Origin of the sequence: Streptomyces sp. NPDC092952, from assembly GCF_044754785.1 — a bacterium.
GTDB lineage: Bacteria > Actinomycetota > Actinomycetes > Streptomycetales > Streptomycetaceae > Streptomyces.
This window is the reverse complement of sequence record NZ_JBIVPT010000016.1, coordinates 57,283-113,947: the sequence shown is the minus strand read 5'-3', so window position 1 is coordinate 113,947 and position 56,665 is coordinate 57,283. Positions and strand designations below refer to the sequence as shown.

At 72.5% G+C, this 56,665-nt stretch carries 50 protein-coding genes (2 of these 50 running past the window's edge); 23 read left to right on the top strand and 27 right to left on the bottom strand.

Translation table 11 applies throughout. From position 1 onward, the window contains the following. Together abc-f and ACIQGQ_RS29400 are read right to left on the bottom strand one after the other, a co-directional pair. Positions 1–168 carry the 5' portion of a ribosomal protection-like ABC-F family protein gene (gene abc-f / locus ACIQGQ_RS29405; RefSeq protein ID WP_402401168.1) on the bottom strand. 1,500 nt of this gene lie to the left of the window's left edge, so the window shows 168 of its 1,668 coding nt (coding positions 1–168); its start codon is at positions 166–168; the stop codon falls past the left edge of the window. 287 nt (positions 169–455) lie between these two features. After that, positions 456–620, bottom strand: a complete 165-nt coding sequence (locus ACIQGQ_RS29400) for a hypothetical protein (protein WP_402401165.1) — start codon at positions 618–620, stop codon at positions 456–458. 32 nt (positions 621–652) lie between these two features. On the opposite strand from ACIQGQ_RS29400, the gene ACIQGQ_RS29395 reads away from it, so the two are divergent. Further along, on the top strand, positions 653–1,186 hold the full coding sequence (locus ACIQGQ_RS29395) for an AAA family ATPase (protein WP_402401162.1): 534 nt from the start codon (positions 653–655) through the stop codon (positions 1,184–1,186). 83 nt (positions 1,187–1,269) lie between these two features. Here the strand turns inward: ACIQGQ_RS29395 and sodN are convergent, their stop codons facing one another. Continuing rightward, positions 1,270–1,665: a superoxide dismutase, Ni gene (sodN, locus tag ACIQGQ_RS29390; RefSeq protein ID WP_352278442.1), complete on the bottom strand. Its 396-nt coding sequence runs from the start codon at positions 1,663–1,665 to the stop codon at positions 1,270–1,272. Between the two features lie 208 nt (positions 1,666–1,873). On the opposite strand from sodN, the gene sodX reads away from it, so the two are divergent. After that, positions 1,874–2,323, top strand: a complete 450-nt coding sequence (gene sodX, locus ACIQGQ_RS29385; protein WP_402401157.1) for a nickel-type superoxide dismutase maturation protease — start codon at positions 1,874–1,876, stop codon at positions 2,321–2,323. Here sodX and ACIQGQ_RS29380 read toward each other — a convergent pair. Further along, positions 2,227–2,856: a CGNR zinc finger domain-containing protein gene (locus ACIQGQ_RS29380; protein WP_352278446.1), complete on the bottom strand. Its 630-nt coding sequence runs from the start codon at positions 2,854–2,856 to the stop codon at positions 2,227–2,229. The two genes, sodX and ACIQGQ_RS29380, sit on opposite strands and share 97 nt — an antisense overlap. Before the next feature lie 76 nt (positions 2,857–2,932). Here ACIQGQ_RS29380 and ACIQGQ_RS29375 point away from each other — a divergent pair, with 76 nt between their 5' ends. The 3 genes from ACIQGQ_RS29375 to ACIQGQ_RS29365 all read left to right on the top strand — a co-directional run bounded on the left by ACIQGQ_RS29375 (position 2,933) and on the right by ACIQGQ_RS29365 (position 5,106). Continuing rightward, a complete protein-coding gene (locus ACIQGQ_RS29375; RefSeq protein WP_402401154.1) occupies positions 2,933–3,706 on the top strand; it encodes a class I SAM-dependent methyltransferase in 774 nt (257 codons plus the stop codon). A 150-nt stretch (positions 3,707–3,856) separates the two neighbouring features. Further along, the gene (locus ACIQGQ_RS29370; RefSeq protein ID WP_402401151.1) at positions 3,857–4,345 is read left to right on the top strand and encodes a SigE family RNA polymerase sigma factor; all 489 of its coding nucleotides are present in this window, start codon (positions 3,857–3,859) and stop codon (positions 4,343–4,345) included. After that, a complete protein-coding gene (locus ACIQGQ_RS29365) occupies positions 4,342–5,106 on the top strand; it encodes a hypothetical protein (protein ID WP_402401149.1) in 765 nt (254 codons plus the stop codon). Before ACIQGQ_RS29370 ends, ACIQGQ_RS29365 begins: the two co-directional genes overlap by 4 nt. An 89-nt stretch (positions 5,107–5,195) precedes the next feature. Here ACIQGQ_RS29365 and ACIQGQ_RS29360 read toward each other — a convergent pair whose 3' ends face one another. From ACIQGQ_RS29360 to ACIQGQ_RS29350, 3 genes are read right to left on the bottom strand one after another with little or no spacing between them, the layout of a single operon-like run. Further along, positions 5,196–5,957, bottom strand: coding sequence for an amino acid ABC transporter ATP-binding protein (locus tag ACIQGQ_RS29360; RefSeq protein ID WP_366293181.1), 762 nt, complete (start codon positions 5,955–5,957; stop codon positions 5,196–5,198). After that, complete coding sequence (locus ACIQGQ_RS29355) at positions 5,954–6,901, bottom strand: amino acid ABC transporter permease (protein ID WP_402401146.1); 948 nt, start codon at positions 6,899–6,901, stop codon at positions 5,954–5,956. The genes ACIQGQ_RS29360 and ACIQGQ_RS29355 overlap by 4 nt, the downstream gene beginning before the upstream one ends. Before the next feature lie 29 nt (positions 6,902–6,930). Next, positions 6,931–7,878, bottom strand: a complete 948-nt coding sequence (locus ACIQGQ_RS29350) for an ABC transporter substrate-binding protein (protein ID WP_402401144.1) — start codon at positions 7,876–7,878, stop codon at positions 6,931–6,933. A gap of 536 nt (positions 7,879–8,414) precedes the next feature. Between ACIQGQ_RS29350 and ACIQGQ_RS29345 the strand changes: the two genes are divergently transcribed. The 3 genes from ACIQGQ_RS29345 to ACIQGQ_RS29335 all read left to right on the top strand — a co-directional run bounded on the left by ACIQGQ_RS29345 (position 8,415) and on the right by ACIQGQ_RS29335 (position 12,236). After that, positions 8,415–9,629 (top strand): NADP-dependent malic enzyme, encoded by a 1,215-nt coding sequence (locus ACIQGQ_RS29345; protein WP_402401141.1) that lies wholly within the window; start codon positions 8,415–8,417, stop codon positions 9,627–9,629. Between the two features lie 172 nt (positions 9,630–9,801). After that, positions 9,802–10,767: a zinc-binding dehydrogenase gene (locus ACIQGQ_RS29340; RefSeq protein ID WP_402401139.1), complete on the top strand. Its 966-nt coding sequence runs from the start codon at positions 9,802–9,804 to the stop codon at positions 10,765–10,767. A gap of 32 nt (positions 10,768–10,799) precedes the next feature. Continuing rightward, on the top strand, positions 10,800–12,236 hold the full coding sequence (locus ACIQGQ_RS29335) for a cellulase family glycosylhydrolase (RefSeq protein WP_402401136.1): 1,437 nt from the start codon (positions 10,800–10,802) through the stop codon (positions 12,234–12,236). 51 nt (positions 12,237–12,287) lie between these two features. On the opposite strand, the gene ACIQGQ_RS29330 is transcribed toward ACIQGQ_RS29335, so the two are convergent. Both ACIQGQ_RS29330 and ACIQGQ_RS29325 read right to left on the bottom strand, forming a co-directional pair. Further along, complete coding sequence (locus tag ACIQGQ_RS29330) at positions 12,288–13,268, bottom strand: helix-turn-helix transcriptional regulator (RefSeq protein WP_402401133.1); 981 nt, start codon at positions 13,266–13,268, stop codon at positions 12,288–12,290. Position 13,269: 1 nt separating this feature from the next. Further along, entirely contained in the window at positions 13,270–14,145 is an 876-nt protein-coding gene (locus tag ACIQGQ_RS29325) for a DUF4097 family beta strand repeat-containing protein (protein WP_366293199.1), read from the bottom strand. 161 nt (positions 14,146–14,306) lie between these two features. On the opposite strand from ACIQGQ_RS29325, the gene ACIQGQ_RS29320 reads away from it, so the two are divergent. Continuing rightward, positions 14,307–15,149 (top strand): hypothetical protein, encoded by an 843-nt coding sequence (locus tag ACIQGQ_RS29320; protein WP_402401130.1) that lies wholly within the window; start codon positions 14,307–14,309, stop codon positions 15,147–15,149. Between the two features lie 18 nt (positions 15,150–15,167). Here the strand turns inward: ACIQGQ_RS29320 and ACIQGQ_RS29315 are convergent, their stop codons facing one another. Then, the gene (locus tag ACIQGQ_RS29315; RefSeq protein WP_023586593.1) at positions 15,168–15,347 is read right to left on the bottom strand and encodes a DUF6104 family protein; all 180 of its coding nucleotides are present in this window, start codon (positions 15,345–15,347) and stop codon (positions 15,168–15,170) included. Positions 15,348–15,535: 188 nt separating this feature from the next. On the opposite strand from ACIQGQ_RS29315, the gene ACIQGQ_RS29310 reads away from it, so the two are divergent. The 5 genes from ACIQGQ_RS29310 to fxsT all read left to right on the top strand — a co-directional run bounded on the left by ACIQGQ_RS29310 (position 15,536) and on the right by fxsT (position 25,530). Next, on the top strand, positions 15,536–15,964 hold the full coding sequence (locus ACIQGQ_RS29310) for a CU044_2847 family protein (RefSeq protein WP_402401126.1): 429 nt from the start codon (positions 15,536–15,538) through the stop codon (positions 15,962–15,964). Continuing rightward, on the top strand, positions 15,961–18,039 hold the full coding sequence (locus tag ACIQGQ_RS29305) for a trypsin-like peptidase domain-containing protein (RefSeq protein ID WP_402401123.1): 2,079 nt from the start codon (positions 15,961–15,963) through the stop codon (positions 18,037–18,039). The genes ACIQGQ_RS29310 and ACIQGQ_RS29305 overlap by 4 nt, the downstream gene beginning before the upstream one ends. Positions 18,040–18,068: 29 nt before the next feature. Continuing rightward, on the top strand, positions 18,069–19,082 hold the full coding sequence (locus ACIQGQ_RS29300; RefSeq protein ID WP_402401121.1) for an AAA family ATPase: 1,014 nt from the start codon (positions 18,069–18,071) through the stop codon (positions 19,080–19,082). Between the two features lie 7 nt (positions 19,083–19,089). Continuing rightward, entirely contained in the window at positions 19,090–22,380 is a 3,291-nt protein-coding gene (locus tag ACIQGQ_RS29295) for an SAV_2336 N-terminal domain-related protein (protein ID WP_402401118.1), read from the top strand. A 156-nt stretch (positions 22,381–22,536) separates the two neighbouring features. Continuing rightward, on the top strand, positions 22,537–25,530 hold the full coding sequence (gene fxsT, locus ACIQGQ_RS29290) for an FxSxx-COOH system tetratricopeptide repeat protein (protein WP_402401116.1): 2,994 nt from the start codon (positions 22,537–22,539) through the stop codon (positions 25,528–25,530). An 82-nt stretch (positions 25,531–25,612) separates the two neighbouring features. On the opposite strand, the gene ACIQGQ_RS29285 is transcribed toward fxsT, so the two are convergent. The 12 genes from ACIQGQ_RS29285 to ACIQGQ_RS29230 all read right to left on the bottom strand — a co-directional run bounded on the left by ACIQGQ_RS29285 (position 25,613) and on the right by ACIQGQ_RS29230 (position 38,469). Further along, positions 25,613–29,398, bottom strand: coding sequence for a multifunctional oxoglutarate decarboxylase/oxoglutarate dehydrogenase thiamine pyrophosphate-binding subunit/dihydrolipoyllysine-residue succinyltransferase subunit (locus ACIQGQ_RS29285; protein ID WP_402401113.1), 3,786 nt, complete (start codon positions 29,396–29,398; stop codon positions 25,613–25,615). A 258-nt stretch (positions 29,399–29,656) separates the two neighbouring features. Beyond that, positions 29,657–30,733: an ATP-binding protein gene (locus ACIQGQ_RS29280; protein ID WP_366293219.1), complete on the bottom strand. Its 1,077-nt coding sequence runs from the start codon at positions 30,731–30,733 to the stop codon at positions 29,657–29,659. Then, a complete protein-coding gene (locus ACIQGQ_RS29275; protein WP_352277106.1) occupies positions 30,730–31,467 on the bottom strand; it encodes a response regulator transcription factor in 738 nt (245 codons plus the stop codon). Before ACIQGQ_RS29275 ends, ACIQGQ_RS29280 begins: the two co-directional genes overlap by 4 nt. Positions 31,468–31,692: 225 nt before the next feature. Beyond that, on the bottom strand, positions 31,693–32,385 hold the full coding sequence (locus tag ACIQGQ_RS29270) for a spermidine synthase (RefSeq protein ID WP_402401109.1): 693 nt from the start codon (positions 32,383–32,385) through the stop codon (positions 31,693–31,695). Between the two features lie 73 nt (positions 32,386–32,458). After that, positions 32,459–33,061, bottom strand: a complete 603-nt coding sequence (locus tag ACIQGQ_RS29265; protein WP_402401106.1) for a hypothetical protein — start codon at positions 33,059–33,061, stop codon at positions 32,459–32,461. Continuing rightward, positions 33,058–34,365 (bottom strand): hypothetical protein, encoded by a 1,308-nt coding sequence (locus ACIQGQ_RS29260; protein WP_402401103.1) that lies wholly within the window; start codon positions 34,363–34,365, stop codon positions 33,058–33,060. The genes ACIQGQ_RS29265 and ACIQGQ_RS29260 overlap by 4 nt, the downstream gene beginning before the upstream one ends. Beyond that, entirely contained in the window at positions 34,362–35,183 is an 822-nt protein-coding gene (locus tag ACIQGQ_RS29255) for an ATP-binding cassette domain-containing protein (protein WP_402401101.1), read from the bottom strand. The genes ACIQGQ_RS29260 and ACIQGQ_RS29255 overlap by 4 nt, the downstream gene beginning before the upstream one ends. After that, the gene (locus ACIQGQ_RS29250; RefSeq protein ID WP_402401098.1) at positions 35,180–36,079 is read right to left on the bottom strand and encodes a zf-HC2 domain-containing protein; all 900 of its coding nucleotides are present in this window, start codon (positions 36,077–36,079) and stop codon (positions 35,180–35,182) included. The genes ACIQGQ_RS29255 and ACIQGQ_RS29250 overlap by 4 nt, the downstream gene beginning before the upstream one ends. Further along, the gene (locus ACIQGQ_RS29245) at positions 36,076–36,678 is read right to left on the bottom strand and encodes an RNA polymerase sigma factor (protein ID WP_402401095.1); all 603 of its coding nucleotides are present in this window, start codon (positions 36,676–36,678) and stop codon (positions 36,076–36,078) included. The genes ACIQGQ_RS29250 and ACIQGQ_RS29245 overlap by 4 nt, the downstream gene beginning before the upstream one ends. A gap of 33 nt (positions 36,679–36,711) precedes the next feature. After that, on the bottom strand, positions 36,712–37,536 hold the full coding sequence (locus ACIQGQ_RS29240) for a nucleotidyltransferase domain-containing protein (protein WP_402401092.1): 825 nt from the start codon (positions 37,534–37,536) through the stop codon (positions 36,712–36,714). 66 nt (positions 37,537–37,602) lie between these two features. Next, positions 37,603–38,097 carry a DUF6328 family protein gene (locus ACIQGQ_RS29235; RefSeq protein ID WP_402401089.1) on the bottom strand — a complete coding sequence of 165 codons (495 nt, stop codon included), beginning with the start codon at positions 38,095–38,097 and terminating at the stop codon, positions 37,603–37,605. Between the two features lie 42 nt (positions 38,098–38,139). Beyond that, the gene (locus ACIQGQ_RS29230) at positions 38,140–38,469 is read right to left on the bottom strand and encodes a hypothetical protein (protein ID WP_402401087.1); all 330 of its coding nucleotides are present in this window, start codon (positions 38,467–38,469) and stop codon (positions 38,140–38,142) included. A gap of 322 nt (positions 38,470–38,791) precedes the next feature. Between ACIQGQ_RS29230 and ACIQGQ_RS29225 the strand changes: the two genes are divergently transcribed. From ACIQGQ_RS29225 to ACIQGQ_RS29210, 4 genes are all read left to right on the top strand, one after another. Continuing rightward, a complete protein-coding gene (locus tag ACIQGQ_RS29225; protein ID WP_402401084.1) occupies positions 38,792–39,223 on the top strand; it encodes a hypothetical protein in 432 nt (143 codons plus the stop codon). A 16-nt stretch (positions 39,224–39,239) separates the two neighbouring features. Beyond that, complete coding sequence (locus tag ACIQGQ_RS29220; protein ID WP_402401081.1) at positions 39,240–41,507, top strand: DUF6571 family protein; 2,268 nt, start codon at positions 39,240–39,242, stop codon at positions 41,505–41,507. A gap of 44 nt (positions 41,508–41,551) precedes the next feature. Further along, positions 41,552–42,070, top strand: coding sequence for a hypothetical protein (locus ACIQGQ_RS29215; RefSeq protein ID WP_402401079.1), 519 nt, complete (start codon positions 41,552–41,554; stop codon positions 42,068–42,070). A gap of 98 nt (positions 42,071–42,168) precedes the next feature. After that, complete coding sequence (locus tag ACIQGQ_RS29210; protein ID WP_402401076.1) at positions 42,169–43,203, top strand: hypothetical protein; 1,035 nt, start codon at positions 42,169–42,171, stop codon at positions 43,201–43,203. Between the two features lie 175 nt (positions 43,204–43,378). On the opposite strand, the gene ACIQGQ_RS29205 is transcribed toward ACIQGQ_RS29210, so the two are convergent. After that, a complete protein-coding gene (locus tag ACIQGQ_RS29205; protein WP_402401073.1) occupies positions 43,379–44,287 on the bottom strand; it encodes an aminoglycoside phosphotransferase family protein in 909 nt (302 codons plus the stop codon). A gap of 233 nt (positions 44,288–44,520) precedes the next feature. On the opposite strand from ACIQGQ_RS29205, the gene ACIQGQ_RS29200 reads away from it, so the two are divergent. Beyond that, on the top strand, positions 44,521–45,060 hold the full coding sequence (locus tag ACIQGQ_RS29200) for a GNAT family N-acetyltransferase (protein ID WP_402401070.1): 540 nt from the start codon (positions 44,521–44,523) through the stop codon (positions 45,058–45,060). Between the two features lie 788 nt (positions 45,061–45,848). Continuing rightward, a complete protein-coding gene (gene lon / locus ACIQGQ_RS29195; protein ID WP_402401067.1) occupies positions 45,849–48,275 on the top strand; it encodes an endopeptidase La in 2,427 nt (808 codons plus the stop codon). 115 nt (positions 48,276–48,390) lie between these two features. On the opposite strand, the gene ACIQGQ_RS29190 is transcribed toward lon, so the two are convergent. Then, on the bottom strand, positions 48,391–49,392 hold the full coding sequence (locus ACIQGQ_RS29190; protein WP_402401064.1) for a TrmB family transcriptional regulator: 1,002 nt from the start codon (positions 49,390–49,392) through the stop codon (positions 48,391–48,393). Positions 49,393–49,619: 227 nt separating this feature from the next. Between ACIQGQ_RS29190 and ACIQGQ_RS29185 the strand changes: the two genes are divergently transcribed. Continuing rightward, positions 49,620–52,430 (top strand): M4 family metallopeptidase, encoded by a 2,811-nt coding sequence (locus ACIQGQ_RS29185; RefSeq protein WP_402401060.1) that lies wholly within the window; start codon positions 49,620–49,622, stop codon positions 52,428–52,430. A gap of 67 nt (positions 52,431–52,497) precedes the next feature. Here the strand turns inward: ACIQGQ_RS29185 and ACIQGQ_RS29180 are convergent, their stop codons facing one another. Beyond that, on the bottom strand, positions 52,498–53,178 hold the full coding sequence (locus tag ACIQGQ_RS29180; protein ID WP_402401278.1) for a polysaccharide deacetylase family protein: 681 nt from the start codon (positions 53,176–53,178) through the stop codon (positions 52,498–52,500). Between the two features lie 312 nt (positions 53,179–53,490). Further along, entirely contained in the window at positions 53,491–54,342 is an 852-nt protein-coding gene (locus ACIQGQ_RS29175) for a lysozyme (protein ID WP_402401057.1), read from the bottom strand. A 230-nt stretch (positions 54,343–54,572) separates the two neighbouring features. Between ACIQGQ_RS29175 and ACIQGQ_RS29170 the strand changes: the two genes are divergently transcribed. Then, positions 54,573–55,070, top strand: coding sequence for a MarR family winged helix-turn-helix transcriptional regulator (locus ACIQGQ_RS29170; protein WP_402401054.1), 498 nt, complete (start codon positions 54,573–54,575; stop codon positions 55,068–55,070). A gap of 77 nt (positions 55,071–55,147) precedes the next feature. Here ACIQGQ_RS29170 and ACIQGQ_RS29165 read toward each other — a convergent pair whose 3' ends face one another. Beyond that, positions 55,148–55,939 carry a hypothetical protein gene (locus ACIQGQ_RS29165; protein ID WP_402401051.1) on the bottom strand — a complete coding sequence of 264 codons (792 nt, stop codon included), beginning with the start codon at positions 55,937–55,939 and terminating at the stop codon, positions 55,148–55,150. Between the two features lie 364 nt (positions 55,940–56,303). On the opposite strand from ACIQGQ_RS29165, the gene ACIQGQ_RS29160 reads away from it, so the two are divergent. Next, positions 56,304–56,665, top strand: the 5' end (the start) of a protein-coding gene (locus ACIQGQ_RS29160; protein WP_402401276.1) for a nitrate- and nitrite sensing domain-containing protein. Its footprint extends 2,695 nt past the window's final position; only the first 362 of its 3,057 coding nucleotides appear in the window; the start codon lies at positions 56,304–56,306; its stop codon lies off the right edge, out of view.

Genomic DNA, 56,665 nt, shown 5'->3' with positions numbered 1-56,665 from the left:
GAGCAGCCGCAGCAAGGTGGACTTTCCGGAGCCGTTCTCACCGATCACGGCGGCCTTCTCGCCCGGCCGCACGGTGAAGGAGACCTGGTCGAGGATGGTCCGGGTGCCGTACGACTTGGTGGCGGACCTGACGGACAGCTGCGCCACGGCGGGGGTGGCGGTGGACATGACGGTATGAGCGCGGTCGCGCATAGGGCTTTCCCTGGGCATGCGAAGGGTCTACGGGCAGCAGAAACGGCGGCAGGGGCCGTGCCCGGACTCAGACGAAGAAAAGGAAAGCCATGCCCTCACCGTAACAAGGCGCATCGTCCCGCTCCATTGGTTTACGGGGGCACGGAGTGCGTGACCGCGGCGAGGAGGCGTGGTCGCCCACCCGCCGACAGGGCTCAGCGACGTTCGCGGAGCATGTCCCCATGGGCACGCACGTCCCGGCTGACCTGGGAGGACGTGGCCGTTCACTCCTGTGCGGCGATTCCTGTCCAGTGGGCGTGGGCCTTCAGCAGGAGGGCCTCGGCGTCACCGCCGTGGGCGGCTGCGGCCCGCAGCCGTGCGAAGGCCTTCTCGTAGAGGGCGATCGGCCAGGGGGCAGGTCGTTGGGCATGCTGGGACGGTGCCGACACCCACGGACGGCTCCGGGCGTAAGGACTGCCCCGTGCCCCTCGCCGTTCTCCTGGCCGGTCTGCCCGGTTCCGGGAAGACCACCCTTGCCCGGGCCCTGGCCGAGCGGGGGTTCACGCGTCTCTCCGTCGACGAGGAGGTCCACCGCCTGCACGGCCGTTACGGCGTGGACTATCCCGAGGACACCTACTTCGCGCGTGAGCGGCCCGTCGTCGAGGCGGTCCGGCAGAGGTTCGTCGAGGAGGTCACGGCCGGGAACGACGTGGTCCTGGACCACGGCCTGTGGCGCCGTCGCGAGCGGGACGCGTGGCGGCGGGCGGCCCGTGACGCGGGTGGTCTGCCGCTGGTCGTCCACCTGCCTGTCGGCCGCGACGAGCTGGTGCGGCGGCTGGCCGGGCGCGGCGGACGTGGGGACGCCAACGCCCTCGTGGTCACGCCCGAAGCGCTCGACGACTTCTTCGGCCGTTTCGAACCGCCCGGGGAGGACGAGGAGGTCATCGTCCACCGGGGTGACCTCGGCGCGCTCCTGGCAGTGCTGGCGGGGCACCGGCGGGCCGAAGGGGCCTGAAGGCGGGGCGGGCGGGAACGAGGAAGGGAGGCCCGGCCGCACGAGGCGGCCGGGCCTCCCTTCCTTGCCGAGCGGCGAGAAGGTCAGGCCTTCTTCGTCTCCCAGAAGATCTTGTCGATCTGGGCGATCAGGTCCAGGGCCTTCTGGCCCGTCGCCGGGTCCGTGGAGGCCTTCGCGGCCGAGAGGGCCTTGAGGGTGTCGTTGACCAGCTGGTGCAGCTCCGGGTACTTCTCGAAGTGCGGCGGCTTGAAGTAGTCGCTCCACAGCACCGAGACGTGGTGCTTGGCGAGCTCGGCGCGCTGCTCCTTGATGACCACCGCGCGGGCCCGGAAGTGCGGGTCCTCGTTGGCCTGGTACTTCTCCTGGACGGCCTTGACGGACTCCGCCTCGATGCGGGCCTGGGCCGGGTCGTACACGCCGCAGGGCAGGTCGCAGTGGGCGCTGACCTTCACCTTGGGGGCAAACAGGCGGGAAAGCATTGAGCTGTCCTTCCTCGTGATCGTCTTCTCAGGTGGGACATTACTCGGTGAGAGACGGGTTTTCCCGGGTGCCCCCATGGGCTTAGGCCAAAAGTCCGGGGCGAGGATGGGGCCAGTGGCCCAGTGATGCGGGACGCTGTTGTCGGGGCGGGTACGGAATGTGTGCGGGACGGGCCGGGAGGTACCGGAGATGCGAGAGGTGCCAAAGATGCCGGAAACGCCTGAGCCGACGCGGGAGCGGTCCGGGCGGGGGCCGGCGGCGCGGGGGCCGTTCCAGGTGGTGGAGGTGACCGGGCCGTCGATGGTGCCGACGCTCCATCACGGCGACTGGCTGCTGGTGCAGTACGGGGCCCGGGTCCGCCCCGGTGACGTGGTGATCCTGCGCCATCCGTTCCAGCAGGACCTGCTGGTGGTGAAGAGGGCCGCCGAACGGCGCCGGGGCGGTTGGTGGGTGCTGGCCGACAACAGCTTCGCGGGCGGGGACAGCATGGACTACGGTGCCGTCCCCGAGGAGCTCGTCCTGGCCACGGCCCGGTTGCGCTACCGGCCGCTGGCGAAGGATCAGCGTTCGCTGCGGTCCGTGGTGAGCTGGGCGGTCTCCGCGCTGCGGCCGGTGTCGGCGGCCCGCTCCGTCTCCAGGCGCTTGCGGGCCCGGTAGGCGGCCACGTTGGCACGGGTCGCGCACCGGTCCGAGCAGTAGCGGCGGGACCGGTTGGTCGAGGTGTCCAGGTAGGCGTTGCGGCAGGGCGACGCCTCGCACAGGCCGAGCCGGTCGACCCCGTACGACGTGAGGTGGAAGGCCAGGCCCATCGCCGCGATGGCGGCGTAGCCGGCCGTCGCGTTCGACGGGTGGTCGGCCAGGTGCATGTGCCAGTCCGGCTTGCCGTCCGCGTCCCGGGTCTCGTGGCCGGAGATCTGCGGGCTGACCGGGAACTCCAGCATCAGCGAGTTGAGCAGGTCGACGGCGAGCGTCTCGTCACCCCCGTCGGCCGCCTCGAAGACCGCGCGCAGCCGGGCCCGTACCGACCTGAAGCGGGTCACGTCCGCGTCGGTGGCGCGCCGGGCGGCCTGCTGGTTGGGGCCGAACAGCTCGCGGACCGCCTCCACGGAGGTGAGGCAGTCCTTGTTACGGGCCGGCTCCTCGGTGTTGACCAGACGTACGGCGTAATCCGAGTAATAGGCCAGTTCCACTTGTAGTCCTTACGGCGTCGGTCTATGGTCGATGCGTCGAAAGATGTAATGGGCTGTTCGGTATTCAGGGTATTACATGGAGGTTCCGGTGGCAGAGACGTCGACAGGTACGGACTGGCGGGCCTGGCAGGAGAGCTGGGACCGCCAGCAGGAGTGGTACATGCCCGACCGCGAGGAGCGCTTCCGGGTGATGCTGGACATGGTCGAGGCCGTCGTGGGGCCGCGGCCGAGGGTGCTGGACCTCGCGTGCGGTACGGGAAGTATTACGGACCGGCTGCTCCGGCGGTTCCCGGAAGCCACCAGTACCGGGGTGGACCTCGACCCCGCGCTGCTCACCATCGCGCGCGGCTCCTTCGAGGGGGACGGGCGCGTCGAGTTCGTCACCGCCGACCTCAAGGACCCCGGGTGGGCCGCGAAGCTGCCGTACGACTCGTACGACGCCGTCCTCACCGCGACCGCCCTGCACTGGCTGCACACCGAACCGCTCACCGCGCTCTACGGGCACATCGGCGGGCTGGTCAGGGACGGCGGCGTGTTCATGAACGCGGACCACATGATCGACACCGCCACGCCCCGGATCAACGCGGCCGAGCGCGCCCACCGGCACGCCGTCATGGACCGGGCCAGGGAGGCGGGCGCGGTCGACTGGGCGGACTGGTGGGCGCTGGCCGCCAAGGACCCGGCGCTGGCCGGGCCGACCGCCGAGCGGTTCCGGATCTACGGTGAACACGCGGACGGCGACATGCCCCCGGTGGCCTGGCACATCGACACCTTGCGCGCGGCCGGGTTCGGTGAGGCGCGGGCCGTCTGGGCCTCGCCCTCGGACACCCTGGTGCTCGCCGTGAAGTGAGGGGCGGACCGTTCGTAAGGGGCGGGAGAGGAGGAGGGCGGTACGTCGCCCTCCTCCTCTCCCGTGTGCGCTGCAACCCGCCGCGTCCCCCACCGCACTGGAAGGGATGAGACGGTCCGCACCCGCGGACCCGGGAGAGGGGCGCCGACGATGCGGATCGATGACGATGCCGCGCTGCACGCCTTCGTCGAAGGCAGACGTACCGCGCTGTTCCGCAGCGCGTACCTGCTCTGCGGCGACCGGCACGAAGCCGATGACCTGGTCCAGGCGACGCTGGTCAAGGTGGTGCTCGGAGGGCGGCGGTACGGACGGCTCGACAACATCGAGGCGTACGCGCGCAAGACGCTGATCAACACCTTCATCGCATCCCGCCGCCGGTTCTGGCGGCGCGAGCAGGCCTACGGGGAACTGCCCGACCGCCCCGACCGGGCGGCCGACACGGACACCGGTCTGGCGGTACGGGCGGCGCTCGCCCGTCTCACCGACAAGCAGCGGGCCGTCCTGGTCCTGCGCTACTGGGAGGACCTGAGCGTCGAGGCCACGGCCGAGCTGCTCGGGATGCGGGAGAACACGGTCAAGAGCCACACGGCTCGGGGGTTGGCGGCACTGCGCGCCGAGATGGCGGAGGAATTGGTATGAGCAACGACGTGCACGAGCTGCTGGGGCGGGCCGCGGACGGCGCGGGGGAGCCGGAGACCTCGGTACGGGCGGTGTACGCCGGGGTCGCCAGGGCGCGGCTGCGCCGCCGGGCCGGCGTCACGACCGCGGCGGTCGCCGCCGTCGCGGCCGGTGCGGTCGTCCTGCCGGGGCTGTCCCCGGCCGGGAGCGGCGGCGGCCCGGCCGCGGAGCCCGAGGCCACGGTGGCGGCCCCGGTCGAGCTGGTCGGCAACGGCGGCCGGGAGAAGGAACTGATGAAGGTGCTGCCCAAGGGCGTCGGGGTGGTCAACGAGGTCTCGATGGCCGTGATCCTCAACGGCGACACCTCCGAGCGGGAGATGCCGCACCTCCAGGGACCGCTGGACGGCAGCTACTCCGTACGCAGGGACGGCGGCGTCGGCTACCTCACCATCGGCTACATGAACACCGGCAACGGCGGTCGGGCGCCGGACATCTGCAAGCCCTCCAACGGTGTCCCCGGCGCGGCGGACTGCGTGAACGAGAAGCAGCCGGACGGCAGTGTGCTGACCACCTGGACCGACTCGATGAAGGGCGTCGCACTGCCCTGGGGGCCCGAGCTGAGCGGCCGGCTCGTCATGAAGGACGGCGGGGTGCTGGCCGTGCGCGGCAGCACCGGCTTCGAGGGGAAGCGGGCGCAGGGGCCGCTCCTGAAGAACCCGCCGCTCACCCGGGACCAGCTGCGGTCCCTGCTGCTCGACCCGGCGATGCTGCCGAAGAAGTAGCCGGAGGAGAAAGGGAGAAGGGGACAGGGGAAGGGGGAGGGCCGCGCGGCCCTCCCCCTCATACGCCTGACGGCCTCATGGCCCGGGGCTCACAGCACCTTGGACAGGAACGACTTCGTCCGGTCGTGCTGCGGGTTGGTCAGCACGTCGCGCGGGTGGCCCGACTCGACGACCACGCCGTCGTCCATGAAGACCAGCGCGTCGCCGACCTCGCGGGCGAAGCCCATCTCATGGGTGACGACGATCATGGTCATGCCGTCCTCCGCGAGTCCGCGCATGACGTCCAGGACATCGCCCACCAGCTCCGGGTCGAGCGCCGAGGTCGGCTCGTCGAAGAGCATCAGCTTCGGTTCCATGGCCAGGGCGCGGGCGATCGCCACCCGCTGCTGCTGGCCGCCGGAGAGCTGCGAGGGGTAGTTCTTCGCCTTGTCGCCGAGGCCGACCCGGTCCAGCAGCCGCTCGGCGCGGGCCCGGGCCACCGCCTTGGACTCGCGCTTGACCTGGACCGGTGCCTCCATGACGTTCTCGATCGCCGTCATGTGCGGGAAGAGGTTGAAGCGCTGGAACACCATGCCGATGTCCTGGCGCTTCAGCGCGACCTCGCTGTCCTTGAGCTCGTAGAGCTTGTCGCCCTTCTGCCGGTAGCCGACCAGTTCGCCGTCGACGTACAGCCGGCCGGCGTTGATCTTCTCCAGGTGGTTGATGCACCGCAGGAACGTCGACTTGCCGGAGCCGGACGGGCCGATCAGGCAGAAGACCTCACGCGGCGCGACCTCCAGGTCGATGCCCTTGAGGATGTGCGCGGCGCCGAAGGACTTGTGGACGCCCTCGGCCTTCACCATGGCGGTCATGCCATGCCTCCCTTCGGGCGGCCCAGGGACAGCAGATTGGCCCTGACCTTCTGGAACGGGGTGGGCGGCAGGCTGCGGCTGGAACCGCGCGCGTAGTACCGCTCCAGGTAGTACTGGCCGACGCTGAGCACCGAGGTCATGATCAGGTACCAGGCGGCGGCCAGGAAGTACATCTCGACCGGGGCCCCGGATCCCTGCCCGATGTCCTGGGCGTACTTGAACAGCTCGTAGAACTGGACGGCCGCCACCAGCGACGTCGTCTTGAGCATGTTGATCACTTCGTTGCCGGTGGGCGGCACGATCACCCGCATGGCCTGCGGGACCACGACGCGGCGGAGCGTCTTGTTGTGGCTCATGCCCAGCGCGTGCGCGGCCTCCGTCTGCCCCTCGTCGACGGAGAGCAGTCCCGCACGGCAGATTTCGGCCATGTACGCGGCCTCGTTCAGGCCCAGGCCGAGCAGCGCCGTCAGCAGCGGCGTCATGAAGCTCGACCAGTAGTCCTTGTAGATCGGCATCAGGTCGATGTACTCGAAGACCAGGCCGAGGTTGAACCAGACGAAGAGCTGGACCAGGACCGGGGTGCCGCGGAAGAACCAGATGTAGAACCAGGCGATCGACGAGGTCACCGGGTTCTTCGACAGCCGCATCACGGCCAGCAGGATGCCGCCGACGACACCGATGACCATGGACAGGGCGGTCAGCAGCAGGGTCTGGCCGACGCCCTTCAGGATGCGGTCGTCGAAGAAGTAGTCGGGGACCGCACCCCAGTTGATCTTGCCCTGGCTGAAGGCGTAGACGATCGCCACGAGGACGCCGATGGCGACGACCGCCGAGACGTACCGGCCGTAGTGCCGGACCGGGATGGCCCGGATCGCCTGCGGGCCGGACGGCGGGGCGGGCGGCGGGTCGGCCGGGCCGGTTCTCTTCTTCTCGAAGTCAGTCACAGGAAGAACCTTTCTGCGCCGATGCCCTGTCAGGACCCGCCATTGATCTTGGCCTCGGTGACGGCCCCGTCCTCCACCTTCCACTTGGCGAGGATTTTGCCGTACTCGCCGTTCTTGATGATCGCGTCCAGGGCCGCCCGGATGGCCTGGGTCAGCTGGTCGTTGCCCTTGGCGACGGCGATGCCGTACGGGGCCGCGTCGACCTGCTCGCCGACCATCTGGAAGTCCTTGCCGCCGCCCGAGGTCTTCACCCCGTACGCGGCCACCGGGAAGTCGGAGGAGCCGGCGTCGACGCCACCGCTGCGCAGCCGGGTCTGGGCCTCCAGGTCGTTGTCGAAGGTCTCGATCGTGATCGACTTGCCGGCCGGGCACTTCTTCGACTCGGCCTTGGCGAGGTCGTGCGAGACGGTGTTGCGCTGGACGGCGATCTTCTTGCCGCAGAGGTCGGCCCAGGACGAGATGCCCTGGTCGTCGCCCTTGCGCGTGTAGATCGAGACACCGGCGTTGAAGTAGTCGACGAAGTCGACACCCTCGCCGACCTTCTTCTTCGTCTCGGGGTCGATGCCCTGCTGGCGGTCCTTGGTGTCGGTCATGGACGACATGGCCAGGTCGTAGCGCTTGGAGCGCAGGCCGGTGATCAGGGTGTCGAACGTGCCGTTCTGGAACTGGAGGGTCAGACCGAGCTGCTTGCCGATGGCGGCGGCGATGTCGGGGTCGATGCCGACCGTGTTGCCGGACTTGTCCTTGAACTCGACCGGCGGATAGGCGATGTCCGAACCGACCCGGAGCGTTCCCTTGTCCTTGATCGCCGCGGGCAGCAGATGGGCCAGCGGGGCCTGGTCGGACGAGGCGGGGCGCGAGCCGTTCTTCGTCTGGTCGCCACAAGCGGTCAGCAGCATGGTGCCGGCGACCGCGATGGCGCCGACCGCTGCGATCCGGTGCTTCGCGGTCGGTCGACAGATGGTGCGTGCGGTCATGATCGGGATTCCTCCGGCAGGTGAGGGTGGTGTGGTGCCAGGCGGTATGGACACGTGACTGTCGATGTCGCCCCCCTGATTGGTTAGGGCATCTTGCCATTCGGACTGGCTCAAACTTGCCGCTGAACATGTCAAAATCGGATAACGGGCCGTCCCAGTAGCCCAGAAGGCCGGTACTGGGCCGATGTGCGGGGCCGGACGTTCTTCGGGGAAACGGTTTCCCGGCCGGAGAATCTGTGGCGCGTCTTGACAGGTGGACACTTTCGCCGTCGAGCTGACATGTCCAGATATTCGAGTATGAGTCACGTCACCGAGCCGCCCCGGACTCGTCGATGACGGGCTCTGTCCGGTAAGAAAGACCTTTACACCCCTCATCAGGGGCTCGGGGCGCGTTGTGCGGCGCGCCCGCGCGTATGTAGTTCCCCCTGCCGGTGCGGGCCAACCGCCGACGCAGGGAACGTACGCGGTGCCCGCCCACCCCTCCTCAACCAGGAGTGGCCACCCTCAAAAAGATGAAGACTTAAGGGGTCAACACCATGGCAGCGGAGATCGTCAATCCTCGCAGCGACAGCAATACCGACAACAGCAGCACCGACGAGCCGTTCGATCCGGCCTTCGCGCTGCACCGCGGCGGGAAGATGGCCGTGCAGGCCACCGTCCCGATCCGCGACAAGGACGACCTTTCCCTCGCGTACACGCCCGGCGTCGCCAAGGTGTGCAGCGCCATCGCGGACAACCCCGAGCTGGTCAACGACTACACCTGGAAGTCCCAGGTCGTCGCTGTCGTGACGGACGGCACCGCGGTGCTCGGCCTCGGCGACATCGGGCCCGAGGCGTCCCTCCCCGTGATGGAGGGCAAGGCGATCCTCTTCAAGCAGTTCGGCGGGGTCGACGCGGTGCCGATCGCACTCGCGACCACCGACGCGGACGAGATCGTCGAGACCGTCGTCCGGCTCGCGCCCTCCTTCGGCGGCGTGAACCTGGAGGACATCTCGGCCCCGCGCTGCTTCGAGATCGAGCGCAAGCTCCAGGAGCGGCTCGACATCCCGGTCTTCCACGACGACCAGCACGGCACCGCCGTCGTGACGCTCGCGGCCCTGCGCAACGCCGCCAAGCTGTCCGGCCGCAGCCTCGGCGACCTGCGCGCGGTCATCTCCGGCGCGGGCGCCGCCGGGGTGGCCATCGCGAAGTTCCTGCTGGAGGCCGGGCTCGGCGACGTGGCCGTGGCCGACCGCAAGGGCGTCGTGAGCCGGGACCGCGAGGACCTCACCGAGGTCAAGCGCGAGCTGGCCGAGCTGACCAACCGGGCCGGGATCTCCGGTCCGCTGGAGGCCGCCCTGGCCGGTGCGGACGTCTTCATCGGCGTCTCCGGCGGCACGGTCCCCGAGGCGGCCGTCGCCTCGATGGCGCCCGGCGCGTTCGTCTTCGCCATGGCCAACCCGAACCCCGAGGTCCACCCCGACATCGCGCACAAGTACGCGTCCGTCGTGGCGACCGGGCGGTCCGACTACCCCAACCAGATCAACAACGTGCTGGCCTTCCCCGGCATCTTCGCCGGTGCCCTCCAGGTCCGGGCCTCCCGGATCACCGAGGGCATGAAGATCGCCGCGGCGAACGCGCTGGCCGACGTCGTCGGCGACGAGCTCGCTGCGGACTACGTGATCCCGTCGCCGTTCGACGAGCGGGTGGCCCCCGCCGTGACGGCCGCGGTGGCGGCGGCCGCACGGGCCGAGGGCGTGGCCCGGCGCTGAGGGCCCGTCGGGCGACCTCTGACCGATCGAAGGCCACCCGACAGGCTCTGAGCCGGGCGGGGCGAGGGGCCCGGTCCCTCGCCCCGCGCCGCGCGGGGGTACCGACCCCGCGCGGCGCGCGTCACACCCGCGGCCGGTTACGCCCCGCCGCGCCCCGGCCTATCGTCGGGTCATGTTCGCCGCCTACGCCTCCCGCATCGACCGCGACCGCCCCCTCGACGGCCTCGAACTGGGCGAACGCCCGGCCCCCGAGGCACGCCCCGGCTGGACCACCGTCACCGTCCGGGCCGCCTCCCTCAACCACCACGACCTCTGGTCCCTGCGCGGCGTCGGCCTCGCCGAGGACAAGCTGCCGATGATCCTCGGCTGCGACGCGGCCGGGGTCGACCAGGACGGCAACGAGGTCGTCCTGCACTCCGTCATCGGCCAGAGCGGCCACGGGGTCGGCCCGGACGAGCCCCGCTCCATCCTCACCGAGCGCTACCAGGGCACCTTCGCCGAACAGGTCACCGTCCCCAGCTGGAACGTGCTGCCCAAGCCGAAGGAGCTCAGCTTCGAGCAGGCCGCCTGCCTGCCGACCGCCTGGCTCACCGCGTACCGGATGCTCTTCACCAACGCCGGGGTGCGCCCCGGCGACTCGGTGCTCGTCCAGGGCGCGGGCGGCGGTGTCGCCACCGCCGCGATCGTGCTCGGCCGGGCCGCCGGACTGCGGATCTACGCGACCAGCCGCGACGAGGCCAAGCGGAAGCGCGCCGTCGAGCTGGGCGCCGTCGAGGCCTTCGAGCCGGGTGCACGGCTGCCGCGGCGGGTCGACGCGGTCATCGAGACGGTCGGCGCGGCCACCTGGTCCCACTCCGTGAAGTCGCTGCGCCCCGGCGGCACCCTGGTCATCTCCGGCGCGACCAGCGGCGACCGGCCCTCGCACGCCGAGCTGACCCGGATCTTCTTCCTGGAGCTGAAGGTCGTCGGCTCGACCATGGGCGGCAAGGACGAGCTGGAGGACCTGCTGGCGTTCTGCGCGAATGCCGGGGTCCGCCCGGTCGTCGACGAGGTGCTGCCGCTGGACCGGGCCCGCGAGGGCTTCGAACGGCTGGCCGCGGGCGACCACTTCGGCAAGATTGTGCTCACCTGCTCTTGAGGTGTGACCGGTGAGCTGCTCTGATCTGCGCCATGCTGAAGCGGACGCGGATACGGGCGGCCACCGCCGCCACCTCGATCATGACGACGTTCGTGCTCGCGGCGGGGGCCCTCGCCCCCGCCGCCGAAGCACACCAGGCACCACCGGCACCACCGACCGCCCGGGAACGGGCGGCGATCCCCCCGCTCACCGACGACCGGGGCCGGACGCTCACCCTGCGCGGCTGGAACGTCGAGGACAAGGCGAACAGCGGTGACCGGGCCCTCACCGCCATCACCGAGAAGCACTTCCGCGACCTTCGGGCCAAGGGCTTCAACTTCGCCCGGCTGCTGATCTTCTGGGACGACCTGGAACCGCGCCGGGGCCACTACAGCGCCGAGTACCTGCGCCGGATCGGCCGGATCCTGGACTGGGCGCACAAGTACGACATCCAGGTGCTCATCGACGCCCACCAGGACGTGTTCGGCCCGGCCTTCGGCCATCGCGGCATCCCCGCCTGGGCGACCCGTACCGACGGGCTGCCCTTCACCCCGCACCCCGACGACTGGTTCGCGGAGTACTTCGAACCGGCCGTCCAGCGCGCCTTCACCCACCTCTACGAGGACGCCGACCTCCAGCGGGCCCAGGCCGCCATGTGGCGGCTCCTCGCCGAGCGCTTCGGCCGCCACCCCGCCGTCCTCGGCTACGACCTGATCAACGAGCCGATGGGGGAGCTGGGCGAGGGCGAGGACCTGCCGGCCGCCGCCCGCCGCATCGAGGCCCGGCAGCTCACCCCCATGTACAACCGGCTGGCCCGCGCCGTCCGCACGGCGGACCGGAGCAACTGGCTGTTCGTGGAGCCCACCCCGATCGTCGGCGAGGGCGTCCCCACCGGCCTCGGCGCGATCCGCGACCGCCGCACCGTCTACGCCCCGCACTTCTACAACACCGCGATGGAGGCGGGCGCCGACTACGACCCGGCGGCCGGCTGGATCGAGGCGTACGAGGCCGCCGTCACCGCGTACCCCCGCGAGCGGCGGATGCCGGTCGTCGTCGGGGAGTGGGGTCCGCTGAACAACCGGCTGCCGATGATGGGCCGCTTCTACCGGGACGCGATGGCCTCGCTGAGCCGCTACACCTCGGGCTGGGCGGGCTATGTGTGGTGCTACGGCGGCGGCTACTGCGCCCTGGACGGGAACGGGGACTTCGCCGCCAACAAGGAGCGCACCGCGACCCCGTATGCCTCCGCCGTCGCCGGAACCGTCCGCTCCGACACGTACGACGACGTGGCGCGCGTCTACCGGCTCGCCTACACCGCGGGCCGGGGCGGGGCCACGGAGATCTCGCTGCCGCCGGCCGCCGGGCGGTGGCGGGTGGCGGTGCAGGGCCGCGCCGAGGTCCGCAGGAACGGGGGAGAGGTGAGCGTCCGGGCCCGCCCCGGGACACGCGTCACGGTGACGGTGACCGGGACGGGGCCCGCGTCCCGGTGACGGAGGCGGCCCGGCCCGGGCGGGTCGGCCGCCCCGTCCGGCACAGGAGCCTCAGCCGTCGGCGGCGGCCCCACTGTCACCGCGCAGCAGCGCGTCGATGCGGGCCGCCGCCGTCGCCAGGTGGCCCCGGGCCGCGGCGAGCTGCTCCTCGGTGACCCCCCGGTCCCGGGCCGTGTCGCGGATGTCGTCGCGGAAGCGGTCCAGCAGCCGGTCCAGGTCGCGGGCCGGGTCGCCGGTGCCGGGGGTGTCCCGGCCCCAGTCGGGGTCGGCCCCGGCGGGGTCCGGCTTGACGTACGGGGACCAGTTGCCGGTGCGGGCCAGGCCGCCCAGCTGGCCGGTGATCTCCGCCAGCCCGTCCCGTACGCCCGCCGGCCAGTCGCCGCGCGCGAAGTGGTCCTGCACCTGGCGGACGGCGTTCTGCATCTGCTCGCGCGCCCGGTCCTGGGCCTCCTTGGCCTGGCGGCGGGCCTGCTGGGCCTCCTCGCGGGCCCGGCGGGACTCGTCCTTCGCCCGGCGGGCCTGCTCCTTCCACTCCTGCTTGGCCTTGCGCAGCTCCTCCTTCGCCGCGCGCCACGCCTCGGTGTCGGTGAGGTCCCCGAGGTCGCCGAACGGGTTCTCCCGGGGGCCCTTGCGGCCGGAGGTGTGCCGGGTCTCGTCCGCCGCCGCCCGCATCTCGCTGCGCAGCTTGCCCGCCGCACCGCGCACGTCGTCCCGTATCTCGGCGGCCAGCTCGGAGACCGACTCGCGGATCTCCAGCTCCAGATCGGCCAGCTCGGCGGTCCGGCCGGCCAGCTCCTCGCGGCCCGCGTCGGTGATCGAGTAGACCTTGCGGCCGCCCTCGGTGGCGTGGGTGACGAGCCCCTCGGCCTCCAGCTTCGCCAGACGCGGATAGACCGTGCCCGCCGAGGGGGCGTACAGCCCCTGGAAGCGCTCCTCCAGGAGCCGGATCACCTCGTAGCCGTGGCGGGGGGCCTCGTCGAGCAGCTTCAGCAGGTAGAGGCGGAGGCGGCCGTGGGCGAAAACGGGGGGCATGTCAGAGCACCTTTCCGGTCGGCTCGGCATCGTACGGGCCGTCCTCGGCGGGTGCGCCGTCCTCGGCCGACGGGCGGCGCAGGAGGGCGATCGAGCCGGAGACGGTCGTCGCGCGCAGCTTCCCGGTCCCGGCGCCGAGCGTGCCGGTGATCTTCTTCGCGCCCCATTGGCCGCTGACCCGCAGGTCCTCGAAGCCGTTGGAGACGGAGCCGCTCGCGGTGTTGGCCTCCACCGTCGCGTCCGCCGGGTGCGGCAGCCGGATGGCGATCTCGCCGGAGACCGTGGTGAGCCGGATGTCCGTGGGCCGCCCGGTCGGGTCCAGGTCGAGGACCATGTTGCCGCTGACCGATTCCGCCTTCACGGCCGCCCCGGCGCCCTCGACCACCGTCAGATCGCCGGAGACCGAGTGGAAGCGCAGCTCGCCCGCGACCGACTGGGCCTCGACGCTGCCGGAGACCGTGTCGGCCAGGACCGGGCCGCCGAGCCCGACGAGCGTGGTGTCGCCGGTGACGCCCCGGACCTCGGTCCGGCCGTGGACGCCGGAGACGACGGCGCCCGCGCCGACCACCCCGACCTTCACCGCCGATCCGGCCGGCACGGCGAGCGAGACGACCGCGCGGCGCTGCCGGGCCCGGCGGTCGAACCACTTGAGGAAGTCCTGCCACGGCAGGTCCTCGTAGGCGACCGTGAGCGCCCCGTCCTCCTGGGTCACGATCAGCGGCGGCCCCTCGATCGAGGTGACCTCCAGCCGGGCGGTCGGCTCGTCGGTGCCCACCACGTTGACGGTGCCGCCGACGAGGCGTACGTCGAGCGACGTCACCGGGGCGTCGAAGGCCAGTTTCTGGGGCTCGGGGACGGCCCAGGTCGACACGGGCATGGATCTGACCTCCCAGGAACACGGAATGACGCAACATATCGCGTCTCTTGTTGAACACGATATATCGCGGCATGCGGAAGTCAAGGCCTGTCCTGCGGGTGGAGGGGTGATGGTGCGGCAAATAGTGTCGAACCAGGGCATGGTGCCCTAGCGTGTGAGCCATGAACGCGACATCCCCCGCCGGGGCGCTGCTGCTGTGCCGGGCCGAACCGGAGGCCGTGCGCCCGGTGGCCCATCTGCTGCGCGAGCGGATGCTGCTCGCCCCCGCCGGGGACGGCTGGTCCGTCCTGGTGCCCGAGGGGAAGCCCTGGCAGGGCGACGGTGCGGGGGAGGCGGACGTGGAGCCGGTCGACCGGGTGGTGGCCGGCTGGGCCACCGCGCTCGCGGTCGGCTCGACCTGGCCCGTGCTCGCCCTGTGGTGGGACGGCGACCGGGCCGGATACATCCTCGCGACGGGGTTCCGCCGCCCGGTCGGCTACGTCTGGCTCGCCGACGGCACCCCGGCCGGCGAGGACGAGGCCATGCGCACCTTCGCGGAGCGCCTCGGCCTCGACCCCGTACTGGACGTCCAGGCCCTCGAAGAGCTGACCCGGCCGGACGCGGACGCCGACGCCCGCATCCGGCTGCGCGGACTGGTCGCCGTACTGACCAGGATCGGGCTGGTCCTGCCGCCCGGCCTCGACCCGGACACCCCCGGCGAGCGGCTGTACGCGGCGGCCGACGAGCGGCCCGAGTCGGAGGCGCTCGTCTGGACCGGCTGGCGGCGCGCGGTACGGGCCGAACTGGACGCGGTGGAGCGCGGGCGCCTCGGGCCCTGGATGCGCGGCCCCCGGGCCCGCGCGCTGGCCGCCGCCCAGATCGCCGCCGGGCTGCCGCTGGTCCTCCTGGGGGTCCGGCGCGGCGGCGGCTGGGCGCTCGCGGGCACCCTGCTGCTGGCGCACGGCGCGCTCGGCCTCGCCTACGACCGGATCAGGGACGCCGAGGAGGGCGCCGGAACGCCCTGAGGGGGAGCCGGCGGGCGGTTACTCCTCGTCCTCGTCGTCGAGACGGGCCAGCCAGGTCGCGAGGCGCTCGACCGGCACCTCGAAGTCGGGGTTGAGGTCGACGAACGTACGGAGCTGCTCGGCGAGCCACTCGAAGGTGACCTCCTCCTCGCCCCGGCGCTTCTCCAGCTCCTCGATGCCACGGTCGGTGAAGTACATGGCCACCAGCCTAATGCCTGGTGGCGGCCGTCCCGGGCGCGGCCGGGACGGGGCTCCCGGCCGCGCCCGGGGGCCCCGTGCGGCGGTGTCCGGAACCGGTCGGCGGTCCGGTGGCGTCCTGCTCCGCACACCTCGCTTCGGTGGGCAACTGCCGTTAACCTGCGGGGAGTTGTGGAACGGGGGGTTTCATGGACGACGGTGGTGCCCGGATCACGCGGATCGAGCTGCCCGACGGTACGGAGGTCTGGGCGCGGATCTCCGGTGCCGAGGAACCGGCCGGTGCCGGAGCGGGTCCGGCCTTCTCGGACATCGGAGCCGGGAACGTCGCCGACCGGATGCAGGCCCGGGTCGAGGGGCTGCACTCCGTCGTGACCGGTGTCGCCCGCTCGCTCGCCGAACCGCTGCGGGCGGTGCGGCCCGACACGGTCAGCGTCGAGTTCGGCATCGAGCTGACCGCGAGGGCGGGCAAGGTCGTCGGGCTCCTCGCGGACGGCGAGGCGAAGGGCTCCCTCAAGGTCACCCTGACCTGGAACGGCGGCCCGCCGCCCCTCGACCCGCCCGCCGGCGCACCGGCGCATCCGGACCGCACCGGGGTGGACGGCGGAATCGGGCCGTGACACCCCCGCCGGACGGGGGCGCGTGGCGGGACGGCGACGACCCCGAATCCGCGCTGACGGGCCTCGTACGGGACGCCACCGTGCGCATCCACCGGCCGGGACCCGGGCGCGGGCCGGACACGGGAGGGGACGGCGGCGCCTTCCTGGGGAGCGGGTTCTTCGTCGCCCCGGGCTGGGTCCTCACCTGCGCGCACGTCGCGACGGAGGGAAGGGGGCACCGGGTGGACGTGGTGTTCCGGACCGCCGGGGGCGAGTCCGTCCGGGTCGGCGGCACGGTCCGGGCCGCCCTGCCCGGGCGGCGGCCCGACCGCAGCGGCTGGCCCCCGCCCGACCTGGCCCTCGTCCAGCTGCTCCGCCCCGTCGAGCACCCCTGCGTGTACGTCAGCGAGCGCCCCACCGGCCTGCGGCGCGGCACGTACTACTTCGCTGGCTGGGCGGACGGCGGTGCCGGACCGCCCCGGCGGCTCGGCCGGGAGTGCCGGGTGGTCGGCACCCTCGACGACGGGGACGAGGACGACGCGCAGGTGCTGATCGAGGCGAGCCAGCTCTACCCCGGCATGTCCGGCGGGCCGGTGGTCGACCTGGCGCGCGGCGAGGTCGTCGGCGTACTCAAGTCCCGCGCCACCGACACGGCCGGCGGCACCGCGATCGGGGTGGAGCGGCTGCGCGCGCTGCCGGTGCCGGAACGGGCCGTCCAGGCCGAGCCGGACGACCTCTACCAGGCCGTGTTCCACGCCCACGACCGCTACCACGCGGACCGGCACAACAGCCCCGTCGACGACCGGGACACCTGGGCGGACGTCCAGCGGGAGCTGGGCGCGGCGGCCGGTCCGGCGCTCACCCCGCAGCAGCGCGTCGACCTGCTGGGGCGGCTCGCCACGCTCCCGCCCCCGGTCAGCACCCGCGGCCTGCTCGACATCCTCGGCTCGCTCGGGCACACGCACCGCGCCTTCGGCGTCCCGGCCCCGCGCGGCTGGCGCGACGGGCTGGGCGTCCTGCACGACACCCGCGAGGGCGACGAGGCGCTGGAGCGGATCCTGCGCTACTGCGTGGCCGCCGCCACCGCCGAACGCCCCTACGTCCTGCCGTCCACCAAGCCCGCCGAGGACGCCCTGTGGGACTGGGTGGAGAAGGCGGCGGGCGGGCTGCGCCGGCCGTTCCGGGGCGAGCTGGCCCGGCTGCGGGAGCAGGACGCGCACCACCGGGCCCCGGCCGCCGGCCCGGACCCCGCGCCGGTCCGGCCGCCCGCGCCCGCGGTCGTCGCGCTGCACCTGGAGGCCCGCGCCTGGGAGCCGGACCGCTACGACTGGCGGGTCGTGGCCCGCCCGCACGACGAGGACCTCCCGGTGGCGGAGAACCACCGGGGCACCCGCCTCGACGAGCTCCCGGCCCGGCTCGCCGCCCCGCTCGGCAAGGCGTTCCGGATGTGCGACGAACCGGACGGCCCGGCGGTCCTCCAGGTGGTGGCGGGCCCCGACCTGCTCGACCTGGAGGTGGACCGGTGGGAGCTGCCCGGGGACGGGCGCCCGCTCGGCGTCCAGCGTCCGGTCGTCGTCCACTGCCCGGACCCGGACCCGGACGACTCCCACGCGTACGGGACGGACGAGGAGTACGAGGCGTACGCCGCGGAGCGCACGGCCCGCTGGGATCGCGTCCACACCGGCCCGGCGCGGGCCGCCGTCCTCGACTGCGACGACGGCCTCCGCGTCCCCGTACCGCCGACGGCCGAGCTGCGCGGTCTGGAGCACCGCACCGTGCCGGTGCTCTGCCGGTACGGCGGCCGGGACGACGCCCGGGGGGCCGACTGGTTCGCCCGGCTGCTCGCCGCCGGGTACGGGGTGGCCCTGTGGCGGCGCCCCCGGGACGAACGGGCCGCCACCTGCGCGGAGTTCCACCTCAGGGTGGTCGACACGGTCGACGGGGCCGGGAGCGCCGCCCAGCTCCCGCAGCGCGTCCGCGCACTGCGCGAAGGGGTGCGCGAGGGCCGCGTCGACACCTACTGGTCGGACGGCATCGCCCTGGTCTACGGACCCCCTCGGCCACCCGCCCCCGATCTCTTCCTGCAGGCGCCGTGATGCCCCCGAGCGAGGACGAGGAGACCGTCATGAGTGAACCCGGCGAATGGCTCATCTACCGAGGAGCGGGCGAACCGCACGACGGCATGAGCCAGTTGCCCCCGCCGCCGCCCTGGCGCGACTTCGCCGCCCGCGCCGAGGAGGCGGGCGGGGACGGGGACGGCTCCGCCGACCGCAGACTCGGCGGCCACCGGGGCATCGCCGAACTCCACCGGCCCGGCGCCGAGGAGCTCGAAATGATCAACGCGGCGCTCTATCTGCGCCGCCCGCTCCTGGTCACCGGCGTCCCCGGCGCCGGAAAGAGCACCCTGGCCCACTCCGTCGCCCATGAGCTCGGCCTCGGCCGGGTCCTGCGCTGGCCGGTCGTCAGCCGGACCACCCTCCTCGACGGGCTTTACCACTACGACGCGATCGCCCGCCTCCAGGACGTCCAGATCGCCGCGCACGGCGACAGCGCCGCCCCGGCCACCGAGGACGTCGGCAGCTACATCCGGCTCGGACCGCTCGGCACCGCGCTGCTCCCCTCCGACCGGCCCCGGGTGCTGCTCATCGACGAACTCGACAAGAGCGACATCGACCTGCCGAACGACCTGCTCAACGTGTTGGAGGAGGGCGAGTTCCGGATCCCCGAACTGGAGCGGATCGCCGACCGGCTGCCCGGCGGCGAGGCCCGGGTCCTGGACGACGACGGCAACAAGGTCACGGTGCGCGACGGCCGGGTGCGGTGCACGGCCTTCCCGTTCACCGTCCTCACCAGCAACGGTGAACGGGACTTCCCGGCCCCGCTGATGCGCCGCTGCATCCACCTGGAGCTCGGCCGCCCCGACCACCAGCGCCTGGCGACCTTCGTGCGGGCCCACCTCGGCGACGACGCGGCACGCGACGGGGACGAGCTGATCGCCCGGTTCCTGGAGCGGTCGCGCACCGAACTCCTCGCCACCGACCAGCTGCTGAACGCGATCTACCTCACCGACGCCGCCGCCCCGGCCGGCCGCGACCGCCTCGCCGACCTGCTCATCCAGCGACTCGACCGGCCGAGGTGACGGGCCGATGGCGGGCACCGGGCCGGACGGCCCACCCCAGGAGCACGGCACCGACGACACCGGGCACTACCCCGAACTCGTCGCCCGGCTGCGCGCGGCCGGTCTCGACCCCGGCGTCGAGCAGCTCCGCGACGCCCTCTGGCTGGCCCGCTGGGCCCGCCCCCCGGCCGCGCCCCCGCAGCGGGAGGAGGCGAGTGGCGGCACACGGGCCGACGCCCCGGAACCCGCCCCCGCCCCGCCCCCCGCCGCCCCGCACCCCGCGCCCCCGGCCCCCGGCGACCGGCCCCGGCCGCCCGCCGCCGGCGCGGACCGGATCGCCCTCCACCCCGTACCGCGCCCCGGCCCCCCGACCGCCCCGGACGGCGACGGTACGGCGCGCGGGGGAGCGCTCGCCTTCGGGGTGCCGGCCGCCCCGGCGTTCCCCGCCCCGCTCGAACTCCAGCGGGCCCTGCGGCCGTTGCGGCGCTACCGCCCCGCCGCGCCACCGATGCGCCGCACCCTCGACGAGACGGCCACCGCCGAACTCAGCGCCCGCGCGGGCGGACTGGTCATCCCGGTCTTCCGCGGCGAGGCACGCGGCGAGGCGGTCCTCCAGTGCGTCATGGACGCCTCGTCCTCGATGCTGGTGTGGCGCCGGATGTTCGACGAACTCCTTCAGATATTCGGCCAGTTGGGGGCCTTCCGGGACGTCCGGCCGCGCTATCTCCACCAGGGGCCCGACGGCGCCGCCACCGTCAGCCGCAGCCCCGACCCGGCCGCCGCGCCCCTGCACTCGGCGGACCGGCTCAGCGATCCGACCGGCCGCCGCCTCACCGTACTGGTCAGCGACTGCGCCGGACCCCTCTGGCACAGCGGCCGGGCCCACCGCCTCCTCCACCACCTGGCCGCCCAGGCACCGGCCGCCGTGCTCCAGCCGCTCCCGCAGCGGATGTGGGGCCGCACCCGGCTCCCGGTCACCCGGGGCGCGCTCTCCCGGGGCGACGGACCCGGCGGGGCCGCCGTACTGAAGGTCGTCGAACACCCGGGCACCGGCCCGGCCACGCACCCCGGCGCCCTCGCCGTGCCGGTCCTCCCGCCGGTCGCCGGGGCGCTGGCGGCCTGGGCGCGGCTGCTCTCCGGCACCGGCGCCGGGCAGACCTTCGGCGCCGTCGGCTGGGTACGGGCCGACCAGCCGCCCGCCGCCCCCCGGCGCTCCGCCGCCGAACCCTCCCCGCGCCGGCTGGTCGACCGCTTCCGCGCGACGGCCTCGCCCGCCGCCGGACAGCTCGCCGTCCACCTCGCGGCGGCCCCGCTGCACCTGCCCGTGATGCAACTGGTGCAGCGCACGATGCTGCCGCACTCCGGCCCCTCCGAACTCGCCGAGGTCCTGCTCAGCGGGCTGCTGACCCGCAGCGGCACCGGCACCGCCCACGACGACCAGTGGTACGCCTTCGTCCCCGGCGCCCAGGAGGCGCTGCTCGGCTCACTGGGCCGCGACGACGCCCTGCTCGTCCTCAAGCACTGCTCCCAGTACATCGAGCGGCGCTTCGGACGCGGCGGGCCCAACTTCCCCGCCCTGGCCCTCGCCCAGCTCGGCGAGGGCGGCCACCCCCCGCTCCCCGGCGCCGGGGAGGGCGACGAGGGCGACCCGGAGAAGGACGGGCCCCAGGTCCCGCGCCCCTTCGCCGAGGTCGCCGTCCGGGTGCTGGAACGCTTCATGCCGCTGCCCGGCGAGTTCGCCGCACGGACCGGGCCCGGCGGACACCCCGTACCCGGCGGTCCCACCGGCACGGCCGAGGAGGACGCCCGCGAACTGCTGCGGCGGTTCGAGTCGGACGGCATGGTGCAGTACCTCATCGACGCCGTCCGGCTGCTGCGCGACGCCGTCGAGGAAGAGGAGTCCGGGCCGTGGGCGCAGTACGCCCGCGCCACCCTGCGGCTCTGGGAGGTCCGGGGCGGCGCCGAGCTGCTGGCCGAGGCCGAGCGCGCCGCCGAACGGGCCGCCGCACCCCCCGCCGCCCCGCACGAACGCGCCGTCCTCGCCGAGGTGCTGCACGCCGCCGCCGACGACCGGCGGCGGCGCGGCGACCGGCCCGGGGCACTGGAACTGCTGCGCCGCGCCGACCGCGAGTACACCGCCGCCTGCGCGGCCCCCGGCCTGGAACCCGCCGAGGCCCTGCGGCTCACCCTGGAACGGGTCCGGGCCCTGGAGGCGCAGTGGCGGCTCGACGGCGACACCGCGCCGCTCCAGAGCGCCTGCGGCATGCTGGAGGCCTTCGCCGACGGCCGGCCCGACCGGGCGGCCCTGCCCACCCCCCTGCTGCTGGCCCACGGACGGACCCTGCTCCAGCTCGCCGGGGCCACCGCCGACACCGCGCGGTCCCGGGCCTACGCCGCCCAGGCCGCCCGCTCCCTGCGCACCGCGTACGAGCGGGGCGGCCCGGGACGCACCACCGGCACCGCCCCCCGCGTCCTGCTCGACCTGGTGGACGCCCTGCTCGCCTCCGGCGCCGCACCCGACGAGGCCGCGGCCCTGGTCGACCGGGCCCTGGCCACCGAGAGCGACCAGCGGCGCCGCGCCGCGCTCCGGATCCGGGCCGGCCGCATCCGCGCCGCACGGTACGAGGACACCGGCGACCCGGCCGAACTCGTCGATGCCGCCGAGTGGTTCGGCCGGGCCGCCCGGGACGTGCCCCGCGACTCCCGCACCCACGCCGACCTCCTCGCCGAATGGGGCGCCACCCTGCTGCGCCGGGCCGCACTGCCGGACGGGCGCCCGCACATCGGCGCCGCGATCCGGGTGCTGCGCGACTGCCGCGCCGAGACCGCGGCCGGCGGCGGACACCTCGCCGAGCGGCTGCTGCTGCTGGGCCGGGCACTGATCCTGCGCCACCGGGCCACCGAGGACCGGGTCGACCTCCGCGAGGCCGAGCACCTCTTCGGCCTCGCGGCCGGTGAGGCGGCCACCCCGCTGACCCGGGCGCGCTGCTGGCTGGAGCTGGGCCGGGCCCACCTGGACGCCGCCCGGGTGCTCGACCGCCCGGCCCGGCTCGACGAGGCGGCCGAGGCGTTCCGGAGCGCCGCCGAAGCGGCCGGAACGGCCCGGGAGAAGTCGGACAGCCGCCAACTCCTCGAAGATGCGATCGAATTGAGCGCTACAGCCGGTCACTGGAGGGGTATGACCTACGAGCGGGCAGGCCGCCCCCGGGCCGCCCGCGACGCCTACCGGGCGGCCCTGCGGGCCTGGCGCGAGCTGCCGGACGGCGGCGGCACGGCGGGCGCCGCGACCGCCGCCCGGCTCGCGGAGCTGGACCGCTGAACCGCCCGGCACCCCCGGGTGCGGACACCTGGCCCACAGGCCCTTCGCCCGGGGGAACAGCGGCGGAAGAACGGCCGGACAGGGCCCCGGGACCGGCCCGCCGGCATTGCCCGGTTTGCACGCCGACACACTCGATTCCTGTAGGGAGACGGTTCAATGCCCGGTACGCGCAAGGAAGTCGGAGCAACCGGGACGCCCACCGTCACCATCAGCTTCGCCGGATTCAACCGGGCCTGGGCGGCCTGGATCGCCGACCGGCTGGAGCGGCGCGGAACGGCGGTCGTCCGGCAGCGCTGGGACCCCCGGGCGGAGGTGCCGCTGGAGGAGCTGCTGCGCGATCTGACGCTCGCCCGGGGCCGCGTACTCATCGTCCTCAGCGACTGGTACTTCCAGCTCGGCCCGCGCGGCCACGAGGAGTGGAACCGGGCCCTGCGCGAGGTCGTCGCCGCCGACCCGGACCGGTTCGCCGCCGTCAGCGTCACCACCGCCACCCTGCCCGGCGCCACCTCCGTCCTCGCGGCGGCCGACCTGACCAACGTCGGCGCCGAGGAGGCCGAACGGCGCCTCCTGGTACGCCTCGGCCTGCCCACCGACCCACTGCCCGAACCGGCCGGCACCCGGCAGGGCCCCCGCTACCCGGCCGACCCCTCCGAGGTGTGGGGCGGGGTACCGCGCCGCAACATCCGCTTCACCGGCCGCGACGAACTGCTCAGCTCCGTCTACCGGACCCTCCAGGACGCCGGGCCCGGGGCCGGCGTCGTCACCCTGCACGGCATGCCCGGCGCCGGCAAGACCCAGCTGGCCGCGGAGTACGTCTACCGCTTCGGCTCCGAGTACGACGTGGTCTGGTGGGTCCCCGCCGACCGCCGCGCCCTCTACCGCCAGAAACTCGCCGAACTCGCCCCCGAACTGGGGCTGTCCACCGGGGCCGAGTACGGCGAGCGGCTGCGCGCCGTCCACGACGCGCTTCGCCGCGGCGAACCGCACCCCCACTGGCTGCTGGTCCTCGACGGCGCCGACGAGCCCGGCGACATCTGGGACCTGGTGCCCAGCGGCCCCGGACACGTCCTGATCACCTCCCGCAACCGCAGATGGAGCGAGTACAACAGCCACCTCGTCGGGGTGCCGGTCTACTCGCGCGACGAGTCCGTCGCCTTCATCCGCCGCCGCGCCCCGAGGCTGAGCCGGGCCGAGGCCGGGCGGCTCGCCGAGGCCCTGGAGGACCTGCCGCTCCTCCTCGACCAGACCGGCGGCTGGCTCAACGACTCCGACATGTCCGTCGCGGAGTACGTCCGGCTCCTGGACGGCGGCATCGACCAGGACGTCGTCAAGGTCTCCGCCGACTTCCCGCTCGCCTTCCAGACCGCCTGGTCGATCCTGCTGAACAAGCTCAAGGAGACCGTCCCGGAATCCGTCGACCTGCTCCGCCTGTGCAGCTTCTTCGCCCCCGGCTCCATCCCCGTACGGCTGCTGCGCAAGATGCCGCCCGGCGAACTCCCCGAACAGCTCTCCGGGCTGATGAACGACCCGCTGCTGTGGAACAGGGCGATCGGCCAGCTCCGCCAGTACTCCGTGGTCCGCCTGGAGTCCCACGAGACCGCCGACGAGGAGGCCTCGTCCGGCGAATCGCTCTACGTGCACCGCATGGTCCACCAGATCGTCGGCAAGGACATGCCCGAACGCGACCGCCGCGAATTCGTCGACGTGGTCCGCCGGGCCCTGGCCGCCGCGGACCCCGGCAGCCCCATCGACACCCGGCTCTGGCCCGCCTACGCCGAGATCACCCCGCACCTGAAATGGGCCGACGTCCTCAACAGCACCGACCCCGCCGTACAGGTCCTGGTCCTCAACTGCCTGCGCTACCTCTACCTCTCCGGCGAGTACCAGGCCGGTATCAAGCTCGGCCGCCGCGCCGTACGGGCCTGGCGGGAACTCCTCGGCGAGAACCACCCCCGACTCTGGGACCTCACCTACAACTACGCCAACCTGCTGCGCGCCGTCGGCGACTACGCCGGGACGGAAGCCATCGAACGGGCCGCCGTCGACCGCCTCCGCGCCGAGCGCGGCGCCCACGACCTGGAGCACCTGCGCGCCGCCGGCGGCCTCGCCGCCGACCTGCGCGGCCTGGGCCGGTACGACGAGGCCCTGGAGATCTCCGGCTGGATCCTCGCCGCCTACCGCGAACTCCTGGGCGACCAGGACGCCCGGACCCTCAACGCCCAGAACAACCTGGCGGTCTCTCTCCGGCTGCTCGGCCGGTACGGGGAGTCCCTGGAACTCAACCGCCGCACCCTGGACGCCCGGCGCCGGCTGCTGCGCCTGCGCCACACCTGGACCCTGGCCTCCGAGATCAACTACACCACCGACCTGCGCCTCCTCGGCCGGTACGGCGACGCCCTCTCGCTCCAGAACCAGAGCCTGCGGGTCCACCGCATGGTCCTCGGCCCCGACAACCCGCAGACCCTGCGGGCCGAGCACAACCTCGCCCTGTGCCACTACCGCTCCGGGGACCGGGAGCAGGCGTCGGCGCTCTTCACCCGGGCCCTGGAGCGCTGCGAACGGGTCCTCGGCGAGGGCGACCCGCTGACCATGATGGTCGCCGCCACCCAGAGCTGCTTCGTCCGCCAGCACGGCGACATCGACCGGGCCCGGGCCATGAGCGAGAAGGTGATCGGGCGGTACGTCGCCATGCTCGGCGAGGAGCACCCGTTCGTCGCGGGCACCCGGGCCAACCACGCCCTGATCCTGCGCAACGTGGGGGAGCGGGACCGGGCCCACGAGCTGATGGAGCACTCGCTCGCCGCGATGACCCGGGCCGTGGGGGAGAACCACCCCTGGAGCCTGGGCTGCGCGATCAACGCCTCGGCGCTGCGCAACCTGGTGGGCGACCCGGAGTCCGCGGCCGCGCTCACCGACCTGGTCGTCGTCCGGGCGGCCGAGGCCCTCGGCCGGACCCATCCGCTGACCCTCTCCGCCCGGATCGCGCACGCCGCGGACCTGCGCGGCCTGCGGGAACGGCGGCGCGCCGAGAAGATCGAGAGCGAGGCCCTGGAAGACCTCTCCGCGACCCTCGGCGCCCAGCACGTCCACACGGTCTCGGCCCGTTCCCGCACCCGCCCGTACTGGGACTTCGAACCCCCGGCCGTCTGACCGGGGACGACGGCCGCACGCCGAAGGGGCCCGCCCCCGCGATCGACTCGCGGGAACGGGCCCCTTTCCGTGCGGCAGCGGGTCAGGCCTCGAAGACCTCGGCGACCAGCTGGGCCTGCTCGGCCTGGTGGCGCTTGGCCGAGCCGACCGCCGGGGACGAGCTGTGCGGCCGCGAGATGCGGCGCAGGCGCTCACCGTGCGGGACGTCGGCGCCGACGGCCAGGTCCAGGTGGTCGATCAGGTTCAGGGCGATGAACGGCCAGGCGCCCTGGTTGGCCGGCTCCTCCTGCGTCCAGAGGTACTTCTCGGCGTTCGGGTACTTGGCGATCTCGGCCTGGAGCTCGGCACCCGGCAGCGGGTACAGGCGCTCCAGCCGGATGATCGCGGTGTCCGTGACGCCGCGCTTGACGCGCTCGGCCTCCAGGTCGTAGTAGACCTTTCCGGCGCAGAAGACGACCTTGCGGACGTCGGCCGGGTTCACCGAGTCGTCGCCGATCACCGGGCGGAAGCCGCCGCTGGTGAACTCCTCCACCTTCGACGCGGCCGCCTTCAGACGGAGCATCGACTTCGGGGTGAAGACGATCAGCGGCTTGTGGTGCGGGTTGTGCACCTGCCACCGCAGGAGGTGGAAGTAGTTCGACGGCAGGGTCGGCATCGCGACCGTCATGTTGTTCTGCGCGCACAGCGTGAGGAAGCGCTCCGGGCGGGCGGACGAGTGGTCCGGGCCCTGGCCCTCGTAGCCGTGCGGCAGCAGCAGCGTGACGCCGGAGGTCTGGCCCCACTTCTGCTCGGCCGAGGAGATGAACTCGTCGACGACGGTCTGCGCGCCGTTGACGAAGTCACCGAACTGGGCCTCCCAGATGACCAGCGACTCGGGACGGGCCAGCGAGTAGCCGTACTCGAAGCCCATCGCCGCGTACTCGCTGAGCAGCGAGTCGTAGACGTTGTAGCGGGCCTGGTCGTCGGCGAGGTAGAGCAGCGGGGTGTAGTCCTCGCCGGTCACCTGGTCGACGAGGACCGCGTGGCGCTGGCCGAAGGTGCCGCGGCGGGAGTCCTGGCCGGCGAGCCGGACCGGGGTGCCCTCCATCAGCAGCGAACCGATGGCCAGGGTCTCGCCCATGCCCCAGTCGATCGTGCCGTTCTCCACCGAGGCCGCGCGGCGCTGCATCTGCGGCATCAGGCGGGGGTGGACGGTGATCCGCTCGGGGATGTTCACCTGGGACTCGGCGATGACCTTGACGACCTCCGGGGAGACCGCGGTGGTCACGGCGACCGGGAACTCCGGCTGGACCTCGGGGGTGGGCGCCGGGGCCGGCAGCGAGGTGGCCTCGCGGACCTCGGCGAAGACCTTCTCCAGCTGGCCCTGGAAGTCCTGGAGCGCCTGCTCGGCCTCTTCCAGGGTGATGTCGCCGCGACCGATGAGGGACTCGGTGTAGAGCTTGCGCACCGAGCGCTTCTTGTCGATCAGCGTGTACATCTGCGGGTTGGTGAACTCCGGGTTGTCGCCCTCGTTGTGACCGCGGCGGCGGTAGCAGATGAGGTCGATCACGACGTCCTTGTTGAACGCCTGCCGGAACTCGAAGGCGAGCCGCGCGACGCGCACGACGGCCTCGGGGTCGTCGCCGTTGACGTGGATGATCGGCGCCTCGATCATGCGCGCCACGTCGGTGGCGTACATCGAGGAGCGCGAGGACTCCGGGGCGGCGGTGAAGCCGACCTGGTTGTTGATCACCACGTGCACGGTGCCGCCGGTGCGGTAGCCGCGCAGCTGCGACATGTTGAGCGTCTCGGCGACGACGCCCTGGCCCGCGAAGGCCGCGTCGCCGTGGAGCGCGACGGGCAGGACGGTGAAGTCCGTGCCGCCCTTGTTGATGATGTCCTGCTTGGCGCGGGCGATGCCCTCCAGGACCGGGTCGACCGCCTCCAGGTGCGAGGGGTTGGCGGCCAGCGAGACCTTGATCTGCTCGCCGTCCAGACCGGTGAAGGTGCCCTCGGCGCCCAGGTGGTACTTGACGTCGCCGGAGCCGTGCATCGACCGGGGGTCGAGGTTGCCCTCGAACTCGCGGAAGATCTGCGCGTACGACTTGCCGACGATGTTCGCCAGGACGTTGAGCCGGCCGCGGTGGGCCATGCCGATGACGACCTCGTCGAGGCGGGCCTCGGCGGCGGAGTCGATGACCGCGTCGAGCAGCGGGATGACGGACTCGCCGCCCTCCAGCGAGAACCGCTTCTGGCCGACGTACTTGGTCTGCAGGAAGGTCTCGAACGCCTCGGCGGCGTTCAGCCGGCGCAGGATGCGCAGCTGCTCCTCGCGCTCCGGCTGCTGGGTGCGGGTGCGCTCCACCCGGTCCTGGATCCACTTGCGCTGCTTCGGGTCCTGGATGTGCATGAACTCGATGCCGGTGGTGCGGCAGTACGACTCACGGAGCACACCGAGGATGTCGCGGAGCTTCATCATCGACTTGCCGGCGAAGCCGCCGACCGCGAAGTCCCGCTCCAGGTCCCACAGGGTGAGGCCGTGCTCGGTGATGTCCAGGTCGGGGTGCTTGCGCTGGCGGTACTCCAGCGGGTCGGTGTCGGCCATGACGTGGCCGCGGACCCGGTAGGAGTGGATCAGCTCGAAGACCCGCGCGGCCTTGGTCACGTCGTTGTCGTGCGAGGCGTCGATGTCCGTGAGCCAGCGGACCGGCTCGTACGGGATGCGCAGCGACTTGAAGATCTCGTCGTAGAACTCGTTCTCGCCGAGCAGCAGCTGGGAGACGATCCGCAGGAACTCGCCGGAGGCGGCGCCCTGGATGACCCGGTGGTCGTACGTCGAGGTCAGCGTCATGACCTTGGAGATGCCCAGCTTGTTCAGGGTGTCCTGGGAGGTGCCCTGGAACTCGGCGGGGTAGTCCATCGCGCCGACGCCCATGATGAGGCCCTGACCGGGCATCAGGCGGGGCACCGAGTGGACGGTGCCGATGCCGCCGGGGTTGGTCAGCGAGGCGGTGACGCCGGTGAAGTCGTCCATGCCGAGCTTGCCGTTGCGGGCGCGGCGGACGATGTCCTCGTAGGCCTGCCAGAACTCGAAGAAGTTGAGCGTCTCGGCCTTCTTGATGGCCGCGACGACGAGCTGGCGGTCGCCGTTCGGCTTCACCAGGTCGATGGCGAGGCCGAGGTTCACGTGGTCCGGCTTGACCAGGGTCGGCTTGCCGTCCTTCACCGCGAAGGAGTGGTTCATCGACGGCATGGCCTTGAGGGCCTGCACCATCGCGTACCCGATGAGGTGGGTGAAGGAGATCTTCCCGCCCCGGGCGCGCTTCAGGTGGTTGTTGATGACGATGCGGTTGTCGAAGAGCAGCTTCACCGGGACGGCGCGCACGGACGTGGCCGTCGGCAGCTCCAGCGAGGCGTTCATGTTCTTCGCGACGGCGGCGGAGGGGCCGCGCAGCGTCACGTACTCCGTGCCGGCCGGGGCCTCGGTGGCCGGTGCGGCGGCCGGCTTGGCGGCGGCCGGTGCGGCGGCCTTCGCTGCCGGGGCCGGAGCCGGGGCCGCCTTCGCCGGTGCGGGGGCGGGCGCGGCCGGTGCGGGGGCCTGCGCCGCCGGGGCGGGCACGGCCGGGGCCGGAGCGGAGGGGGTGGGGGTCACCGCGGCCCCCGCGGCCGGGGCGCCGGGAACGGGCTTGTCCGCCGTGCCGGACGTACCCGGCTTGTAATCGGCGAAGAAGTCCCACCAGGCGCGGTCGACCGAACTGGGATCCTGGAGGTACTGCTGATAGATCTCGTCGACGAGCCACTCGTTGGGCCCGAAGGCAGCGGCCGGGTTCGACCCCGGGCCGGCTTGGTCGGTCGAGATGCTTGAGTTACTGGGGGACTGAGACGACACGGCGGCAACCGCCCTCTTCCGCTTCACAAGGTGATGGACAGCGGAAATCAAGGCTACGCCTCCCCGGCCGTAACACGCAGGCCGGGCCGGTCTTCGTCGCGCAAGTCACACTGGAAGGCGGGTTTCGGTGCACGATTTGGCGGGAAACAAGCATGGTTCCGCTTCCTTTTGGGTACGCGGAACCACGGCTACGGCCCTTCGGGTCGCACGCCCTGGAACGGAACACGCAGAACGCGTCCCTCCGGTTCGAACCCTATGTCAACCTCGCTGCCGAGGTACCCCCGGAAGAGTGACCTGAATGCGGCAGCCGCGCTCGGATTCGGCCACCCCGATGCGTCCGCCATGCAGGTCCACCGCCCAGCGGGCGATCGCCAGGCCGAGCCCGGTGCCGCCGTCACTGCCGGGCCCGTGCGGGGAGGGCACCACGCCCCGGTTGAACCGCTCGAAGACCCGGTGCCGTTCCGCCTCCGGGATACCCGGCCCCTCGTCCATGATCTCCAGCACCAGCGACTCCGGGGCGGGGCCGCGGCGGGCCAGCACCTGGACCCGGCCGTGCGGCGGGCTGTGCTTGACCGCGTTGTCGACCAGATTGGCCACCACCTGGTGCAGCCGCTCCGCGTCGGCGTACGCCGTCAGCTCCGGCGGCGAGACGTCGAGCGCCAGGTGCACGTCCTTGCGGGTGTGGTTCCCCGAACCGGAGGCCAGCCCCCGGTGCGCGGCGGCGAGGTTCGCCTCCTTCAGCACGCCCGACAGATAGGGCCACACCTCGAACCGCCCGGCCTTCAGCGTCACCACGCCGTTGTCCAGCCGGGACAGGTCCAGCAGCGTCTCCACCAGCCGCCCGAGCCGCTCGGTCTGCTTCAGCGCGGTGCGCATCGTCTCCGGATCGGCCGAGGACACCCCGTCCACGACGTTCTCCAGCACGGCTCTCAACGCCGCGATGGGGGTGCGCAATTCGTGCGAGACGTTGGCGACCAGCTCCTTGCGGTGCCGGTCCACCGCCTCCAGGTCGTCCGCCATACGGTTGATCGTCTGGGCCAGGTCGCCCAGCTCGTCGCGGCGCCCGGCGCCGCGCACCCGCCGGGTGTAGTCGCCGTGCGAGATCGACCGGGCCACGGTGGTCATCTCGTCCAGCGGCGCGGTCAGGCCGTGCGCCACGAACTGGGTGATCAGCAGGGTCGCGATCACCGAGAACACCGTGATGAACCGCAGCTCGGTCCTGGTGCGCACCGCCACCAGCAGCAGACCGGTGGTGATGAAGACCGAGAGCACGACGAGCGTGCTCATCTTCGCCTTGATCGAGAAGGGACGCAGGCCGGAGCCGGGCCGGGTCATGGAGCCGGCGTCTCCAGGGCGTACCCCACACCGTGCACGGTACGGATGCGCTCGGCGCCGATCTTCCGGCGCAGCGCCTTGATGTGGCTGTCGACGGTACGGGTGCCGGAGGCGTCCGCCCAGTCCCAGACCTCGGCCAGCAGCTGCTCCCGGGAGAGCACCGCGCGCGGCGTGTTGGCCAGACAGACCAGCAGGTCGAACTCGGTCGGCGTGAGGTGGACGTCGTCGGCGCGCACCCGGACCCGGCGCTGCGCGTGGTCGATCTCCAGCTCGCCCAGGCGCAGGATGCCGCTGCGCGGGGTCACGGCGGCCAGCGCGGCGCGCTCGACGCGGCGCAGCAGGACGTGGACCCGGGCCGCCAGCTCGCGCATCGAGAACGGCTTGGTCATGTAGTCGTCGGCGCCCACGCCGAGGCCGACGAGCATGTCCGTCTCGTCGTCCCGGGCGGTCAGCATCAGCACCGGCACCGGGCGCTGCGCCTGCACCCGGCGGCAGACCTCCAGGCCGTCGAAGCCCGGCAGCATGATGTCGAGCACCATCAGGTCGGGCTGCCACGCCTCGGCCGCGTCCACCGCGGCGGGCCCGTCGAGCGCGGTCTGCACGAGGAAGCCCTCGGCCCGCAGCCGGGCGGAGATGGCCTCGACGATCGTGGCGTCGTCCTCGACCACCAGCACCCGGCGCTGCGCGCCCGGGGTGGCCGCGACACCGGTCTGGGTGGTGTGTGTCTGTTCCATCGCCCCGCCCCTGCCCCGTTCTCACGGGGGCCATTCCCCCGGACGCACGGTCTTCGCTTGTGGATTTTCGTAGTGTCCCGATTACGGGTCGCCAGCGTAAAGGCAGCGACCCGCTCTCGGCTACGCAGGGTGTAACGCCCCGGCCGCGGGGAAGTGGCGTCCCGGCCGTCGCGCGATGCCCGGCCGCCGGGGTGCCGGGGGGTCGTGGAGGGCCGGTGGAAGGTCTCAGACTGTCCGGAGTGCGAGATGCACCACGTCGGGAACACCTCGGGCAACGCTGACTTCTTCGGTTCTTACGCCGACGAACCCGGCATTTCGCAGGGCCTGTTCGAAGTCGGCGGACGGCTGTGCGGACCACACTGCGAGAACGCCGCCCGGTGTCAGCCGCTCCCGGCAGGCCGCCAGCCCGGCGGGGGAGTACAGGGTGCCGTTGTCCTCGGTGACGGTCCAGTCCGGGCCGTTGTCGATGTCCAGGCACAAAGCGTCGTAACGGTCGGTAGTCGTCCGCAGATGGTCGACCAGATCCACGGTCAGAATGCCGGTCCGGGGGTCGGCGAGCGCCGCACCGGAGATCGCGGACAGCGGCCCCTCCAGGTGCCAGTCGACGATCGCCCGCTCCCGTTCGGCGACGGCGATCCGCCCCCAGCGCGGCTCGGCGGCGGCGCGGGCGAGCGAGAAGCCGACCCCGAGCCCGCCGATGAGTACGGACGGGGCCGTCCGGCCGGCGGGGAGCGCCGCCAGCGCCGCGTCGATCAGCAGCCGCTCGGACCGGCCGTCCGAGGTGTCCATCAGGAAGCACCCGTTGGCGATGATCTCGAAGTCGTCCCCCCGTCTGCGCAGGACGACCTCCCCGTACGGGCCGTCCCGGCGGTCGAGCGTGACGGGGGCGGGGACATCGGTACGGGCGAAGTCGGGCATGGCGTGGCTCTCCGGTCGTGGGGGCGGGGGTCCCCGCCATCCTGGCCTCTCGGCACGGCCCGGGGCCACCGGGTTAGCGGGACCGGCCCGGCCCGCGCACCGCGAGCAGCGCGGCCCCGGCCCCGTACGCCGCCACCGCCACCGCCCATGCCCCGGCCTCCGGACCCGGCTGCAGCGGCCACGCCCAGAGCGCCGCCGCCCGGTCCGGCCCGTCCGGCGCGGCCAGGTAGACGGCGCTCCCGTACACCGTCATCGGCAGCCAGCTGGGCCGGGCGCCGAGCAGGGCGGCGGACGCCACGGTCACCCCCGTCGAGCCGAGCACGTTGCGCACCATGGCCGGGGCGCCGAACGCCTCCGGATGCCCCGGCACCGCCGCCGCCAGCGCCCCCGCGGCCAGGGCGGTCGCCACCACCAGGTGCAGCACCAGACGCGGCCACCACCGCCGGGCGGCGGTCCGGTCCAGCTCCTCGGCGTGCGAGTGCAGCGCGGTGCCGATCGCCGCGGCGGCGAGCAGCGGGGCCAGCACGATGACCGGGGCGCGGGCGGTGTGGTCGAAGTGCGGCCGGTCCTGGAGCCAGTCCGCGGACCAGGCGGCCACGAGCACGACGCCCGCCAGGGCGGCGGCGGTGACGGGGAGCGCACGGGAACGGAGATAGAGGAGGGACAGCGCGCTCACAGGACCGGGGCCCCCTCCGGCGAGCAGCTCCGCAGGCCGGTCAGATAGCGGCCGATCCAGACCTTGCGCGCCGGGTCCGGCATGGCCTCCAGCCGGGCCAGGTACGGGCGGGCCTTCGGGTGCCAGGTGGCGTTCCCGCCGGTCAGCCAGGTGCGGACCGCGTCCTCGGTGGACGCCGCGCGGTCGGCCGCCTTCCGGTCCTTCCCACGCCGGTCGGCCGGACAGTCGGGGTTGAGCAGGGACAGGACGGTGTCGTCGGCGAACTCCCGGGGATCGTCCAGCCGGTCCCGGTGGAAACCCCAGCCGCGCGTCACGTAGCCGAGGGGTGCCTCACCCTTCGTCCTCCTCAGCCGGAACCCGCTGGCCACGTAGCGGGCGGGCGCCCCCTCGACCCCGTCCAGCCGGGCGAACACCTCGGTCAGCGCCTCGGTGGCATCGGGCAGCACCGGGGCCAGGGACGCCGGTACGCAGAGCTGCGGCGTACCCGCGTCCGGCGCCGAGCAGACCCGGCGGGAGCCGGCCGGATCGGGCCGCAGCAGCCCGTCGCCCGTCTGCACGACCACCGCCCCGGCCAGGACCGCCAGCGCCAGCGGCAGCAGGGCCAGCAGTCGGCGGCGGGCCGCGTACGCCAGCAGCACGGTCGCCGCGACGCCGCCCGTCCAGGCCAGCAACGACGGCGCGAACCACCAAACCGGCTCGGCCTCCCGCAGCGCGTACTGCTCGGCGGGGCTCAGGTACCGGGCAGGCGAACGCGTATAGTTCAGCACCCCCAGGAGCACGTAGCAGACGGCGGCGAGCACCGGGGCGGCCAGCCGCCACCGCACCAGCCGCCCGACGACGAAGCCGACCGGCGCCGCGGTCAGCAGGCAGCCGAGATCCACCACGGCGAGCACGGGGGACGGACCGCCGCCCGGCCCGGCGTACGGGGCCGTCGCCGCGAAGGCCGCGCCCAGCGCCAGCAGCTGACCCGCCGCCGCCCACAGCATCAGCGGCAGCACGGCCACCATCAGCCGGGCGAGCCGGCCGCGCACCACCGAGCGCAGCAGCTCCTCGGTGCCCCGGCGGCGCTCCCGGCCGCCCTGCCAACAGGCGATGGCGGCGAGCAGCGGGATGCCGAGCAGGGCCGTCGCCGTGTGCAGCGTTTCCTGGGTCTCGGCCCAGCCGCCCTGCCACTCGGCGGCCTTGGCCCCCATCGGGACGAGCAGGCAGACGTGGACGGCCGGGCCCGTCCACGGGGCGATCCCGCGCCGGAGCTCGGCCCGCAGCACGGTGGCGGCCGGACCGCGCGCGAAGGACGTACTCATCGGCCCGCCACCGCCGCCCGGTGCGCCCGCAGCGCGGCGGTGTAGCCGCGCTCGATCGGACTGCCGTCCTCGGGCCGCGCCCCGGCGGACCCGGCCCCGCCCAGCTCCGACAGTTCCTGTGCCGTGCCCCGGTACGCGATCCGGCCCGCCTCGATCAGCGTGACACCGGTACAGGCCGCGGCGACGTCCTCGACCAGATGGGTCGAGACGATCACGGTGCCGGTGGAGCCCAGCTCCCGCAGCAGCGCCCGGAACGCGACCCGCTGCTCCGGGTCGAGGCCGGCGGTCGGCTCGTCGAGCAGCAGCAGCTCCGGATCGTTGACGATCGCCTGGGCGATGCCGACGCGCCGCACCATCCCGCCCGACAGGGTCTTCACCCGGGCGTCGATCAGGTCCCCGAGCCCCACCCGGTCCACGGCCCGCACCACGGCCGCCGGGACCGCCGCCGCGTCCATCTCCTTCAGCCAGGCCACGTAGGAGACGAACTCGCGGACCGTGAAGCCCGGGTAGTAGCCGAACTCCTGCGGCAGATAGCCCAGCCGCCGCCGGACCGCCGCCCGGTCGCGGTGGTCCGCCCCGGGCCCGACCTCTCGGCCGAGCAGCTCCACCCGGCCGCCGGAGGGCGCGGAGACGGTGGCGAGCACCCGGATCAGCGAGGTCTTGCCGGCCCCGTTCGGCCCGAGCAGCCCGTGCACGCCGCGCGCGAAGTCGAGGTCGACGGCGTCCAGCGCGGTCGTCCGGCGGTGCCGGACGGTCAGCCCGTCGGCCACGACCGCGGGTATGTCCCCGTTTCCGTCCCTGCCCGTACCCGTGTTCACGCTGTCTCCAGATGGTCGAAGGATCTACGGCGCAGGGCCAGCAGCACGGCGCACACCAGGGCGCCCGCCGCCCAGCAGCCCTGCGCGCCGGGCCCCGTGAAGTACCGCACGGCCTCGGCCGGTGCCAGGGGCGACGCGGTGACGGCGGGCCCGACGGCGACGGCCGCCCATACCACGGCGACGGCCCCGGCACCGGCACGGCAGCCGACGTACGAGCCGAGGGCGAGCGCGGCCAGCGTCATCGCCAGACCGGGCAGCAGCCAGAGCGCCGCGCCCGGCCCCCCGGTGGACCCGGGGAGCGCCGCCCCGGCGAGGGTGAGCACCGGAACGCTCACGGCGAGGACGGCCACCGTCCTGGTCAGCAGCAGCCGCAGCCCCCCGGACGGGGTGGCGGCCGTGATCTCGTGCATCGGGTCCGAGTGCCTGCCGTACGAGAGGGCGACCCCGGCGAGCGGCAGCACCGGCGCGACGACGAGCAGCAGCGGGCGCACCGTCTCCCCGGCCCCCGCCCCGTACGCCAGCGCGAGGGCGCCGACGGTCACCAGCACCAGCGCCGACAGCCACGCACCGCGCAGCGCGGGCCCGGCGGCCCACAGCAGCCGCCCGGTGCGGACGGCCGGGCGGGGCACCCCGGCCGCGGCTCCGTCCCGTGCCGCCGCCCCCTCGGCCGCCACCGCCGCCAGCAGCCGTGCGCGCACCCCGTCGAGCACCGGCCCCGCCCCCGGCCGGACGGCCCGTACCGCCGAGGAGACCAGCACCGCGCAGTCGCCGCACGCCTCCGTGTGCTTCTCCACCGACCAGGCGTCCGTCTCCGGCAGCGGCCCGGCGGCGTACCGCCCGGCCAGCTCCTCGCTCACGTGCCAGCGGTGCGCACCGCCGCCTCCCGTCGTGGTCATGCCGTTCCTCCCAGCGGTCCGGCCTCCGGGAACGAGAGCTCCAGCGCGGCGCGCAGCTCGCGTCTGGCCCGCATCGCCCTGGTCTTGACCGTGCCCTCGGGGATGCCGAGGAGCCGGGCCGTCTCGCGGGTGCTCAGCCCGTCGACGACCGTGGCGCGCAGGACCTCGCGCAGCTCGGGCGAGATCCGGTCGAGCGCGGCGCCGACGTCCCCGTACTCCAGTCCGGCGAGCACCCGCTCCTCGGCGGAGGGCGCGGTCGCGACCAGGTCGCCGCTCCCGGCCCGTTCGGCGTGCGCGGCGAGGTCGCCGCGGGCGTGCACCCGCTGCGCGTCGACCAGCCGGCGCGAGGCGATCACCCAGAGCCAGCCGCCGACCCGGCTGCCGCGATGCGATCCGGCGGACCGCCAGACCGTCAGGAAGGTGTCCTGAAGGACCTCCCGCACGGTCTCGTCGTCCCCGCACCGCCGTTCCAGCCGGGCCAGCAGCCAGCCGGCGTGCCGGTCGTACAGCGCGGCCAGGGCCTGCGCGTCCCCCTGCGCGACGGCGCGCAGCAGGGTCTTGTCGTCCGGGTCCTCGCCCGGGGGGCGCAACAGCTTCACACCTCTTCTATCGGGCGGGGCCCGCCCGCCGGTTCACGGGCGGGGCGCCTTCTCCCCGTGCACCGCGAGGTACTCGGCCGCCAGCCAGGGGGCCAGGTCCTCGACGAGGGTGGTCAGGACCGCCGGGTCGGCGGAGGGGGCGCGTCCGGTGCGGGCGGCGAGGCGCAGCTGTGCGATCCGCTCGGGGCGGTCGGGGTAGTAGCGGGCGAACACCTCGGCCGATTCGGCCAGATCGCTGGTCCACCCCCGCCACCGGGGCATGACCAGGGTGAAACCGGTCCGGACCAGACGGCGGGCGACGCCCCGGGAGAGGGCCCGGCGCTCGGCGTCCGTGACGGCCCCGGCGGCCCGGCGCCGCCAGAGCGGCAGGGCGAGGCCCAGGTCCCCGTTGGTCTCGCGGGCGAGCAGCGGCGTCGGACGGTACGCGGGCAGCCGTGCGGCGAGATCCTCGCCCAGCAGCGGGGTGCAGAGGCAGGCGACGAAGAAGCCGAGGTCGTGGCGTTCCAGGCGGCTGGTGAGGGTGGCGGCGTCGTGGAGCAGCGCCCCGACCCCGTCGATCTGGTCGAAGGCGGCGTCCAGCTCGGCCTCCAGGGCGCGGACGGCCGCCGCGTCGGCGGCGGTGGGCGCCCCGCGCAGTGCCACCAGCAGGTCCAGGTCGCTGACCCCGGGAACGGCGGTGCCGCGCGGAATGCTGCCGTAGACGTACGCGCTGTGCAGCCGCGCGGCGCCGAACGTCCCGGCGATCCGGGTCCGGGCCGCCTCCACCACGGGGGCGAAGGGCGCGGGAACCCGGCCCGGCGAGCCCTCCCGCCTGATCGTTCCGTCCGGGTTCAGCCCCCGGTCGTCCTCATCGTCCATGCCCGTACTCTGCCCGTCGCCCCGCCGTGGCCCCAGCGGATTCACGCCGGGCCGCCCCGGCCCGGGTCACGGGGACGGGCGGAGCAGCGCCTTCGGGAGGACGAACCACAGGCCGATGAAGAGGGAGAGGGTGCCGGCCGCGATCGCGATGCCGGCGATCCGGCCGAGGACCACCGTCATCAGCAGGAGAACGGCCCCGTTGAGCGCGAGGGCGAGGAAGACCAGACCGATCTCGGCGAGCCGCGCCGACAGGGCGACGATCCGGGCCTTGACGCCCCGGTGGAACATCCCCCGGTGCAGGGCGACCGGGGTCGCCAGCACGGCCGAGGAGACCACCGTGAGCAGCAGCGTCACCACGTACGTGGCGCGCTCGAAGGTGTCGAGATCCGGGAACCGGCTGGTGAACGCCACACCGAGCAGGAACGCGAAGACGATCTGCACCCCGGTCTGCACGACCCGCAGTTCCTGGAGCAGCTCGACCAGATTGCGGTCGGCGCGCTCCGCCGGCGTCTCCCCGCCATGAGGGGACGGGGCCGCGGAACTCGGCGAGATGTGCGACATGGGCCTCATTGTTCCCCCGCGCCCCGGCCGCGCCACCGCTGCTCAGCTGGACGGAGCAGCACCCCGCGCGGCCGCGAGCAGTGCTTCGCGGAGGCGGCCCGGGCCGGGCAGCCCGGAGAGGCCGTCCTCCGTCGCGTACACCCGGCAGGCGAGAGCGGCGGGGCGCCCGGGCTCGGCGAACGGGTCGCGGCCGTCGACGAGGAAGGTCGGCGACCCGGTGAAACCTGCCCGCTCGGCCTCGGCCAGGTCGGTGACGGTACGGACGGTGAAGGCGGTGCCGCCCAGGCCGACGTCGTCGAGGGCGCGGCGCAGCCGCTCGGCCGCGGGGGCTTCGTTCGGGCAGTCCGGTACGACGAGGATCTCGATGTTCATGCCTCCAGGTTGGTGCATCGGCCGGGTCGGGTGTCCGGGGGAACGGCCACGGGCACGGCGGTACGGCCGTACGGCAATCCGCCGCCCGGGACGGGACACGGGCCGCGCGCCCCGTGGCGGTCACGTTCGCCGGTAGGGGGCACGGTGACTCCCGAGTGGCCCTCTTTCGGCCTTGAATTGACCGAATCGCAAGGAGCCGCAAGAGAATTGTCGAATCGATCGGTCATCCCCTGTTGAATAAAAAGCCGGGCCCGTCACGGGGGAGGGCGACGCTCGTAGACCCGCGGGAGAAATCGAGAACCGGCCGAAACGGGGGCGCACGATGGCCTGGAACGAATGGGAACGGATCAAGACCGAGGCCGTCCGGGAGGAGTCGCCCCCCACGCGGACGAACGGGGTCGGGGAAAGCTCCGGGGCTTCCGGGGGCGCGGCCGACCTGGTGGTGAACAGGGACGACCTGGGGGCAGTCGGACACGAGGCGTACCTGCTGCGCGGCCGGCTCTCCCGGGACGGCGACCATGCCCGCCCCGCCACGTTCGAGGCGGCGGTCGCCCTGACGAACGGCAATTTCACCAGCGGATCGCAGCTCCTGACGGTGCACGATCGATGGAACAGCCAGTTACGGACACTCCTGGACGCCTGCGCCCGGATCTCCAACCACCTCGACTACAGCAGGTCCGTGCACGCCGAGGACGACGCCGACATCGGCGGCAAGCTGCTCTCCGTGTCCAGGATCGACGAGTACTACCGGTAGGGCGGGGAGAAGCGCCGTGCTGACATTCGACGACGTCGTCAACGCGCCCGTCGGCAGGTTGAAGGAGGCCGCGGACGACTGGTCGGACATGGCGGCCAAGCTGGCGAGGCTCGCCGACGACGCCCGGCAGGGAATGAGGGCCAAGTCCGAGAAGGCGCGGTGGGAAGGCGTCAACTCCGACGTCACCAAGCCCTTCATCGCCAGGACGGCCAAGGAGGTCGAGGACGCCCGGGCCCAGGCCGAGGGCATCGCGCTGCTGCTCGCGGACGCACTCGCGTCGTTCCGGACCGCCAGGGACGCGCTCGTCGGGATCAGGGACGAGGAGGGCCCGGCCGCCGGAATCCATGTGGACGCCAAGGGCAGGGTCAGGCCCCGGTACGACCTGGAGGGCGACATCGCGGCACGCCACGATCCGGGTTACGCCGAAGCCCTGAGGAAGCAGAACGAAGCCGTGTCCTCCTGGCAGAGGAGGATCGACAGGGTCGTCGAGGACTGCTCCGACGCCGACGACTCCCTGAAACGCGCCCTCGCGGCGAACACGAAGGACGCACACGGTTTCACGGCTCCCACCTACAAGACCCTGGACGCCGAACAGGTGGACCGGGCCGCTGAGTTGATGAGGAAGGTCACCGGGGACGGCGGCACGGCGCGCAACGTGGCGGCGCTGAGGGAACTCGAAGACCTCCTGGACGACAACCGCGACGATCCCGAGTTCGCCCCGGCCTTCTACCGGAAGCTGGGGGCCGAGGGAACCCTTGAGGCGTACGCGCGGATGTCACTGGACGCGACCTCCCTCGGACCGGCCGGCCAGGACCGGGTGAACACGGTACGCAGCATTCAGGGCGACATGGGCGCCATGCTCGGCCTCGCGACCCAGGCTTCGACCCCCCACCACCTCGGCGACGCGTGGACCGCGCAGCTCCTGAGGGCGGGCCGCCAGAAGTTCGACGTACCCGGTGTCGGCTATGCGCAGGTGTACGGCTACCAGGCCCTGGGCGCCCTGCTCCGGGAAGGGAAGTACGACAAGGAATTCCTGCTGTCCGTCGGCCGGGACATGATCGCCATGGACAAGAAGGATCCGGGCGTCTGGTCCCGGAACATGCCCACGGGCCCGAAGTCGCTCATCAACCTCGACGAGACCGGCGGCAGGGGTTTCAACCCGCTGACCGGCCTGATGCAGGCCATGGGCAACAACCCCGAGGCGTCGACGGCCTTCTTCGACGAGCCCCTGCGCGAGGACACCGACAAGGACGGCATCGTGACCGCGGAGGACGGCCGCCTCAAGGGCAAGCGGGCACAGGACGTCATCGACTACCTGCTCGACAAGAAGCCCGACAGCGACGTGTACGACGCGGTCTCCTACGAGGAACCGAACCCTGGCCAGGCGGCCCTGGGCAACGCCTTGGAGGCCGCGGTCACCGGGCGGGTGCCGGGCGACGAGGACGCGCCGCCGGTGTCGCACAGCAAGACCATGAGCGGCCTGATGGAGAGGATCGTCGAGAAGGTCGGCACCGAGCCCGGACTAGTGAAGGAGGACGGGCGGCTCAACGGGCTGTCCCAGAACTTCGGCAACATGGCCGCCGAGTACATGCCCGACCTCCAGGCCACCGCGGAGAACGGCGCCCATCAGATCAAGCCGTTCGGTGAACCCGCGAAGTTCAAGAAGGACGAGATGGCCTTCTTCCTCGGCGCGGTCGGCCAGGACCCCCAGGCGTACGGCACGATCACCAACGCCCAACAGGCGTACACCACAGCACTGGTTTCCGACGTCTTCCAGAACCCCGACAAGCACGGCGACACGGGCGAGGCGGTACGGAACGCCGTCCACCCGGGAGGTGAGATCGCCGGAATGATGACCGAGGCGAGAGCGCAGGGCGTCCATGAGGCGCAGATCGCCGAGGACGAGGAGTACAACCAGGGCGTCGCGGACAACGCGAAATGGGTGAATCGCATCATCGACGCCGTCGGGGCGAAGTACGTCGAGATGCTTCCCGTGGGAGGCGACGTGGTCGGCTGGATCAAGGAAGACATCGCCGAATCCGCTGTGGAAGGCGCGGAGCATGACAGCACGGATGGAGCCCGTCGCGATTCTGCCGCGAGGTATACGGAATCCGAGAGTGCGGTCAAGATGGCCGCCCGTTCTGCGGTGGGTGCGGCAGCGCGGGGGGCCGGTCTTCCGCCCGAGCAGATTGACGAGTACCAAGGGTCGGCCTCGACTCAGTCGGTAGTGGCGCATTCGGTTGGTCGTGATTTGATTTCCAGTTCATCCGGCAAGGGGAGCTAGAAGTGCGCCGATTATTTGTCTCTGCTGGGATGCTATTGACCTCCGTGGTGCTGGCAGGTTTTCTGGTGGGCTGTTCGGCCGGGGAGGAAAAGGCTGTTCCAGAACTGCCCGATCGGATTTGTTGGGGCATGTTCGACAGCGGGGACGTGTCGCCCATCCTGCCGACGGGCGAGAGGGCTAAGGTTTTATTCAGGCCCTTCGCACTTTCCGGGCGATACAATTCGGTGACCTGTTCCGTCAGTATCGACGGAGCGACAAAATTTATGGCGTATGTCAATCTTCAAGAATTTGAAGGGGTTGATTGGAGTAATTTAGACAAGGCGAATCCGAAGCCGATCGATGTGGGTGACAAGGGTATTTTCTGGGGGAGGGGGGCTTCCGCCTACTTCGCCTGCGAATCCCCCACGAAGGGTGAATCGGATGGACGGTATCTCGACCTGACCGTTAGCTCGGACGGTGTATCCGGAAAAGGCAAACTGGAGACTGTCCTGCCGAAACTGTTGCGGCAGTTCGTTGAATTTGTCCGGAATGAGATGAAATGCGAGGAGGGTGGCGCAGGTTAACCCCATGCCCGATGCGACCCATCGTCGTCCGTGTATGAACCCCCGGCGTGAAGGTATTCATGATCGAGTCTCTGGAGATTCGATCATGGGGGTGCGGTGTGAGGGATTGGCCGACCGATCCGGCGTTCGCGATGTGCCGGGCGCTGGTGGACGGAGCGGATCCGGCCTCGTTCGCGGGAGGCGGGTTCGATGTGCGGGCGGTGGTCGCTGCCGTCCGGTCCGAGGCCCAGGGCGGGTCGCTCCTCGATGCTGTCCCGTGGGGGAACTTCCCGCACGGTGACGATGCCCGGGCGGCCGTTCGCCTGCTGTGCACCGGCGAGGGTCCCGCTCGCTGCGCGACGGACGTGCTGGGCGGCCTGTGCGCCAATGACAGCCGGGCCGCCGCCGCCCTCGCCGTTCCGTTCCTGATCCCCGTCGCCGCCGATGCCCGCCACCCTCACCGTGCCGCCGCCCTTGCCGTGCTCTCCGGTCCGGCCCGCGCCCGGCATCACGGCGTCGCCTCCCGCGACGAACTCCTCCTCCATCGCAACGATCCCCGGCGCCACGCCCCCGACGATTACGACGATTACGGTGTCGAGGTGACGGGCTACCCGGCAGGCTGGTCGGTGGCCGCCGCCCGGGCCGCGATCACCGCCCGAACCCCCGTACTCCTGCCGCTCCTCAACGACTCCGACCCCGCCATCCGCATGGACGCGGCCTATGCCCTGGCCACCGCCGCCGACCCCGACCTCGTGGTCCGGGCCGCCCTTGCCGCCGGTTTCGCCGCCGAGCATGACGCCATGGTCCGCGCCGCCCTGCTCCTCGCCGTCGCCGAGACCGCCCGGGCCCACGTACGGCCGCCGGCCGTCTCGTGGTTCCGTGAGCGGTGGCACGACGGAACGGAGGCCCCCGAAGCCCGCCTGGCCGCGGCGATCGGCTGGCTCTGCCTCACCGATGAGCCCGTCCCCGAGGACCTCCACCAAACCGTCGACACCCTCGCCACGGACCAACGCGCGCACGTCATGGACGCCCTGCCGTGGATGCGTGCAGCCGCCGGAACCGGTGAACCGGGACTCCTGCGCTGTGTTCGCCGCATGCTCCGCCCCGAGGAGCCCGAACCGTACGACGACGACCCCTGGTCCTCCTCGCTCTGAGTGACCCGCCTCGGCCCCGTCGGCGCACGGATCCGATGCCCGGCAGGTTTTTTTGTCCGGTGTCGCGTGAGGCCGCATGTGGAAGTGATCGTGGCCAGCGGGGCGAACGTTCTGTCTGCCCGATCGGCGCAGGAGTTGTGCAGATCAACCTTGCGTTTTCACGACGGGAAGCCGCTCAACACGCAGCGGCGTCGATGATGATCGCCCGAAGACGTGCTCGGCACTCGGCGACGAAGGCGGGGAAGGTGTGCCAGTAGTAGGAGATGCCGCTGACGCCCACCGCGATCGCCCATGCGCGGGCCCGGGCCCAGGTCGCATCGTCGAGGCCCAAGGTGTCCCGGTAGGCCTGTCGTGCTTGTGGCGGCAGGTCCCAGAGCGTGGAGTGCTCGGCGTCGGGAAGGCCCACCGAGAGTCCGCCGAAGTCGATGACTGCGTGGAGCTTGCCTTCCCGGACCAGAAGGTTGGTCGGCTTGAGGTCGCCGTGGAGCCACACGTGAGGTCTGGAAGGCTCGGGCAGCGTGAGCGCGGCTCGCCACATCTGTTCCAGGGAGTCGACGTCGAGCTCAGAACCCACTGTGGTTCGGCAATCATCGAGACACCGGGCGATCCACTCGCTGCATGGCCCCAAGCTGCCTCCGCGGTACCAGCTGAGGTCATCTGCGCGAGTCGCGCCCATGAGGTCGATGCTGTGGAGTTCCCTCACGACCGCCGCCAGGTCGACTCCGAAGGCGGCCCAGTCCTGGACGGTGTCCAGGCCGGCCTCGGCACCGTCAATCCAGCGGTAGACCGACCAGACGAGCGGGAATGCGTCGGTGGGCGTCCCAGCGTGGAGGGGCTCGGGAATCGGACACGCCAGGAAGGGTGCCAAGCGGGGGAGCCATTCCTGCTCTTTTCGCAGGGAACGCCCCTTCTCGGCAGTTCGCGGCAGTCGCACGAGCAGGTCATCGCCCAGCCGATACATGGTGTTGTCCGTGCCCGCGCCTGCGGGCGACAACGGCAGGTCGGCCCACTCTGGGCGCTCTGTCTTCAGTAGGGCCCGGACTAGCGTCTCGTCGACCGGGATCTCATCTCCGTGAAGCGTCACGTCGGAAATCTCACCGCAAGTGGGAACGGGAGGCCAGCGACTTTCTGGGCGAGGCAGGTTCGCCGAAACAAGGACGCGCCGAAGGTGGCAAGCGACAGGACTACCGCGGAGGAGCCGGATTCGAACTGCTTAGCAAGATCATCCTGATCCAGTGAGGTTCCACGACCATTCCCCAGGATCTGTGCCAGAGGCGAGTTTTGATCGCTGCCGAGCCTGTTGATTGGCTGGCTGACATGACTGATCTCGGACCCGTCGCCTGGCCATCTGCTCCGATCAGGACCGAGAGGCTCGTGCTCCGTGAGTCAGAGGCTCAGGACCGGGAGGCGTTCATCGAGCTGCACGCCTCGCCGGAGGTGCACACCTACCTCGGAGGCCCCCGGCCGCGTGACGAGCTTGAGCGCGAGATGCCCGAGGTGCCCGGTCGGCGGCCGGGAAGTTTCGTCGTAGAGCTCGATGGATCGATGATCGGCCAGGTCCTGCTCAGGAGAGCAACGGAGCACCGCCGCCCGGCTGCCGTCGGGAAGGTCGATCTCGGCTACCTGTTCCTGCGGCGGGCGTGGGGATTCGGGTATGCCGCCGAGGCGTGCGCGGCGGCACTGGACTGGCTCGATGGTGTCCTTCCCGGCGAGCCGGTGGTGCTCGCCACCCAGACCGCCAACGTCGGCTCGATGCGCCTCGCGGCAAAGCTGAGGTTCACCGAGGTAGAGCGGTTCCACGCCTGGGATGCCGAGCAGTGGCTCGGTATGCGGTCCCCGGTCACGCCCTCCGACTGAGTTCTTCGACAGTGCGTATCCGCAACTCGACAGCACTGCTGGGACGGTCATCAGGAGAGCTTGTAGCAGCTGTCTCCGTTCGGGAGAAGGGAGTGGGTCCGGAAGGGGGTCAGGCATGCCGGGACGCGGTGGCGAGGTGGCGGTGCGCGGTGAGTGCGTCGCCGGCGCGGTGGCGTAGAGGACCGGGAGTCGGGAGCGGTCGCGCGGGTGGCGCTTGCGGACGGCGATCTCGTGAGCCCGCCCGAGCTGGGAGGGGGCAGCGGTCTTCCCGGTGCCAGAAGCGCCGCTGATGATGAAGCCCCGGCGGGCGGAGATCTGCTGTCGATTGAGCTGGACCAGCAGCCGCGAGGTGGCGATGACCTTCCGGATGGTCGGGGTGTTCACCGGCGACAGATCGGCGTGATGGCTCGGGCGTACTTCGTCGTCGTGCGGCTGCTCCTTCCGGGAAAGGGTGGCGCGCTGGGCCGTGGTCAGTAGCGGGGGCGGGGAGGGTTCGTGCTCGACGAAGCGGGTCCACCCCTCCTTTCGTGGTCAGCGGGCTATCCGGCGGGGGCTCCTGCTCCGAACCGGATCACCTCGGCCGGTTCCGTGCCGGGGCCGGGCGGGATTGGTTCCGGGGTGGTGCGCGGTGCGGGCGGCCGCCTTCGCGGTGCGTGTGTCCGGGCCGTGCGCAGCGCGTCCAGGACGGTTTCCGTGCGATCGCTCAGAGCGAACACGCCCCTGGGAACAATGGGCGGCTCAGGAGCATTGAGTCTGCATAGCTCAACTTGACTGCCGAAGGGGAGATCATGGCTACCGATTCCACCGCGGTTACTCCGCTCGCCCTGCCCGTGCTGCCGCTCGACGACGAGGTCGTGCTGCCCGGGATGGTGGTGCCTCTGGACCTGTCCGACGCGGAGGTGCGGGGTGCCGTCGAGGCCGCGCAGGCGGCGGTCCGGGCCGATGGGGGCAAGCCCGAGGTGCTGCTCGTGCCGCGGATCGACGGTACGTACGCCGGTACCGGTGTCATCGGCACCGTCGAGCAGGTCGGGCGGCTCTCGGACGGAGACCCGGGCGCGCTGATCCGCGGCCGGGGCCGGGTGCGGATCGGGGCCGGGACCAGCGGTCCGGGCGCCGCGCTCTGGGTGGAGGGGACCCGGGTCGACCCGGTCGTCCCCGACCCGCTGCCGGGCGCCGCCGCCGAGCTGGTCAAGGAGTACAAGGCGCTCGCCACCAGCTGGCTGAAGAAGCGCGGCGCCTGGCAGGTCGTGGACCGGGTCCAGCAGATCGAGGACATCTCCGCGCTCGCCGACAACTCCGGCTACTCCCCGTTCCTCACCACCGCCCAGAAGGTCCGGCTCCTGGAGACGACCGACCCGGTCGCCCGGCTGAAGCTCGCCATCCAGTGGCTCGGCGAGCACCTCGCCGAACAGGACGTCGCCGAGTCCATCGCCAAGGACGTCCAGGAAGGGGTCGACAAGCAGCAGCGCGAGTTCCTGCTGCGCCGCCAGCTCGACGCCGTGCGCAAGGAGCTGGCCGAGCTCAACGGCGAATCCGGTTCCGCCGACGAGTCCGACGACTACCGGGCCCGCGTCGAGGCCGCCGACCTGCCCGAGCACGTACGCGAGGCAGCGCTCAAGGAGGTCGAGAAGCTGGAGCGCTCCTCCGACCAGAGCCCCGAGGGCTCCTGGATCAGGACCTGGCTCGACACCGTCCTCGAACTTCCCTGGACCGAGCGGACCGAGGACGCCTACGACATCCGGGGCGCCCAGCGGGTCCTGGACACCGAGCACGCCGGGCTCCAGGACGTGAAGGAGCGGATCACCGAGTACCTGGCCGTGCGCAAGCGGCGCTCCGACCGCGGCCTCGGGGTCGTCGGCGGGCGGCGCGGCGGCGCCGTGCTGGCGCTGGTCGGCCCGCCCGGCGTCGGCAAGACCTCGCTCGGCGAGTCCGTCGCGCACGCCATGGGCCGCAAGTTCGTCCGCGTCGCCCTCGGCGGGGTGCGGGACGAGGCGGAGATCCGCGGCCACCGGCGTACGTACGTCGGCGCCCTGCCCGGACGCATCGTGCGGGCGATCAAGGAGGCCGGTTCGATGAACCCGGTCGTCCTGCTCGACGAGATCGACAAGGTCGGCTCCGACTTCCGGGGCGACCCGGCCGCCGCCCTCCTCGAAGTCCTCGACCCGGCGCAGAACCACACCTTCCGCGACCACTACCTGGAGGTCGAGCTCGACCTCAGCGACGTCGTCTTCCTGGCCACCGCCAATGTGCTCGAAGCCATCCCGGAGGCCCTGCTCGACCGCATGGAGCTGGTCCGGCTCGACGGCTACACCGAGGACGAGAAGGTCGTCATCGCCCGCGACCACCTGCTCCCGCGCCAGCTGGAGCGGGCCGGACTGGCGGCGGACGAGGTCGTGCTCGACGAGTCCGCGCTGCGCAGGCTGGCCGGCGAGTACACGAGGGAGGCCGGGGTCCGGAACCTGGAACGGGCCGTCGCCCGGCTGCTCCGCAAGGTCGCGGCCCAGCACGAACTGGGCGACCGGGAGCTGCCGGCCACCGTCACCGACGCGGACCTGCGGGGCCTGATCGGGCGCCCGCACCACGTCCCGGAGTCGGCCCAGGACCCGGCCGAGCGCCGGACCTCGGTGCCGGGGGTGGCGACCGGGCTCGCGGTGACCGGGGCCGGCGGCGACGTGCTCTTCGTGGAGGCCTCGCTGGCCGACCCGGAGACCGGGGCCTCCGGACTGACCCTCACCGGTCAGCTCGGCGACGTCATGAAGGAGTCCGCGCAGATCGCGCTGAGCTTCCTGCGCTCGCACGGGGCGGAGCTGGAGCTGCCGGTCGCGGACCTGAAGGACCGGGGCGTGCACATCCACTTCCCGGCGGGCGCGGTCCCCAAGGACGGCCCGAGCGCCGGCATCACCATGACGACCGCGCTGGCCTCGCTGCTCTCCGGGCGGCTGGTCCGTACGGACGTGGCGATGACCGGTGAGGTCTCGCTGACCGGGCGGGTGCTGCCGATCGGCGGCCTCAAGCAGAAGCTGCTCGCCGCCCACCGGGCCGGGATCACCACCGTGGTCATCCCGAAGCGGAACGAGGCCGACCTGGACGACGTCCCCGCCGAGGTGCTGGACACCCTGGAGGTCCACCCGGTGACCGACGTCCGCCAGGTCCTGGAGATCGCCCTGGCCCCGGCCGAGGCCCCGGCGCGGGAGGAGATCCCGGTCGCGGCGTGAGCGGCACGGCGTGACGGACGTGGCGCCGCGCGCGTGACCGGTACGGACGGCCCGCCTCCCGGGAACCCCGGGGGAGCGGGCCGTACCGCGTGCCCGTTCGCGGGGCGCCCCGGGGTCACACCTCCAGCCAGCCCCGCAGCGTCGCCTGTGCCCCCGCCTGGAACCGGGTCTGGGCACCCAGCGAGTCCAGCAGCACGCTGATCCGGCGCCGGGCCGTGTGCACATGGACGCCCAGCCGGCGCGCTATCGCCTCGTCCTTCAGCCCGGCCGCGAGCAGCCCCAGCAGCTCCTTCTGCGGTTCGGGCAGCGCCCCGCCGGAACCGCCCAGCGGCGTCGCCCGCTCCCACACCGTCTCGAACAGCGGCACCAGCGCGTTGCGCAGCAGCGCGTCGCCGACCACCAGCGCCAGGGCCGTCGGGTCCGAGGCGTCGCTCGGCGGCAGCAGCGTGACCCGCCCGTCCACGGTGATCAGCTTCGTCGGTACGCCCTCGGCGACCCGGGCCCGCAGCCCCCGCTCGACCAGTCCGGTCAGCGAACGCATCCGGCCCGGATAGCCGACGCCCTCCCGGTCCAGCACCGTGCGCACCGTCACGCCCCGCTCCAGCAGCGCCCCGATGTCCAGTCCGGGCGTACGCGAACTGCCCTTCCCCGGCTGGCCCTTCACATACGGCGGCCGGTCCAGGATCGCCACCTCGCGCTCGGCCGAGGCCAGCAGGTACTCGGCGCGCTCGCCGATGGCCCGCGGGCCGACGACGACCTCGATGCCGCCCTCGTGCGCGGTGGGGGAGCCGGACATCAGCCGGCCCGCCAGCCGGTCCGCGTTCATCCGCAACTGCTCCAACTCGGCCGAGCGCTGGTGCAGTTCGGCCTGGCGGCGGTGGATGAGGGCGCGGATCGCGCCGCCCGGGGCCGCCGCCCGGGGCAGGGCGTCCGGCCCGCCGGGCAGGACGAAGCCGTGCTCGGTCAGCCGGTCGAGCGCCGCGGTCAGCCGCTCCGGCGCCAGGTCCAGCAGGGCCGCGAGCTCCCGCGCGCCCTCGGCCCGCCCCGAGAGCAGCGCCTCGTACACGCGCTGCTCGGTCTCTCCGAGACCGAGGTCCGTCAGCTCCCCCTGGATCATTCCTGGATTCTCACTCCGCTTTCACAGGGCACACAAGTGGGCGTGTCCACTTGTCAACACACCTGTCACATTGATCCGTTGGCGCCCCGCCGCTTGCATGGGCATGACCACCTGAAGGGGTTTCCAAGCACGTGGGAGGGGTCGCATTGAGTACGTCGCGTACGTCCGGAAGAGGTGCACGCGGGGCCGCGGGAGCGGGTACGGGCCGCGCGCCGAGGGGGAACGGCATGCCGAGGGGCGCCGCCCTGGCCGCCCTGCTCGGCAGCGCCGCGCTCGTCCTGGGCGCGCTCCCGGCCCAGGCGGCCGCCCCCGCCTCCGCCCCGCCCGGCGCCGAGGTCGTCCCTGGGGACGGCACCGCCACCCCCGCGCTCGTCGAGGCCATCGCCGAGCCGGCCGACGCCACGGCGAAGCCCGCCGACGCGGCCCGCCGCCACCTCGCCGACCGCGAGGCCCGCTACCGGATCGCCGACCCGGGACGGGACCTGGCCCCCGTCGAGACCCGCACCGGGGGCGGTGCGGAGACGGTCCGCTTCCAGCAGAAGCACCACGGCGTCCCGGTCCTCGGCGGCCAGTACGTCGTACGGATGGAGAAGAAGGCCGGGAAGCGCGTCGTCACCGGCACCTCCGGCAAGTACTTCACCGGACTCACCGCCTCCACCGAGGCGGGCATCGACGCCCCGCTCGCCGTCCGGCGCGCCGTCGCCGTCACCGCGTCCCGGCTCCGGGGCGCCACCCTGACCAAGGCCGACGCGGTCCGCACCCGGGGCAAGAAGTCCGCCCGCGCCGCCGCGCTCACCGGCACCGACCACGGGCTCGTGGTCATCCCCCGGGGCACCGGCGTCCTCGCCCGCCACGTCACCGTACGCGGCGCCGATCCGGCCACCGGCGAACCGGTGCTCCAGGAGGTCTACGTCGACGCGGCGGCGGGCTTCCCGGTCCTCCAGTACAGCGGCATCAAGACCCTCACCGCGCAGGGCACCACCCCGGCGGGCACCCCCGCGAAGGCCGCCGCCGCGGGCACGGCACCGGCCGCCGCACCGGCCGACGACTTCCCCGGCGTCAAGGGCACCGGCCTGCGCGTCGACGGCTCCCAGGTCCCGCTCGACCTCTACTACGACCGGTCCGCCGACCGGTACCTCATGACGGACTACGCCCACCAGTGGGACAGCGGCAAGGGCATGATCTCCACCTGGGACGCCCGGGACGTCGACGTCACCGCCGCCTCCGGGCGCTGGCCCGACGGGATCAGCGTGTTCTCCCACCCCACCAGCGACTTCGGCAAGGCGGCCGCCCAGTCCGGCGCCGCCGACGCGCACTGGGCGGCCGGCCAGGTCTACGACTACTACAAGCAGAAGCACGGCCGCAGCAGCCTCGACGGCCGCGGCATGAACATCGACTCGCTGGTCGGTGTCACGCTCTACGGACAGCCGTACGTCAACGCCTTCTGGGACGGCCGGAAGATGGTCTACGGCAGCGGCGACAGCGAGTACAAGCCGCTCTCCGCCGACCTCGACGTGGTCGGCCACGAGATGACCCACGGCGTCGTCGAGTCCACCGCGAACCTGGTCTACGCGGGCCAGTCCGGCGCGCTGAACGAGGCGGTCGCCGACTACTTCGGCAACGCCATCGACGTCGACGCCTCGGGCACCTCCATGGACGACCCGGACGCCGGGCTGATCGGCGAGGACCTGTGCCGCACCGCGGCGCCCCGCGACTGCGCCCTGCGCGACCTCAACGACGGCGCCACCACCTCGAAGAACTTCCTCGGCGTGGCCTTCTCCACCGACAACGGCGGGGTGCACCTCAACTCGACGATCTACTCCGGCGCCCTCTGGGACATCCGCGAGGACCTCGGCGCCGACCTCGCCGACAAGATCGCCTACCGGGCGCTGGAGGCGTACCTGACCCCGCTCGACGGCTTCACCGAGGGCCGCAACGCCACCATCGCCGCCGCCCGCGAGCTGGGCGTCACGGCCAAGCAGCTGAAGGTCGTCAAGCGGGCGTTCGACGCCCACGGCATCGTCCCGGGCTGGGAGAAGGCGCTCGGCGCCGACTCCGACAAGCTCCTCGGCAAGCTCAACACCTCCGGCACCGGCACCGGCGCGGGCGGTGGCTGGTGGGCCGCCTCCACGTCGAACGACGACGGTTCGGAGCCGTACTCCGTCCGCGCCGGACGCACCGACGGCAAGGGCGCGCCGAAGGTGATCAGCCCCAACGACGGCCGCTACCACGTCTACCCGGCGACCGACGGGAAGACCGTGGTCTGGGCGGCGTTCGGCTCCACGAGCGTGGACATCCTGAGCCGCCCGGTCGCGGGCGGCCCGATCAGGACGGTCTGGTCCTCGTACACCGGTGTCGAGGGGCTGCGGGTCGACGGCGACCTGGTGGTCTTCACCGAGTACGACCCGTTCGGCAGCCAGCACGTCGGCTACGTGAACACCCGGACCGGCAAGCAGGAGTACGTGGACGGCGGCCGCTACCACCTCTCCACCGCCGTGGGCTCCGTCAAGGGCACCACCATCGCCTACGGGAAGCTCTACCCGGGCGAGACGGAGTACGAGCTGGGCGTCGAGGTCTTCGACACCACCACCGGGAAGACCAGGCTGCTCCCGCAGAGCGGCAACCCGCAGGCGCTCGGCCAGACCGCCGTCACCAAGGACTCCGTGGTGTGGCTGGTCGACGAGAACGCCGAGGACGGCGGCCGGATGGCGGTCCGCCGGACGAACCGGGACGGCACCGGGCTCAAGGACATCAGCCCGGAGTCCGGTGACGGCGCGCTCTTCGCGTACGGCCTGACGGCGTCCGACGAGGCGGTCACCGTCACCGCGCAGGCCCCGGACACCGTCTACCGCAACGAGACGCTGCCCAAGCTGTGGCAGCTCCCCCTGGACGGCTCGCGCGTCCAGCGGGTCTCCTGCAACCGCGGCGAGCAGTCGTACGCGGCGGCCGACGGCGGGAAGCGGGTGGTCTGGATCGACGGCACCACCGGCTCGACCGACCTGGTGACCCGCGAGCGCCCGGCCGGGAACTGCGGCTGACCTCCCCCGACGACGCGACCCCCGGCGCACCGGCGCCGGGGGTCGCGTCGCTGTGGGACCGGGACGGTCAGGGGCGGTAGATGGTGCCCGGGACCGGCTCGGCGGGGGCCATCAGCTGCGGCACCGTCACGAAGGTGTAGCCCTGCTTCTGCAGCGCGTCGATGATGCCCGGCACCGCGGGGACCGTGCCCTTGTAGATGTCGTGCAGCAGGATGACACCGTCCCGGCTCGCCTGGTCGAGTATCCGCTTCTTGATCAGCGCGGAGTCGGTCGTGGAGTAGTCCTTGGCGGTGGCGCTCCACAGGATCTGGGAGAGGCCCAGGTCCTTGCTGACGCCCGAGACGATGTCGTCGGTGCGGCCCTGCGGCGGGCGCATCAGCCGGGGCTGCTTGCCGGTTATCTCCGTGATCGCGTCCTGCGTCTTCTTCAGCTCGGCGCGTATGTCGGCCGGGTCGCGGTCCGTGAGGATCTTGTGGGTCCAGGTGTGGTTGGCCACCTCGTGGCCCTCGGCGGCGATCCGGCGCACCGTGTCGGGGTGCTTCTTCACATGGTTCTTGCCCAGCAGGAAGAAGGTCGCGTGCACCTTCTTCTCCTTGAGTATGTCCAGCAGACGCGGGGTGTCCTCGCCCGGTCCGGCGTCGAAGGTCAGCGCTATGCACTTGGCCTTGCGGCAGTCCACCGGGCCGAAGGTGCCCTTCGCGTCGGAGCCCGCGTCGGCGCGCGCCGTGGCCGGAGCCGTGGTCTGCATCGCACAGCCGCCCAGGGTCAGCGTGAGCGCCGTCACCAGGGCCGCGGTCAACCCCTTACCGATCGGCTTCGTCTTCTTGGGCAAGGCGGTCACTCCTCCGTGGCTGAACAGTTGCGCGCGGCGCGGTGTGCCGGGTGCGCCGGAGGAGGACTATACACAGCGTGTATACGTCAACGGATGGTGGGGTGCCTCACCGCTTCGGATGGTGAAATCCCTGCTCGGGGAACGTGCGGGACGCGGAACGCGCGGCGCCCCGGCGGGATGCACCGGGGCGCCGCGGCGTACGCGGGGAGGACGCGCGTGCGGGGAGGCTCAGCCGTTGGCGAGGGCCTGTACGCGGTCGAGGGCGCCGTTGAAGCGGTTGTGGTCGCCGACGTACGGGCCGGACGAGGTGTACTGCCAGATCGTGTAGAAGCCCCAGCCGGCCGGGAGCTCGCCGACGGTGCTGGCGTACCGGGCCACCCACAGCGGGTTGGTGGCGCCGAAGCCCGCGTTGTTGCCGGTGCAGTCCTTCCACCAGCTGGTCGCGGTGTAGATGACCGCGTCACGGCCGGTGCGCGCCTTGTACGTGTTCACGAAGTCGCGGATCCAGTTGACCATGCCGGCCTGGCTCAGGCCGTAGCACTGGGCGCCGTACGGGTTCCACTCGATGTCGAGCACGCCGGGGAGCGTCTTGCCGTCGCGCGACCAGCCGCCGCCGTGGTCCACGAAGTAGTTGGCCTGGGTGGCGCCGCTCGTGGTGTTGGGGGTCGCGAAGTGGTACGAGCCCCGGATCATGCCCACGTTGTACGAGCCGTTGTACTGCTGCGCGAAGGAGGGGTTCGTGTAGTACGTGCCCTCGGTGGCCTTGGTGTAGGCCCACTTCACGCCGCTGCCCCAGAGCGTCGGCCAGTCGACGTTGCCCTGGTAGCTGGCGACGTCCACGCCTTCGGTCTGGACGGCGCGGGTGTCGCGGGGGAGTCCGGCCTCGCCGTCGTGGGCTATGACGCCCATGCCCATCGTGGCGGTGCCCCTGGCGGGCTTCTTCGCGGCCGCGGCGTCACTGCCGGCGGCGCTCGCCGCACCGGGCAGGGTGAGCATGAGGGAGAGGGCTGCGAGGAGGGTTCCGGCCGCTGCGAAACGGGAGCGGCGGGAGGACCTGGCAGTGGATCTGAGCACCGGCATGGGAGTGCCTCCGAGGACGTGGTGGGGGGACGCGCTGATCCCAGGGGGACGTGGGGCACACCCCCCTGCGGGCATGTAATGGTGTGAACATGCCAGGCATGACGCTACGCACGTAGACCCGCGCTGCGGAAGGGGGTCCGGGCGCCGCCGTTGGTCTACTCCTGCGAAATACTGGCGCAAGCTGCGGTGATGACCTGCGGTGAAAGAAATTTTCAGCGACCGGAAAGCTCATGAGGGGTGTTGACGTGCACGGGAGCGAAAGCGGTAGTGAACCGGGCGCGACCGGAGGGAGTGGTGTGGACCACGCATTCCTCGCGCTGGAGCGGGAGTTGGCAGTCTTCCTGCGCCGGGCCCGCGCCAATTCGGGGGAGATGGCCCGGGAGGTCCACCCCGACCTGGAATCCGCCGCGTACGGCCTGCTCGTCCAGTTGGAGTCGGCGGGGCCGCAGCGGGCCACCGACCTCGCGGCCTACTTCGGCGTGGGCAAGGCGACCATGAGCCGTCAACTCCGCGCCCTGGAAACGCTCGGGCTGGTGATCCGTGAACCCGATCCCGCCGACGGCCGGGCCTTCCTCGTCCACCTCACCGCCGAAGGGCTGGACCGCTACCGCAGCGTCCGCGACGCCCGCCGCGAGCGCTACGTCCGCAAGCTCGCCGACTGGGACCGTGCCGAGGTGGCCGAACTGGCCAGGCTGCTCCACCACTTGAACGCCCGCGCCGAGAACTGACGCCCCTGGCCGGGGGTGGAGGACGTACGGCCTCCGGGGCGGCCCGGGAGGCGCGAGGGCGGGCGCCCGAACGCCCGTCACAGCGTCGCGTGGACCGCCGTCGCGTCGTCGTGCGTCTTGCCGCGGCCCAGCAGCGTCCGTCCGGCCCCCGCGTCCGCCTCCTCCAGCACCCTGACCCGGTCGATCAGCGACTGCGGCCCCTCGTCGCGGAGCACCTTCAGGCAGTCCGCCCAGTCGCCCGCGCGGAACACCTCGGTCCAGCGGGCCGCCCCGTCCGTCAGCGCGGCGATCGCCCGCACCTGGTCGAGCGGGGTGCGCCCGGTCACCGCGCGGGACGCCACGGCGGGGTCGGCGGCCGCGGTGAAGAAGCCGCCCTCCTTGTTGCGCAGCCGGGTGTCGGTGAACGCCGCGGAGTCCAGCGAGCCGGGCGGCAGCCGGTCCAGCCGGTCGTCGAGCACCGGGCGCACGCTCCCGTCCCGCATCCCGAGCAGCAGCACGGAGTCGGAGAGCACCAGGTGCTCGATCTCGTGCTCGTCCCACCGGGCCATGACGACCGTCGCCTGCGGCGTACGTGCGTGAGAAAGGTCACACAGGGAACGGTGCGTGTCGGCGGTGCGCCCAATGGACAGGGCGAGGATCTCCTGAAGGGTCAGATCCTGCCGTGAACCGGACAGTTCGATCAGCGCGCCGCCCAGCCGGGCCGTGAACCACGGAACCGAATGCACACAACCGTCGTCGCCCCGCGGCGGCGTCACCCCGTCCAGCAGGACCAGCGCTCCGCCCCACCCGGAAGCGGGGAGAACGGTGGCCGCCCAGTCCTCGTTCGGGTGTTCGGGACTTCCGGGGGCCGTGGCCAGCGCGAAGAGCATGCGGCCAGTCTGCACGACGCCTTCACGCCCTCCGCACGCCCGTGTGATTGGCCTGAACCTGCGGCTTCCGGCCGGCGGCGGAGCGGAAGGGCGGCCTCCGTGGGGGTGCGGGCGGGCATCCTGCCAAAGCCCGCCCTGAAGTTCCACCCGGCGGACCGGGTGTGGCCGAGGACCTCTCCGGGCAGACTTGTTCGCCAACTCGGGAGTGATGTTCACTCCTTCAGGTGGTGGAGTGGTCGTTGCGTGTCCCCCTCCCAGAAGCGCTGGAATGGTCGGAAGCCGTACCAGTGGGAAGGGACGCCCCCGCGTGTGACCGTGCGTCACCTCTGCTTCATGGGCGGACGAGTCAAGAATGCGAGCACCGGTGCAGAAGAAGCGGCCTCGGAGCAAGGGCGAAGAGCGGAACGGTTCCGGGGCGGTGTCACCGGCCCCCGCCGAGAGCGGGAGCACCCGGCGCCCCGTACGGGTGCGGAGCAGGCTGGTCGCCGGAGTCGCGGTGGTCGGGGTCACCGTCATCGCGGCCGGTGCTCCCATGGTCCTCACCGCCTCCTCCGAGTTGAACGACTCGCAGCGCCTGGTCACCCTCGCCGAGCTGAACCAGCAGGCCGTCGCCCTCGCCCACGCGCTGGCCGACGAGCGCGACGACGTCACCGCCAGGATCGCCGCGGGCCGGGACGGGAAGACCGGCGCGGACGACGCCCGGAGCACCCGGGTCGACCAGCGGGT

Bases quoted from the DNA above. Each gene is read 5' to 3' on its own strand.
- ACIQGQ_RS29185 (WP_402401060.1), top strand. From the start codon at position 49,620: ATGCCGAGGGGCGCCGCCCTGGCCGCCCTGCTCGGCAGCGCCGCGCTC.
- ACIQGQ_RS29225 (WP_402401084.1), top strand. From the start codon at position 38,792: ATGGCCTGGAACGAATGGGAACGGATCAAGACCGAGGCCGTCCGGGAG.
- ACIQGQ_RS29360 (WP_366293181.1), bottom strand. From the start codon at position 5,957: ATGACCGCCATGGTGAAGGCCGAGGGCGTCCACAAGTCCTTCGGCGCC.
- ACIQGQ_RS29275 (WP_352277106.1), bottom strand. From the start codon at position 31,467: ATGGAACAGACACACACCACCCAGACCGGTGTCGCGGCCACCCCGGGC.
- ACIQGQ_RS29180 (WP_402401278.1), bottom strand. From the start codon at position 53,178: ATGCAGACCACGGCTCCGGCCACGGCGCGCGCCGACGCGGGCTCCGAC.
- ACIQGQ_RS29200 (WP_402401070.1), top strand. From the start codon at position 44,521: ATGACTGATCTCGGACCCGTCGCCTGGCCATCTGCTCCGATCAGGACC.
- ACIQGQ_RS29370 (WP_402401151.1), top strand. From the start codon at position 3,857: ATGCGGATCGATGACGATGCCGCGCTGCACGCCTTCGTCGAAGGCAGA.
- ACIQGQ_RS29240 (WP_402401092.1), bottom strand. From the start codon at position 37,536: ATGGACGATGAGGACGACCGGGGGCTGAACCCGGACGGAACGATCAGG.
- ACIQGQ_RS29190 (WP_402401064.1), bottom strand. From the start codon at position 49,392: ATGATCCAGGGGGAGCTGACGGACCTCGGTCTCGGAGAGACCGAGCAG.
- ACIQGQ_RS29325 (WP_366293199.1), bottom strand. From the start codon at position 14,145: ATGCCCGTGTCGACCTGGGCCGTCCCCGAGCCCCAGAAACTGGCCTTC.
- ACIQGQ_RS29230 (WP_402401087.1), bottom strand. From the start codon at position 38,469: ATGAACATCGAGATCCTCGTCGTACCGGACTGCCCGAACGAAGCCCCC.
- ACIQGQ_RS29320 (WP_402401130.1), top strand. From the start codon at position 14,307: ATGAACGCGACATCCCCCGCCGGGGCGCTGCTGCTGTGCCGGGCCGAA.
- ACIQGQ_RS29335 (WP_402401136.1), top strand. From the start codon at position 10,800: ATGCTGAAGCGGACGCGGATACGGGCGGCCACCGCCGCCACCTCGATC.
- ACIQGQ_RS29235 (WP_402401089.1), bottom strand. From the start codon at position 38,097: ATGTCGCACATCTCGCCGAGTTCCGCGGCCCCGTCCCCTCATGGCGGG.
- ACIQGQ_RS29315 (WP_023586593.1), bottom strand. From the start codon at position 15,347: ATGTACTTCACCGACCGTGGCATCGAGGAGCTGGAGAAGCGCCGGGGC.
- ACIQGQ_RS29340 (WP_402401139.1), top strand. From the start codon at position 9,802: ATGTTCGCCGCCTACGCCTCCCGCATCGACCGCGACCGCCCCCTCGAC.
- ACIQGQ_RS29260 (WP_402401103.1), bottom strand. From the start codon at position 34,365: ATGAGTACGTCCTTCGCGCGCGGTCCGGCCGCCACCGTGCTGCGGGCC.
- ACIQGQ_RS29295 (WP_402401118.1), top strand. From the start codon at position 19,090: ATGGCGGGCACCGGGCCGGACGGCCCACCCCAGGAGCACGGCACCGAC.
- ACIQGQ_RS29175 (WP_402401057.1), bottom strand. From the start codon at position 54,342: ATGCCGGTGCTCAGATCCACTGCCAGGTCCTCCCGCCGCTCCCGTTTC.
- sodN (WP_352278442.1), bottom strand. From the start codon at position 1,665: ATGCTTTCCCGCCTGTTTGCCCCCAAGGTGAAGGTCAGCGCCCACTGC.
- ACIQGQ_RS29270 (WP_402401109.1), bottom strand. From the start codon at position 32,385: ATGCCCGACTTCGCCCGTACCGATGTCCCCGCCCCCGTCACGCTCGAC.
- ACIQGQ_RS29310 (WP_402401126.1), top strand. From the start codon at position 15,536: ATGGACGACGGTGGTGCCCGGATCACGCGGATCGAGCTGCCCGACGGT.
- ACIQGQ_RS29365 (WP_402401149.1), top strand. From the start codon at position 4,342: ATGAGCAACGACGTGCACGAGCTGCTGGGGCGGGCCGCGGACGGCGCG.
- ACIQGQ_RS29330 (WP_402401133.1), bottom strand. From the start codon at position 13,268: ATGCCCCCCGTTTTCGCCCACGGCCGCCTCCGCCTCTACCTGCTGAAG.
- ACIQGQ_RS29300 (WP_402401121.1), top strand. From the start codon at position 18,069: ATGAGTGAACCCGGCGAATGGCTCATCTACCGAGGAGCGGGCGAACCG.
- ACIQGQ_RS29165 (WP_402401051.1), bottom strand. From the start codon at position 55,939: ATGCTCTTCGCGCTGGCCACGGCCCCCGGAAGTCCCGAACACCCGAAC.
- sodX (WP_402401157.1), top strand. From the start codon at position 1,874: ATGCCGGAAACGCCTGAGCCGACGCGGGAGCGGTCCGGGCGGGGGCCG.
- ACIQGQ_RS29250 (WP_402401098.1), bottom strand. From the start codon at position 36,079: ATGACCACGACGGGAGGCGGCGGTGCGCACCGCTGGCACGTGAGCGAG.
- ACIQGQ_RS29350 (WP_402401144.1), bottom strand. From the start codon at position 7,878: ATGACCGCACGCACCATCTGTCGACCGACCGCGAAGCACCGGATCGCA.
- ACIQGQ_RS29280 (WP_366293219.1), bottom strand. From the start codon at position 30,733: ATGACCCGGCCCGGCTCCGGCCTGCGTCCCTTCTCGATCAAGGCGAAG.
- lon (WP_402401067.1), top strand. From the start codon at position 45,849: ATGGCTACCGATTCCACCGCGGTTACTCCGCTCGCCCTGCCCGTGCTG.
- ACIQGQ_RS29345 (WP_402401141.1), top strand. From the start codon at position 8,415: ATGGCAGCGGAGATCGTCAATCCTCGCAGCGACAGCAATACCGACAAC.
- ACIQGQ_RS29375 (WP_402401154.1), top strand. From the start codon at position 2,933: ATGGAGGTTCCGGTGGCAGAGACGTCGACAGGTACGGACTGGCGGGCC.
- ACIQGQ_RS29170 (WP_402401054.1), top strand. From the start codon at position 54,573: ATGAGGGGTGTTGACGTGCACGGGAGCGAAAGCGGTAGTGAACCGGGC.
- fxsT (WP_402401116.1), top strand. From the start codon at position 22,537: ATGCCCGGTACGCGCAAGGAAGTCGGAGCAACCGGGACGCCCACCGTC.